Genomic DNA, 52848 nt, shown 5'->3' with positions numbered 1-52848 from the left:
TATACCTATTTTGGTAACTCCCGCCTTTTAGTTTCTACCCATTAAGCTTCCTTCATTATGCGGATAAATTCTTCATACATACTTGCCTTTAATATTTTATGAACACTTGTGTGGTCCTCAATAAATTTACCGAGGACATCATACATTTCCTGCAAATCCTCTTGACTGTTCTTTTTTACACATAATAAAAAGATAATCTGAACTGAGTTATTATTCCAATCAATCGGCTTTTCTAGGGTGCATACACAGACAAATGTTTTTTCTGTTTGCGGGGTAATCGGATGCGGGATAGCAACCAAATTCCCATAAGCGGTTGGTGCTACCTTTTCTCTTTCATATACCGCATCTAAAAATGGTTTTCCCACTAACCCTTTCTCCATTAGCTGTGTATGTAAAAAGGTTAAAACTTCCTCTTGGGAATGGAATATTTTCTTTAAAAAAATGAGATCTTGGCGAAAAAAGGACTCGATTGGCTGATGACTACTTTGAGTTAGAATAAATTTTTCAATGGCCTTTAAATCACTTTCCTTCAATATTGCATTTACCTCAATGACTGGAATGTCAAAGCTCTCCTTAAAGGGGATAGAGCTAACGATAAAGTCCACTTCATTTAAATTATATTGATCGAGCATATAATATTCTGTTGTCCCAACCACATCTAAATTACTGCCAAAATAAGATTTGAGACGATAATAAATTAACTGAGCGGTTCCAAGCCCAGAAGCACATACAACTAAGCAGCGTTTTGGACCTGAACGTAATTTGGTTCTTTCCATTGCTGCTCCAATATGAAGCGCCAAATAACCAACTTCATTTTCATCCATTTCGATTCCTGTGTATTCTTTAATGGCCATTCCTGCAATAATTCCCGCTTCATAGGCAAGTGGATAGTTATTTTTAATTTCTTGCAACATAGGGTTTCTTATATTCATGCCGTATTTAATGCGGTTAACTGCAGGCTTTAAATGCATACTCATTCCAAAGATAAGTTCTTCATCCTTTTCAATGCCTAAATCTAATTTTTCTTCTATTTTGGACAAAACAAAATGAACCAGCTGAAGAATATCATCCTCAATTACATGATCAATATGGCCCTTTTTCTGAGTAACTAGCTTTGTTCCAAGTAAATGCATAGCAATATAGGCAATCTCCGTCTGCGGAAACTTAATTTGGTATAGATCTTCTACTTCCTTCACAATTTCATTTGCTACATGATATTCCCTTTGTTGTTCAATTTCATCCATATCGGCGTGAAATATTGCCACATAATGACCACTAACAATCCGCTTTTGGGCGATTACAATATGAATCAATAAATTATTAATAGCGATATCCGATAAAGTAATTTGATACTTTTTTATTTGTCTTAAAATAATTTCTTGGATATTATCCATTTTCTCTTCATTAAAAATAGAAGGATGAGGACTATCTATTGTACTGATTGTTTGTTTTTTACGATCAAGTACATACTCTGATAAACAAAATCGCACTTTAATTTCATCCCCAACTGCTTTAAGTCCATAATTCGGTCGTGCTTCTAATATAATGTCATACTTTTGAAGGATTTCTTTCACATGCTTAATGTCTTGTTGAATAGTAGACTTACTGACAAACAGTTCATCTGCGAGATCATCTAATTTAAAGTATTGATCATTTAATAAAAACCGGATAATAATATAAGTTACTCTGTCCTCTGGCGTTTTAGGAATACCAGTATGAGAAAGTGAGTTTTCTACAAATATAGAATGTAAATACTGCTGAAATACTGCTTTATCCCAAATCTCTAACGTATAACCTTTTGAGATAACGGAAATTATTTTTGCTCCATGATTATTTAATATAGCATCTAGATTTTTAATATCTTCTCGCGTTGTTCGCGCAGTCACATGATTAACAGTAGCTAAATATTCACCTGTTACCGGTGTATCCGCTACCAATAATTCACTTAATACTTGTTTCATTCGGGAGCTTAACAAAATAAAGTCTCCTTCCATTCGTTTTTTACAATTTTACCCATATGCATTTTTACTCAAAAAGGTTCTGATCTTAACTCTTGATCAGAACCTATCTTGATATCTAGAAAGATTATATCAGAAACATTCACTGTTGTTCCTAAAATCCATTATTGGCTGCTACATTTTTAAACCAGTAAGCACTTTTCTTTGGTGTTCTGGTTTGTGTTTTTAAATCTACTGAAATAAAACCGTAGCGATTTTTATAGGCATTGGACCAAGACCAATTATCCATGAATGTCCATAGATGATATCCCTTAACATTACAGCCTTCTTCAATAGACCTATACAGCCATTGTAAATGTCCTTCAATAAACTTAATACGATAATCATCTTGAATTTGACCATCTTTCAAGAAACGCTCTTCATCTTGAACTCCCATGCCATTTTCAGAAATAAAGGATTCCACATTCCCATAGTTTTCCTTTAAATTCATCATGATATCGTAAATACCTTTTTCGTAAATTTCCCAGCCGCGATAAGGATTCATTTTTCTGCCTGGCATCTCATAGGAGTCAAAGAACCATTCTGGCATAAAAGGGCTATACGGATTTGGTAAATGCTCTTTCGCCTTCACTCGGCGGGGTTGATAGTAGTTGACTCCAAGAACATCGACTGTATTTTCTTTAATTAGTTCTAAATCTCCTTGCTCACTATTTGGTAGTTGTCCATGTTCACGTAATATTTCTACTAATTCCTCTGGATATTCACCAAGTACAGCAGGATCTAAGAAACTTCTATTAAAGAATAAATCACAAATATTCGCTGCTTTCAAATCATACGGATTCTGGCTTCTTGGGTAGGATGGCGTTAAATTTAACACAATCCCTATTTTTGTATCTTTGTCTTGATTCCATCCTCGAAAAGCTTGAACAGCTTTCGCATGTGCTAAAACTGTATGATAGGCTACTTGTGCAGCCTTCTTAAAATCTACGATATTCGGATAATGGAAATCATATAAATATCCACCTTCGACCGGAACAATCGGTTCATTGAACGTAAACCATTTTTTCACACGATCACCGAATAGCTGGAAGGATTGTAAAGCATAGGCTTGGTATGCATCCACAACTTCGCGATTTTCCCAACCACCGATTTTCTGCATTTCTAGCGGCATATCAAAATGATACAGGGTAACGAATGGTTCGATTCCATTAGCTAATAGCTCATCAATTACATTATTGTAAAAAGTTACAGCTTCTGGGTTCACTTCTCCCCGTCCGTTTGGAATTAATCTAGACCAAGAAATAGATAAGCGGAAAGAATTATGCCCAATTTCCTTCATCAATTGAATATCTTCTTTATATTGATAATAGAAATTAGAAGTAGTTTCTGGCCCTACATTGTCAAAAAAGCGATTTGGTTCTGCCTCATACCAATGGTCCCAAATGTTTTTTCCTTTTCCTGCTTCATTCGCTGCTCCTTCTATCTGTGTTGCAGATGTGGCGCTTCCCCACCAAAAACCTTTAGGAAATTTGTATTGAACAGTCATTTTAAGAAACCTCCAAAATTATTTATTACGATAAATCTCAATTATTTCAGTAGCCAAATCACGAACAGTAATAGCTGTCATCAAATGATCTTGAGAATGAACTAAAATCACATTCACGCCCGCACCATTTCCGCTCGCTTCCTCTTGGAGTAGTTTCGTTTGAAAACCATGCGCTTTACCAAGTTCAGTACTTGATTCTTCTAGTAATCGATCCGCTTCTTCAAAGTTTCCTTCTTTTGCTTCTTGTATTGCTTCCATTGCACATGAACGGCCATTTCCAGCAAAAAGAATTATTTGAAAAGCTATTTCTGTCATTTTGTTATCTGTTTCCATCCCTGTCACTCCATTTCTAAAACTAAAGGGGGTTTACACTTAAGGTTAACTAAGGTAAATCCCCTTCCTCTTAATGTAAAACTTATTTCTATCTTGCTGACTGCTTATCCTTTTTTCTCTGTTTCATAATAATTTTTGTCTAGAACTTTTAGGAATGGCCACCAAATCACCATCACAACAAGTAAGTTAAAGATTTGCAGTGCTGCCCCTCTCCAATCATTACCGGTTGCTAAGAACCCACTAATACCAATCGGTGTTGTCCACGGAACAATGATTCCTGCTGGTTTCGGAACGATCCCTGCTGACATTGTCAGATACGTAATGATTGTTACTACTACTGGCGCTAATAACCACGGAATAAGAACTAATGGGTTCATAATGATTGGTAAACCAAAGATAATTGGTTCATTTACGTTGAAAATTCCAGCTGGTCCACCTAGTTTTCCAAGTTCTTTTGTTTGTCTGCTCTTACCGATTAAGAAGATAAGAATAACAACCCCCAATGTCATCCCAGTACCACCCATACCTACTAGGAACGTATCCATAAATTGTTTTGTGATAACGTTTGGAAGCTCTGTTCCTGCTTGGAAAGCAGTAAAGTTTTGGTCATTCAATGCATACCAGATTGGGTCAAGGACAGAGTTCATAATAATTTGTCCGTGTAAACCGAAGAACCAGAATAATTGAATTAATAATACCACCACGATTGTTGCTGGAAGACTACTACCTAGAGCAGTTAATGGCTCTTGGATAATCGTATAAATAAAGTTTTGTACTGTTTCAAATGGTGTAAAGCTGAAAAGAATACGAATGATTAAAAAGAATGTTAATGTTAGTGTAATAGGAATCAATGCACTAAAGGATCTAGATACAGAGTCCGGTACACCTGGCGGCATTTTAATCGTCCAATTTTTCTTCACAAAGAAGCGATATAGCTCTGCGGAAATAAATGCTGTGAAAATCCCCAAGAACATACCTTGTGCGCCAAGAATAACTGTTGGGATTACCCCAGTCACTTCCCCTAATTCTTGTGGGTTTAAAATAAGGAATGATGCAACCCCTACAACAGCTCCATAAATGGCTTCAAGACCATAATGCTGTGTCAGCTTATATCCAATTCCCATTATGACAAAGAGTCCCATAATACTTAGCGTTGCTGCGGATGCTGGACCTAATGCATTTTGATAAGCTGCATAAGCATCTTCGCTTATCATCTTATCTAGGAAAGGAAAGTTTGCAATTACAACAAAAATTGATCCAAAAATGATTAGCGGCAAGGCAACCATAAATCCATCACGTAATGCTGCTAAATAACGATTGTTGTTCAATTTCTCAGCAATTGGCAACAGAATATTTTCCAAAACCTCCATAAACTTATTCATAAGGTTTATCCTCTCTTCCTTCTTTTAGTAAATGCTTTCATTTGGAAATAAACGATTACTTGTTATTCTCGATTAATTCTAACGCTTTGTTTAAAACAGCTAATCCATCAATTCGTCCATAAGCAACTGGATCAATAACATCTAACGGAATTCCAACCGCTTCTGCTTGAGTAGCTAGTTTCTTTTTTAAGAAGCGCATTTGCGGACCAATTAAAAGAACATCTGCACGTTCCATATCTGTCTGTGCTTTATCTTGCGCAACAGCCCAAATTTCTGCTTCAATGCCTTTTTCCTTTGCAGCATCTTTCATTTTAGAAACTAATAGACTAGTAGACATTCCTGAAGAACAAGCTAATAAAATTCTTTTCATTTTAATGACCTCCGAGTAATTTATTTTAAGTAAATTATTTATAATGATTACTACGCTTTTATCTTACAATGAAAACTCTTACAACTTAACATATTGTTTTTCCGTCTAAAGGGGGAAATGAAATGTTAGCACTTTCATTTTTACTTCCGCATATATAAGAGCATATTATGTGCTAGAAGTGAAAAAGAAAAACCCAGGAGCTAAAATTTTCCTGGGTTTTTACCATTATTCGTTTTCCTGATAGCGGAAATATTTAAAGTCTGCTGGTATATTTTGACCACTTGTATCTTGACATTGCATTCCAACAAATGCTCCGGTAAAGAAGCCGCCGCCGCGAATATAATCATCAGATAGTTTTTTTGATTCAAATACTATATCTAGTTTATTCCACTCTTCTTTATCAAATGAGTAAGAGTAGTAGTAATATTCATTTTCGACTGTGACTCTTAAGTAAATATATTCTGTTTCGGTTGGAACAATTATTTTCTCCTTCAATGGTTGAGAGAAAGAAAAGTTGTCATTAACCGTTAAATCAAGGATGCGTCCAAGATTTTCATCATAGGTCACTTGCAATGCTGTCCAATTTTCAGTGTTGTAGTAATTTACTAAACCTGCAGCCTGCTGAATATTCTCGGGCGTAAAGGCTACGGCTGTTTCCGCTTCAAATTGAAGGCTTTGCCAGCGTCTAGCAACAAAAGATTGTGTAAAGGTTGATGTTAATGATTCTTGGCCAAATAAGCGTAAATGATGAGGTCTTTCTGATAAAGAACCTAATTGTTCTGTAAAAGGAATACGCAATGTTTGGAAATTGATATTAAGATTATCTTGCTCAAATTCATCGACAACTGGATAAGTTGGAGGGAATTTTGTTTCCGGAATCTTTGGAGCTTCTACTTCCAAGCTCCCCTCTTTTCCGCCAACTACATATGGCCAGCCATCTCTCCACTCCAGCTTCTGAATCGCTGTTTCCCTTCCTAAAGGACAATATCCCCTTTGTTGAATAATAGAATCATCATCTGGATGAATAGGACGTCCAGTTAAATGAGCTAAATACCATTCATCTGTATGGGTGTGGACAATAGAAGCATGCCCACATTTTTGCAATGGATTTCTAGGATTATGCCAGGAAGTTAAAAGTGGGTTATGCGGATGTACCTCATAAGGCCCTTCTATATTTTTGGAGCGTGCAATTGTTGCAGCATGCTCATATTTCGTTCCGCCTTCTGCTGTTAATAAATAATAGTAATCGCCAATATGATAAAGATGAGGTGCTTCTGTTAATTTGATATCTGTGCCCTTGAAAATTATTTGCGGCTTGTTAATTAATTTTTTCTGTTTTGTAGAGTATTCCTGCATAACAATTCCGCCGAAGGAATGACGGTCAATGCGCTGGTCCCACAGCATATTTAATAAATATTTCTTGCCATCCACGTCATGAAACAAGGAAGCATCAAAACCAGAACTATTTAATTTAATCGGCTCTCCCCAATCCCCATCTACCGTTTCGGAAGTAACCAAATAGTTGTGACAATCTTTCCAAGCTCCATCCACTACTTTTACATCCGTGTAAATAAGCCAAAACTTCCCGTCGCTATAACTTAAGCAAGGAGCCCAAACACCGCCAGAGTTAGGATTTCCTTTCATATCTAGTTGGGAAACTCTTTGTAATGGATGTGCAACTAATTCCCAGTTGACCAAATCCTTTGAATGATGTATTTGTACTCCTGGAAACCACTCAAAGGTAGATACTGCGATATAGTAGTCTTCATCGACTCTGCAAATGCTTGGGTCTGGATTAAATCCTTTCAGTACAGGGTTGATAATTTTCATTTAAAAAATCCTCCTTATGAATAACGATTTAAATAGACTAATATTTTTCTAATAATAGATTGCTATCTATAAAATTTCCTGAAGCTAATAATTGAAAAAGCAACTTCAAATGTTAGTTAGTTTGTTATATAAACTAAGTTAACCACGTTTTGAAAGCGCTTGTCAATCATTTCGCAAAATTTATATCATTTTTCTATACATTTAGAAAAAACATAGGAATAGCGACGCTTCTATGCATTTCCTCCAAAAGAAAAACTTCCATCTCATGATGAAAGTTTCTTAAAAATAAATGTATCTGATTTTATATTAATCGCTCGAAAAAAATTTTTTCTCTTATAAGTTGAATGGCTTAACAATCTATTTTCGATTAATGATGAATAGGTCTTTTTTCAGACAATTGCAATGTTTCTGCTGTTAATGTATGAACGTCATGCAATAGCTGAGGATTTTCTTTTAGGGATAATCCATACGACGGGATCATTTCCTTTAATTTTGGCTGCCATTCTGGCATTTTTTCTGTAAAACATTTCTGGATTACTTTCAGCATAACGTGAACAGCAGTAGAAGCACCAGGTGAAGCACCAAGTAATGCTGCTATAGAACCATCTGCCGCACTTACAACCTCTGTTCCAAATTGAAGGGTCCCTTTCCCGCCAGCTTCTGTATCCTTTATCACTTGCACACGCTGCCCAGCTACCACAAGATCCCAATCTTCCGCTTTGGCATTCGGGATAAATTCACGTAATTCTTCTATTCGCTTTTCTTTTGAAAGCATAAGCTGCTGGATTAAATAACTTGTTAAGGACATATTTTTTGCACCAGCTGCCAGCATTGTTAACAAATTATCTGGCTTAACAGATGTAATTAAGTCAAACATGGAGCCTGTCTTCAAGAACTTAGGCGAAAAACCAGCAAACGGGCCAAAAAGCAATGATTTCTGATTATCAATGAATCGTGTATCTAAATGGGGAACAGACATGGGTGGCGCTCCAACCTTTGCTTTCCCATAAACCTTTGCATGATGTTTTTCAACTATTTCTTGATTTTTGCAGACTAAAAATATACCACTAACTGGGAATCCACCCATATGTTTTCCTTCGGGGATACCAGATTTCTGCAATAAATGTAAACTGCCGCCGCCACCGCCAATAAAGACGAATTTAGCAGCATGTCTTTCGACTGTACCACTATTTAGATTTTGTACCTTTGCTTCCCATAAGCCATCATTCGTTCGTTTTAAATCATTTACACTGTGCTTGTAGTTAATTTCTACACCTTTTTTCAATAAATCAGCAAACAGCAAACGGGTTAAGGCACCGAAATTCACATCTGTTCCAGAATCAATCTTTGTCGCGGCTATCGGTTCTTTTAATTCACGATTTTGCATAATGAGGGGTATCCATTCATTTAGTTTTTCGGGATCCTTTGAGAATTCCATTCCGTTAAATAGCGGATTACTTACCATTGCCTCAAAACGTTTCTGTAAAAAAGCTACATTTTTTTCCCCAAGAACTAAACTCATATGTGGCAATGGCCTAATAAAGTCTTGTGGATTATGTAATACTTGATTATTTACAAGATGAGACCAAAATTGCAAGGAAACTTGAAACTGTTCGTTAATTTCTATCGCTTTACTTATGTCTACAGAGCCATCTGGTTTTTCTACCGTGTAGTTCAATTCGCATAGTGCCGCATGACCTGTTCCTGCGTTATTCCATTCATTCGAGCTTTCCTCACCTGCACTAGCTAATTTTTCAAACACTGTAATTTTCAAATTTGGGTCTAATTCTTTTAAAAGCGTTCCTAGAGTTGCACTCATAATCCCGGCACCAATTAAAATAACGTCTGTTTTCGTCTCTCGTCTGCTCATTTTAACCTTCCTTATACTTTTATTTTCAGAAAGAATGTAAGCGTTCCCTTTTTGATGCATTAAAGTAAACAAGGAATTATTAAAGCTATCATCTTTTCTGGATCAAGCATCACCTTGTTACAGCCCAACTTATTTTCAAAAAATTTTAAATAGTTACCTATAATTATACGCTAATTATTCATTTTTTTAAAGCCAGAATTTTCCCAAAAAGAAAGCCTTATCCTTGTTAGAAATTAGGATAAGGCATTGATATGCTATTTATCAGTGAAATATGACTGTCTGAGAAAAACCTCTTATTTAAAATGCAGGAATTGCTGTTTCGTCATATTTTTCTTCTAAAAATTTACGGACCTCTGGGCTAGTCATTGCTTCTGCAAGCTTTTGAATAGGTTCCCAATCTGCATTATCTTTACGAGCAACTAATGTAATCGCAAAATCATTTTCTACCCCTTCTACTAACAAGGCATCACTTTTTGGTGTTAAGCCAAGTGGAGATGCATAAGCAGGTGTCATCACGACTAGATCAGCATCATCATACATTCTTGCCAGCATTAATAAGTCAACTTCCTCAAACTTATAGTTTTTCGGATTTTCGATAATATCCGCTTTGGTGTAATAAGGGCCTGTTTTCTCTTTTAACTTAATGACATCATGTTGAGCCAATAATGCCAAAGAACGGTCTATATTGGATACATCATTAGCAATGGCAATTACAGCACCTTCTGGCACATCATCCATAGAATCATATTGTTTTGAATAAACACCATAATTTGCAAAATAGATAGCTTTTACTGGCACTAATTCAGCGTTATTACTTCGGTTGAACTCTTCCATATAGGGGACATGCTGGAAGAAATTTGCATCCACATCCCCTGCCGCAAGTGCCGTATTCGGCTGTACATTATCACTTAATACTTTAACATCAAGGTTAATACCTTCCTCTGCTAGTGTTGGTTTTACTAGATCAAGAATTTCCGTCATTGGTGGTATTAAAGACGCAACCTTTAGTGTTACTTCTTCTTTTTCCTTAGTATTTGTTTGCTTTTTATCTGTTTCTGCCTTTTCTTTCCCGCAAGCTGCTAAAAGAAATAGGCCAATTATCATTAAAAATAATATTTTTTTCATTTTCTTATCTCCTATCATTTACCTTTTATCAATTACTTTTGCTATTGCTGTACCAGTAAATTGTATAGCCTGTACTAATATGACCATAATAATAATCATATAAATCATTAAATCAGTTTTAAATTGTTGATATCCATAACGAATCGCAAAATCTCCAATACCGCCGCCGCCAACAACTCCCATAATGGTTGAATAAGAAATAAAGCTGATAATCGAGGTTGTTAGTCCTAAAACAAGTCCAGAACGAGCTTCTACGTAAAGAAATTTGAAGATAACTTCTCTGACAGATGCCCCCATTGAAATGGCTGCTTCGATTACGCCTTTTGGCACTTCTAGTAATGATTGCTCCACTAAACGAGCATAATGAGCGATGGCAATAATCGATAATGGGACTGTTGCAGCTGCTGTACCCATAGCCGTTCCAATGATGATTCTCGTAAATGGAATAAGAAAGACTACTAATAATAAAAATGGAAAAGAACGAATAATATTTACTATTAAGTTCAGTGTAGAAAAAATAATTTGATTTTCGAGCATCTTTCCTTTTCTACTCAAGAAAAGCAATGTCCCGACTGGCAGTCCGATGATAATCGCTGCTAGAATAGACATTCCTACCATTACAAATGTCTCCCCAATAGATTGCCAAATTTCCAATCGATATTGAATTAATATCTCAGGCATAATCTATTTCACCATCCTTTTTCAGCTGTTCTACTAACCTTTTGGAGGTGTTATTTATTTGCTGAATTCCTTTTGGCTCAATTGCAACAGTATCATAAATTTCTCCATCTTCCAAAACCGTCACTCGACTACAGATACTTTTTATTACTTCCATCTCATGACTGACGATTACAATCGTTACACCTAGACGCTTATTAACATCCTCTAGAACATGCAAGATTTCCCCTGTCGTTTTTGGATCAAGGGATGAGGTTGGTTCATCACATAATAATACTTGCGGATTATTAGCAATTGCGCGTGCTATCGCTACACGCTGCTTCTGACCTCCGCTTAATTGTGCAGGATATTTACCCATAAAGCTTTCCAATCCAACAAATCGGAGACACTCTATTACTCGATTTCGTCTGTCTTTTCTTGAATAGTTAGCCAATTCTAAAGACACTAGCACATTATCATAAACGGTCTTATTTGCAACAAGATTAAAGTGTTGAAATATCATCCCAATTGATTGGCGGGCTTGTCGAAGTTCTTTATAGTTAAGACTGGTCAGCTCACGGCCGTCCACTAGCACTTTTCCTGTTTCGGGAACTTCTAATAAATTCATTAGCCGCAGCAACGTGGATTTACCAGCACCACTCGCCCCAATAATACCGAAAATTTCTCCTTTATGTATCGCTAAAGAAATAGACTTAATGACTTCATCATCCGCAAAACGTTTACTAACATTACGCAATTGAATCATTACATACCCCCCCCTTTTTCATTTGCAGGGCACTTACAGCCTTCTCATTATAGCGAAATATAAAGGAGATGTCATTCTGAATGCCCAAAGCGGGATGTCATTTTAAAATTATTAGATTTAAGCCTAAATAAAGAGCCATCGCCCAAATAATAACTGCTGATACTTGGTTAATGTGTTGAATCAGCTTTCCACGCCCGGTGATTTGTCCGATCTTTCTCCCTGCTATTGCCAACAAACAAAACCAAATCCATGAAACACCTATACAAGCTGCAGTAAACATGATTTTCTCCTCTCCTGTATAGGCTAAGGAACTTGTACCGATGACGCCAATGGTATCGAGAATAGCATGTGGATTTAATAGAGAAACAGACGCAGCAAATGCTATTTGGCGGCGTGGAGAAAAGAGTTTTTGTTCTTGCTTGTTCCCCACCACGGCTGCCGTTTTCCACATAGACCATCCCATATAAGCTAAGAAAAAGAAGCCAACAGTAAAAAGCATTGTTCTCACCCATTCAAAGGTAAAAACCACTACTGAAACACCTGCAACTGCTAAATAAATAAGCAAACTATCACAAATACTAGCCGTAATTATGGCCGGTAATATATAACTAAATTTTTTATGCGTTGCTCCTTGATTAAATATAAATATATTTTGAACGCCTAATGGTAGTATTAACCCAAACGCTAATACCATTCCATGTAATAATGGTTCCATCCTTATTCCCCCTTGCTTTATTGAGCATAGCGAAGAATAGGCTATCTGTCTCCATCCAATTGGATGGTTACAAACCCAACCATTTTGTTAAAATAAAAGAAAAAAGAAGGGGGAGCCAACAATTCATGGCAGAAATGGAATGGAAGCCACAAAAGGATTCAACCGTTTCCTTACACCAACAAATTACTACCTATCTGAAAAAGAAAATAATTCATGGAGAATGGACGATTGGGATGAAACTCCCTTCTCAAAGAAGCTTAGCAGAGCAATTTGCAGTCAACCGGAGCACCATTGTTACAGCACTCGAAGAATTGGCTGCGGATGGGTTAATTGAAACAAAAATGGGAAGTGGAACAAAGGTAATAAATAACACATGGAGTTTACTCGCCTCCACTCCGCCTCCTGATTGGATTAGTTATGTTAAATCGAGCATTCATCGACCGAACATCTCCATTATTCAAAAAATTAATAAAGCCGAAGCAAATCCGAATATTATCAGACTTGGTACTGGCGAGCTTTCTCCAAAGCTATTACCTAAGGCACGGATGGAAGAAATGTTTCACCAGAAGGGCAACCTAAGCTTGTCACTTGGATATACCGAGCCTAAAGGAAGTTTAGCTTTGCGACAAGCGGTTAGTTCTTATTTAAAAAAGAAGGGAATTATCGCTACCTCTGAGTCGATCTTGATTGTTTCAGGCGGGCTCCAGGCACTTCAATTACTATCCCTTGGTCTCTTAAAGCGAGGATCAGCCATTTTTCATGAAACACCATCCTATTTAAATTCCATCCATGTCTTCCAATCAGCAGGAATGCACTTATTAGGCCTGCCGCTTGATGAAGAAGGAATCACCTGTCATAGCATTGGACGACTAAAAAGACAGCATCAAGCCGGGCTGTTGTATACAATTCCTAATTATCATAACCCTACTGGCATTGTCATGTCTGAAAGGAGACGAAAGGAGTTAATAGCAATTAGTCAAAAAGAAGCAATACCTATTATTGAGGATGATGTATATGGAGATTTATGGTTAGAAACTCTCCCGCCCAAGCCCTTAAAAGCACTTGATACACAAGGAAACGTTCTCTATATCGGAAGTATGTCCAAAACATTAAGTCCAGGACTGCGAATTGGTTGGATTGTAGGACCTGAACCAGTTATCGAGCATTTAGCCGATATTAAGATGCAGACAGACTATGGTTCAAGCAGTTTATCTCAATTTGCTGTAGAAAGATGGTTGCAAAACGGATGGTATGAGGATTTCTTAACAGAAGTAAGAGCAGAGCTAAGACTGCGAAGAGATTTTACAAATGATCTATTAAAGAAATATTTCTCTGATATTGCTGAGTGGACAGTACCTAATGGTGGATTCTACATCTGGCTGAAATTAAAACCAATGATATCTTCACGTAAGCTATTTGAGATTTCTCTTAAAGAGGGAATTCTTATCAATCCAGGCATCGTATACGATAAAGCAGATGACCGGCATCTGCGAATATCCTACTCCTATGCTTCATTAGAAGAATTAGAAAAAGGATTAATAACCTTAGCACAGCTTATCAGCAGGGTAGCAAAGGGATGATTCTACCGAGGAGTCCTCAGTAGAGTCGACCCTCTGCGGTCAATAAAAATTCTTGCAAATAAGCGGTATTGGCTATGTTCTTATTGCATTCGCTACTATCTATACAAATCAGGTTTCCGATAGCCTTGTAATAATCCGCATTTTTAGGTTTCTTGTCTTTGGTAATCGTTGAAAAATAGGCAACCTCTCCAAAGCTATTGCAAAAGGAACAAATATTTTTTTTATTAGTCGGGGGCATTTTCCCTTCCATCCCTACTAATTTTCCATCTATTTCATAAATGATATATTTTCTATTAGATTTTCCATCTATCCAGCTTAAATAGGTTAATTTATGAAGGTCCATTGTTGCGAAATCAGGTAATCTTAATTTCTTTTGCTTTGGGAATAATTTTTTTAACTGTTGTTCTGTAATTTTTGGAAATGGCAATACATACGTTGCAAGTCGCTCTATATATTGTTCATATTCATCCTTTGTTTTCCATTTGGAAATATTCAATAACTCTTGCTGAGAGCTTGTTGCTTGTGGAAAAAGCTCAAATATTTTCGCCTGAGCTAAGTCGATTACTGCAGCTAACACTGGTTTAGGTAAACTTTTATTCATACTATCTTTAATGTTGGAAATTTGCTTTTTGATAAAATTCAATTGTTCATTTTTTATAAATGGTTCTGTCATTTCATTCTCTCCTATTAATGGGATGTTCTCTCTTCCTATTTTAGTAAAGACACTCTTTTTCTAAAATGGAAAAGATGACTAAGAAACGATTTTTACATAAAAAAAAACACTGATGAAAGCTCACCAGTGCTATTCTTTATTTTTATGTGAATAGACGATTTTCTTAATTGTTTCTGTGGAGAGATGGTATTCCTTCGCTAATGCTTGAATGCTGCTTCCATTTGCAAAGGCAGCTTTTATCGCATTATTTCTGCGATCCAGCATTAGCCTTCCCCCACTTGAAGTACCCCACTTCTTATGGGCATTTTCTTGCTTTGGAATATACAAGGTCTCGCCCTGGATATATTTTTGAATTTCCAAAATAAGCTTTTCAGGTAAAACATTCATTGCGTTCGTATACTTCAATTTTGCCCGCTCCCTTATTTTTTATTTTTGTCTAAAATAAGGTGCAAAGCCAAAATATTAGTCAGCGATAAAATTAGTTGTTTCGCCCCATGCAAAGTATCGCCTTTCTAATAATAGGCTTTGCATGAGTGGAAGTAGTATCAGACAATCGTATGTGATTCTCCAACTGTAAGCACCCCCTTTTTCATTATTATAGCTAATTTTATCAAGTGTTTACATGAAAATTTCAAAGAAGCGCTTCTGCCAGCAGTGTATAGGATTGCATTTTTTCTTCAAAATCATAAATGTTCGTAATAATCATCATTTCTTCGGTTTGGTAGACTTTACTTAATCGGAGCAGCTCTTCTTTAACTTTTCCTGGGGTTCCAATGATGGCCCGTTTGCGATTTTTTCTTATGATTGCTTTATCTTCTTCCGAAAGCACTATATTTTTTGCCTCTTCCTTGGAAAGAAGGAAAGTATCTTGTCCTTTTTCGATTGCTAACAGCCATAAATCTTGGCTTAATGCCATTTCTTCGGCTTCTTCTTGGGTAGGTGCACAAACAACAAATACACATACATTTGCCTGCGGATTTGCAAGAAAACTAGACGGCTGGAAGTTCTCTCTATAATGTTGCATGGCAATACTTCCGCTAATCGGGTTTATAAAGTGGCCATAAGTAAAAGCAGTTCCCTTTTCAGCGGCTAATCTAGCTCCCCGTTGTGAGACACCGAGCATCCACATTTCTGGCTGCGTTTCAACAGAAGGATAAGCTTGAACCTCATAATCAAGCGAAGAACCTATAAGAAATTCTTGAAGTGCCGTTACTTGGCGAGGAAATTCATTTAGGCTTTTTCTAATCCCATCTGTAAGAGCCAAACGAGTTGGGGTAGACCCACCTGGAGAACGGCCAATTCCTAAATCGATTCGATTCGGATAAAGTGCTTCTAACACTTTAAAATCTTCTGCAATTTTAAAAGGACTATATTGGGGCAGTAAAACGCCCCCTGAGCCCACACGAATTCTGTTTGTCTGAGCAGCAATACTCGATATAAGTATCTCCGGGGAGGTACCAGCGATGCCATTTGAGTTATGATGCTCCGCAACCCAAAAACGAGTGTAGCCAAGCTCCTCTGTTTGTTTTGCCAATTTAATGGTATTTGCGAGAGTCATGCTCGCATTCCCATTCTTACTTATTACAGATTGATCAAGTACACTTAATTTCACTTAAATACCTCCTTTCTTTTTCACCAAACTTCCTTGGCAATTAGCTCATATGACTTTATTCGTCTCTCATAGCTATTAGTAATGGTTACAATCATGATTTCATCAACACTGTAGGCAGACTGCAACTCAGCTAATTGTTGTTTCACTTCTTTTGGGTTTCCAATCATCATCTTTTTGCGCATTTCTTGTATTCTTTCTTTCTCATCGCTTGTAAAAGAATAATTTCTTGCTTCTTCAAGAGTGGGAATCCCGTTATTTTTTTCGCCTTTATCTGTTTGGATTTTCGATAGGAACCAGCTTAAAGCAAGCTCTTCTGCTAGTTCGGAGGTTTCTGCGCAGATAACCGATACAGTTATGATAGCTTGTGGTTTTTGGAGACCGCTGCTCTGTCGAAAAGCATTTCTGTAAGTGTTGACAATCTCGATTCCATCTTTGTCACTCATAAAATGGCCAAATGCATAGGCAGTCCCATAACTTGCTGCTTGAATAGCACTTTTTTCACTTGTTCCGAGAATCCACGGAACAGGAGGAGTATCCGGAAAAGGATGGGCTGTTATTTTTGAAAACATCTGATCTGTTGGATAATTATTATATAAAAAATGGAGAAGATCTTTAATTGAGTTAGGCATATTTCGGACATTTTCTAAGAAATTCCCAGAAAGAGCTATCGAAGCTTCGGCAGATCCACCAGGTGCCCGTCCTATTCCTAGATCAATCCGATCGGGAAATAACGTTGCAAGCATATTAAATGTTTCTGCTACTTTATATGGTTTATAGTGTGGCAATAGTATGGCTCCTGCCCCAATTTTGATCTTTTCTGTATTGGCTCCGATATACCCAAGCATCACTTCTGGGGCAGAACTAGCAAGACCAGGGAAATCATGGTGTTCTGCAATCCAATATCTTGTGTATCCCAATTTTTCGCCCAATTGAGCAAGCTTCATCGATTCCTTAAGTGCCTCCTGCGCACTCTTCCCAGATAGTACAGGTGCTTGGTCTAAAATACTTAATTTCATAGAGATAACCGCCCTTTCCGTTTATAGAAGCAAAAAAACAGATCGCTCTATCCACTTAACGGTAATCTGTTTTGCTAAACCCCTTCTAAATTTATTCCACTTCCATTAATTCTAAAAAGAAATCACTCGTACTGTCTTCATCAGAGAAATTGGTATAGGAGGTGGAATACTGATTAATTTCCCCTCTAAATTTCAATGATGTATCAGGAATGCTGACATCGAATACATTCTCATATAAAAACTTCGTAACTACGTGGTATTCTTCCCCACCTCTTACTTTAAACTCAAAGCTTACTACCGTTAACAGCTTCTCTGATTTTTTACTTTTCACTTTTGCCTCTTTAAAATTTGAAACTGTTAATGCAAAATCATTTAAGAAAACCTTCTTAGCCATTCTAATCGCTCCTTGTTTAGAAAGTGAGGAACGGGTTTCTACTTACTGAGGTCGGGCTAATTGATCTCAATAGAGCCGTCCTTCTGCTTTCCTATTTTTACTGTTATCTCTGTTCCTTTTCCTATTTGGCTTTTGACTTGGATTTCGCCTTTATGCAAGTCTATGATTTTTTTGACAATAGAAAGACCGAGGCCGTTTCCTCCTGTATTTCGACTTCTTGATTTATCTGCTTTATAAAAGCGTTCAAATATATGCATGAGCGAATCCTGCTCCATGCCAATTCCTGTATCTTTTATTTTAACAGTAATAATCTTATTCTCCGATTTAAATGCCTTGACTGTTATAGTACCTCCTTTTGGCGTGAATTTTATACTATTATGTAGTAAATTAATCCACACTTGATCTAGCATTTCTTCATCTGCCATAATTGTTACGTTCGCAAGGGAGATATCCATATCTATTTCTTTTTCTGTCCATTGTGGTTCATTGGCAAGAATAATTCGACGAAGCTGTCGATCTAATCGGTACTCTTTTTGCTCCAAAGGTAAATGTTCCGATTCTAAAGAGGTAAGTTTTAATAGATTTTCACTTAATTTGGACAAACGGATGCTTTCCATTTCAATGATGTCCAAATAGTGATTGCGCTCTTGTGGACTCAAATCATCATTTTTCAAAGCATGAGCAAACCCACTAATAGAGGTTAAGGGAGACTGAATTTCATGAGACACATTGGAGATAAATTCCTGACGCATTTCCTCCATTTCTCCTAATTTTTCTGCCATATGACTAATGTTTGTTACTATTTGATAATAAGGATGATCATTGTCACCTTCTCTAAACTGATTTTTATAATAGGAAAGGTCAATATTAAAATTTCCTTCTGCTATCATTTTGATTGCTTGAATGATTGGGTATAAGTGTTTATCCTGTTTGGATCTAATCCACGGGATTTTTGAGATAACTGCTATTATGCATCCAAAGAGAAAAAATCCGGCAATGCAATTAATTAATTGTCTGATGAATTCGCTTGGTGTTACTTGGATTGCTTCATAAAACCATGCTGTTAACCAATAGGAGAAGGAACAGCATACCATTAGAAAAATAATAATTGCAAGAAAGCCTGCTATTCTTTTCATCCATTGTGAGAACTTCACTATTTAACCTCCAATCGATAACCAAGACCGCGAACTGTCGTTATTTTAAAGGGACAGTCCTCTTGGGCAAATCGCTGCCTTAGACGTTTTATATGAACATCAACGGTGCGCTCATCCCCCTCATAATCATAGCCCCATATATCTTCAATTAATTGTTCTCGCGAAAAAGTTTTCTTTTGATGGGTTGCAAGCTTAAATAATAATTCAAATTCCTTTAAAGGTAATGTACTTTCATCATCTCCAATAGAAATTTTATAGGTGTCTCGATTAATCACGACATTTCCTATCTTAATCTGATTGGAAACATTAATTTGGTAGCGCTTGAGAAGTACCTTCACCCTAGCAACTAGCTCAGCAGGAGCAAAGGGCTTCACTAAGTAATCGTCTGCTCCAAGTTCAAATCCTTTCACTTTTTGTGATGTTTCTCCTTTTGCTGTCAACATCAAGATTGGCATTATCTCTGTATAATAGGTTCGCACTTCACGGCAAAGTGTCCAACCATCCATATTCGGCATCATAATATCAAGGATAATTAAATCCATTTTTTCTTGCTCGAGTATAGACATCGCTGCTTCTCCATCTTCTGCCTCCACAATAGAGAAGCCTTCCTTTGTTAGAATGACACGGATTAATTCTCTAATATGTGGATCATCATCTACGACTAGTATTTTTGCCATATTATCATTCCTTTTAAAAAAATAAGGAGAACCGCTAATTTCATAGCCGTTCTTCTTCATAGATTATTCTTTATTCTACCATTTAATCCTTCAAAAAATTATGCGCGTCTCATATAAGCACGTACGGTAATCGGTGCAAAAATAGCTACTATTACGGCTGCTCCAATAAGAGAGATTGTGAAATCTAAGCCAATTGTTCCTGCGTTTGTTAGATCCCTAACTGCTGTAACTAAGTGAGAGATAGGATTAATTTTTACAAACCACTGAAGGAAATTAGGCATTGTGTCTGCTGGAACAAAGGCATTGGACAGAAATGTTAATGGAAACAAGACAATCATAGAAATTCCTTGTACACTAGAAGCAGTTCGTGAAATAACACCCAAGAAAGCAAAGATCCAACTGATTGCCCAAGAACAAACAATAACAAGAATTCCTGCCAAGATCACAAAACCTATACCACCATCTGGTCGATAACCCATAATATATCCCATCGTAAACGTAAGAGTTGTGGCAATGGTATAGCGAATAGTATCAGCAAGCAATGCTCCTGCTAAAGGAGCAATTCTGGCAATCGGCAAAGACTTAAAGCGGTCAAACACTCCTTTATCCATGTCCTCCCTGAGCTGGACACCTGTTACCACTGATGTTGTAATAACAGTTTGAACGAGAATTCCCGGAATAATAACCGGTAAATAGTTTTGCACATTGCCAGAAATAGCTCCGCCAAAAATATACGTAAACATAAGAGTAAAAAGAATCGGCTGTAAGGTAACATCTGATAATTGTTCAGGTGTACGCTTTATCTTAAGCAAACCTCTATAGGCCATTGTTAATGAATTTCGCACTGCTTGACGAAAAGTGGAGTTTCTGTAAACTTTTTGTTCTCTGGTTGGTTTTAATGTAGTACTGCTCATACTAATCCCTCCCCTTTACTAGATTTATCTACATTTGCATTAGAACCAGTAATAGCTAGAAATACTTCATCTAATGTTGGCTTTTGCACACTTAATTCAGCCAATGGAATGCCAGCTGTCTTTAATGTCATAAGCAAATCGGTTACTTTATCCGCATCAGCCATTGGCGCTGTAATTTTTCCACCTTCTGCTGATACAGCTGATTGAACGTTAAGCACACGTTCCACAATCAGGCGAGCTTCTTGCATATTTTGTTCATTTTGAATACTTAAGTGTAAGGAGGAAGTCCCGATAGACCCCTTCAACTCATTCACTGTACCTTCTGCGACCACTTTTCCATGATCGATGACCGCAACTCGATCTGCAAGTTCATCTGCCTCTTGCAAGTACTGTGTTGTCAGCAGGACTGTTGATCCCCCTTTTACTAATTTCCTGATTGTCTCCCACATTTGATTACGCGTTCGTGGATCAAGTCCAGTAGTTGGTTCGTCTAAAAAAATCAGTGGCGGCTGTGCAATAAGGCTTGCAGCTAAATCCAGTCGTCTCCGCATTCCTCCTGAAAAATTTTTCAATGGACGTTTTGCTGCTTCTGTTAAGCCAAACTCTTCTAATAATTCCATTGCTTTACGTTTTGATTCGATACGCCCTAAACCTAATAACCGAGAAAAAATGATTAAGTTCTCTGTTGCGCTTAGGGATTCATCAACAGACGCATACTGACCTGTTACACCAATTAATTGGCGAACTTGCTGTGGCTCCTTTCCTATATCGTAGCCGAAAATCTTTGCAGAACCTGCATCTGCCTTCAACAAAGTTGCGAGCATTCTAATCGTAGTTGTTTTCCCTGCTCCATTAGGACCAAGTACCCCATAAATAGAACCTGTGCGAACCTGTAAATCCACACCATCTACAGCGCGATTATCGCCAAATACTTTTACCAGCCCTTCCGCTTCCACAGCCAGTTCTCTACTATCTATAATCTTTTTATTATTAGTCACTTGATTCAAAGTAAATCCTCCCTCTTTCATCTTATGTAGTGATAATAAATTACAAATATGAACTAAATATGAACTGGAATAAAGAGACGGATCGAAGCAATGCCAGAAGTCTTTTTGGAATGAAATAGACCTTTATTATCAATAATCCTATCTTTTTTGAAATAAGCGCACAAAGACGGTTCTACCGATGACAATTATATTAATTGCTCTCAGTAGAACCGTCTTTTGACTGCCTTGGCCTTAAAAGTCTATATTTTCTTCACAAATTCCGATTTTAATTTCATTGCTCCAAACCCTGCAATTTTACAATCAATATCATGATCGCCGTCTACTAAGCGAATACTTTTTACCTTTGTTCCTTGTTTTAAAACTGATGAACTCCCTTTTACTTTAAGATCCTTGATAACCGTAACGGTATCTCCATCATTCAAAACATTTCCATTTGCATCTTTGATAACTTTGCTATCATCATTTGCCTCTATATTACTATTGAATGTCCACTCATGTGCACATTCCGGACAAACTAAAAAAGTTCCATCTTCATATGTATATTCAGATTCGCATTTTGGGCAATTAGGCAAGGTGCTCATTATTTTATTCCTCCACTGGTTAATTTGTCTTTAAAAATATTATTATAACAAAAAGAAGGAAGCACCCCTATGCTTCCCTTTTCATTAATCTACAGAGGCAGAAGATGCAGCTGCTTGGTCCGCCTTTACACAATCAATTGCAACAACCAAAGCAATGAGTATTGCTTCCGTTTCTTCCTTCAGTATCTGCACTTTATAGCTATCGCCCCAGGTAAACCACTCTTTGCTCACCCTGCCGACTTCTTCCTCATTCTGAAAAACACGGAAATCCATATCCCACCAATTCCCACTTACTTCAATGCCAGCAGCATCAATGGTGTAACGTGCTTTAAAGAAAGAAAGCTCTTTGTTAATCGTTAAAACATTTTCCCCATTGATTTCGATATAAAATTTCGGTAAAAGGCTAAAGACCTTTTTGGTAATTAGGGCAATTTCATTATTATTTGTATCCTTTATGGAGAAGGTTTTAGGGATTTTAAAAAAACTTCCTTCCACATAATAAACATCTTTTTCCTCTTGATCCTTGACTGTAAATTTTTCATTAAGGCTAAAAATCTTTTGCTTCATATAGAGTTGTTTCATTCAGTGCCTCCATAATTAAAATAGTATCCTTTTCTCTACGAATAGCTGCCATCTGCTAAAGCTACTTTCGTATAAAAGAGATGTTATCCTTATATTCAACACTTTATGACATAATACCTTTCTCATTCACTCATTAAAGCAGTGACATACAGCCAGTTAAATTGTTGTTTATCTTTTTCTATTATTTATTTTGATTTCTCGATAAAATTCCCTAATTCAATTCATTTATTTGTTCAGTTAGCTACATTTCAGCTGAATGAGTTATTTCATTTGTTGCTTCAAAACTATAATTTCATCTATAAATGGACCTAAAAAAGAGAAGCCCTTTGTATAGACTTCTCTTTATCTAGTTATGCTATCTACTCCACCTTGTCACTGCTGCTGTCATGCTAGAAATCACCATTTTTCTCTTTAAATCATCGGAACCCATTTCTCATCATAGAAGACATTAGAAAATTATACTAATTGCATCCGATTCTTTTACAGATGACTTACAAAAGAGACCCCACTTTAACAAGTCTTTCCATGCAAGTATTATAAGCTAACTTGTGGTTGTACAATGGTGCGCTTTAGGAATTCCTTCGTACGTTCTTGTGAAGGATGGTGGAAGATTTGTTCCGGACTTCCCTCTTCCGCAATAACGCCCTTGTCCATAAAGATAACCCTGTCTGACACTTCCTTCGCAAACTCCATTTCATGTGTTACCACTATCATCGTTAGGCCAGAATGTGCGAGCTCTTTCATAACCTTTAATACTTCTCCTACCATTTCTGGATCAAGAGCTGATGTAGGTTCATCAAATAGCATCACATCAGGATTCATGGATAAGGCTCTTGCGATTGCCACACGCTGCTTTTGACCGCCTGATAATTGTTTTGGCTTTGCATTAATATACTTGTCCATTCCCACAACATTTAAGTAATGCATTGCTACCTTTTCGGCCTCTTCCTTGGAGCGTTTTAAAACTTTTATTTGTCCTACTACACAATTGTTCAGTACGTTATGATTGTTAAATAAGTTAAATTGCTGAAATACCATTCCTAAATTTTTTCGGTAGACCGCAACATCATGTTTCTCATCCAGTATATTTTCGCCATGGTAGAGTATCTCCCCGCCACTTGGCTTTTCTAATAGATTTATACACCGAAGAAGCGTTGATTTACCAGAACCAGAGGAACCGATGATCGAAACTACTTCTCCTTTATTAACAGAAAAATTAATATCTCTTAATACTTCATGTTTCCCATAGGATTTATTCAAATGCTTGATATCAATAATTTTGTTGTCCAACCTTATTCACCTTCTTCCTTATTTTAGTTTACCCCTTAATGGTTGTGCATCTGTTCCGATAACAGTGTAGCTATCGGACCCTTCTAACTTTCTCTCCATATATAACAATATTCTCGTAACAATAAAGGTCATTACAAAGTAAATTAGACAAGCTACAAAGAATGATTCAAAATACTTAAAGTTATTTCCAGAAATTGATTTTGTTACAAAATATAATTCGGTAACAGAGATAACATTTAATACAGATGTATCCTTAATATTAATAACAAATTGGTTACCAGTTGCAGGTAAAATATTACGGATGACCTGTGGCAATACAACGTTCCACATTGTCTGCACATGATTCATTCCAATCGCATGTGCTGCTTCAAACTGCCCTTTATCAACAGAAATAATTCCCCCTCGAACGATTTCTGCCATATAGGCACCTGTATTAATGGAGACTACAATGATTGCTGCAGCAAAAACATTCATGTCTATACCAAATGCTAGCGCAGAACCATAATAAATCACCATTGCTTGAACAATCATTGGTGTTCCACGGAAGAATTCAATATAGATAGACAGGATGATATTAATTACTTTTAAAATAAACTTTTTTATGCCGCGTTCCGGTGTTGGAATAGTGCGGATAACTCCCGCAATCAATCCTATAGCAGCTCCAATAATGGTCCCTATCAAGGCAATGATAAGCGTTAACCCAGCACCACGAAGAAACATCGGCCAGTTTTCTAATATTATTTTAACGATCCACTCAAGACTCATTTTTTCTCCTCACTTACTATATAAAACCGCCTGTATAAAGATATACAGCCGGTTTTTTTCTTTTTTATTCTGCTGCTGGTTGATTTTTGATTGCATTATCCATCATGCTTGTACGTTCTTCCTCTGGGATATCTGCTAAGATTTTATTAATCTTCTCTGTTAAATCACTATCCTTTTGCAGCCCTACAGCAATGGATGTGTCTTCTTCTGATGTTTTAAATCCTTCCTTAAATTCAACCATTGCAAATTTATCATTTGCAGTTGATGCACTAACTGCTTCAGGACGTTCTGATACATAGCCATCTATAACACCAGACTCTAAAGCAACCCTCATAGCTGGGAAGTTATCCATTGCTGTCTTTTTTTCTACCCCTTCAATTTGGTCAATGACAGAATAGTGAAAGGTATTTAGCTGTGCCGTAACTTTAGCGCCTTTAAAATCCTGGATAGAAGTAGCCTTTTCATACTTGCTGCCTTTTTTCACTACCATTACTAAATTTGATTTATAATAGCTATCTGAAAAGTCAACTGTTTCTTTACGTTCTGCAGTTGGTGACATCCCTGCTATAATAGCATCTATTTTCCCTGAAACTAAAGCTGGTACTAACCCGTCCCATTCTGTTTTCACAATGACTAATTCTTTTCCAAGACCTTCAGCCACTTTTTTAGCAATTTCCACATCATATCCACTAGCATATTCTGAAGACCCTTTGATTTTAACAGCTCCATTAGAATCATTGTTTTGTGTCCAGTTAAAAGGAGCATATCCCGCTTCCAGTCCTACTCTAAATGTATTGTCATCTGATGATCCAGAAGCTGACTTATCGCTTGTTCCACAGCCTGCCAATAAAAGAATGGCTGAGACCATTAAAACCATCATCATTAATAATTTGTTTCTCATGTTGTCTCTCCTCCTATTTTTCTTTCAATCTACTAAAACAAAAAAACGACCTGAGATCAACTCAGGTCGTAGTATATGCAATAGCCCTAAAGTCCTCTCTTTATCCCAAATGAGATAGCACAACTCAATAAACTAGGCGTTTATTGAGACAGTCCTGCAGCTCTTAACTACAGACCCAGCATGTAATACGGAGAAATATTACAAACTTCGGCGACATTTCCTTCTCCTTAGCATCATAGCTTCTCAAACTCCACTAAAGACTGTTAAATATCGCGCCTCTACCTCACTGTAAAAAAGTGAGGTCTTATTCAATTAATTTTAATAGTACCGTATTTTGGCAAGATTCGTCAACACGTTTTTCCTTTCTAGTTTTTTCCTTATTTAATTTCACCCTGTCTTGTTAAAAAAATTTTTCCTGTGAATTATTTATTCTTTAACGCCTCTGCAAGTTTCCTTAAAGACTGATATTCCTTTATTTGATAATTCCTTCCGTCCTTTTGTAAATATTGTTTTTCACAAAATTTTGTAAGCATGTATAACAAATGGCGATAGGATACCCCTAAATAATCACAAACAATTACATGTTTCTCCTTATAAATTCCATTGTCTGCCGTTTGCAAGATAAAATCTGCAAGTCTATTTTCAAGGGGAAAAGCGAGAGTTTGCGAATACTTAGCTGCCATTACTGTTGCCTTTTCACTTAAAAACCTTGTAAGCTCACGCAAAAACTTAGCATCCTCCAATAATTTTGTTCGGTAATAATAAAATGGAAGAGCAAAACAAATAACTTTAGTTGATGCTTGTATGCCCTTTGTATAATACACATCATGCAGTAATTCCATTTCGCCAATATAGTCATTTGCATTAATGAAATTTATTAAAGATACCTTTCCATTTTGATGTGTTACATATATTTTCGCTTTTCCTTCCATTACAAAAAATAAATAATCCGGTCTCATTCCTTCTTTTATAATCCATTCATACCGCTGATATTCATGAATTTCTATATATTCTTCTACTTGGAAAGAAAATAGATCAGCAATTGAAGTCCTTGTTAAAAATTGCTGCTTTTTATCTTCTTTGTAAATTTGCATCTTCTGCCTCCATAAATAAGAGATATCTCCTATTATTTATCTTTACTTCTATGATACCATGCTAATGAATGAGGAGGATAAGAATGAATACACAACGATGGATGAGTACACGTTTTTTTAGTTTTTTTATGACTTGGGGAATATTCCTGCCTTATTGGTCTGGCTGGTTAATTTATACAAAAGGAATCTCCGTCTCACAAGCCAGCTTCATTATGAGTCTTGGCTTAATCGCTAGAGGGCTGTCAACATTATTTGCCTTTCCTTATTTGTCGGAGAAATTTAGTAGTAAATTGTTATTAAATATCATGGGAGTCGGCACATTTGTCTCTATTTGTGGTTATATGCTAACAGACTCTTTTTCCGGTCTATTACTCGTAACGGTTATTTTACATCTGTTTTATCCAACTTTAATGCCAGCTTTAGATAGCGCAGCAAGTGTCCTTGTGCAGAATAAACAATTAAAACACTATGGGAGAAGCCGCCAATGGGGATCTATTGGGTTTGTTTCAGTAGGAGTCATATTAACTATTTTCACCGGAAAGTTTGGGGATGAGATCATTTTTTGGGCGCTCTTACTAGGGATTATTGGGTTCGTAGGTCTTAGTTTTATGAATGCACCTGCTATTTTAGCGAAAAAGCCACAAATTAAGCCAACAGAAAAAATAGGTTTGTCTCAACTATTTCGCATCAAGCATTTCATTTTAGTACTTGTTATTGTCATTTTGCTTCAAGCAGCTCATGCTACATATTACAATTATGGCTATATTTTTCTTCAGGATATACACGCACCTATTTATCTCATTGGAGTAATCATTAACATAGCCGTCATTGCCGAAATCGTCTTTTTTTCCATAGCAGATAAACACTTTAGTAAGTTCTCTGTCGGTACGTTATTGGCGGTAGCAGCAGCGGGTTCTTCTCTGCGATGGATATTCATTTTTGCGTTTCCTAATGTCATTGTTTTCTGCCTGGCGCAAACTTTACATGCCTTTTCGTTTGCAATGGGACATTATGCCTTTATGAAATACTTAATTAGCAACATTTCACAGGCACAAATTCCCAAAGCACAAGGGATATATTCAGCTCTGGCTCTAAGCTGGAGCACTGCCGTATTCACCATACTTGGAGGCTTTTTATACGAAATAGAACCAAGGTATGCCTTTCTTGGTATGCTCGCTTGCAGTCTGCCCGCAATGATCGTTGCACTGATTTATCAAAGGCTAGAGCAGCGAAAACAAGTTCGGATTTCTAATTGATATACCCTTCAAAACAGCTTCACTGTTCCTTCACTTAAAAAGGATTGGCCGCTATGATGGACCAATCCTTTAGTCATTATTTTGCCTTTTTAGATACTCTTACAACGTTAAAGATGCTGGCTGCTAAACCACCCCAGAGGATGATCATTCCCACTATCATCATAGTGATTGCACTAGCTGACATATTAAGCAACCTCCTTATTTTTGTCTAGAGCTATTTTCGCATTCCATTTTTTTCTGGATAGAAGAACTCCAATAATGATGCTTAGCGCAACCACAAGCACACCGGCAGACAGAATCAATTCTGTTGGATATCCTCCATAATTTTCTCTTAAGTTTTGGCGAATATTATCAAACATCATATAGCCTAGAACAATAGGTGTTATAACACTTAAACAAAATTTCCACCATGCACCAATACGCAAGTCAGAAATAGCATTCGTATGTGACTGTAATCCGTTTAATCCTCTAAAGAACCATGCAATTAAGATTACTTCTACAAATCCTGCCGTAACAATTCCAAAGTTATTAATAAAGTAGTCCACTACATCCAGTAAATATAAACCGCCATTTGTTGCGAAAAGCAGGGAGATAACTGTTGCAGCAATTCCGCTTGTTAATACTGCTTTTGTTCTTGATACATTAAATTTCTCTTGCACACCTGCTATAAAGGTTTCAACGATTGAAATCATGGATGTCAAACCGGCAAAAACAAGAGAAAGGAAAAATAATACCCCAAATAATCCGTTCATACTAGGAAATTCATTGATGATGCTTGGGAAAACCACAAATGCCAGTCCAATTCCACTGCTGACTACATCTTGGACCGCCACACCTTGTTGGTTAGCCATAAATCCAAGGGCTGCAAAAACACCGATCCCCGCTAATAATTCGAATCCAGAATTTGCAAATGCTGTAATAAACGCATTATTATTGATATCTGATTTTTTTGGTAGATAGCTAGAATAAGTAATCATGATGGCAAAACCAATCGATAAAGAAAAGAAAATTTGCCCATATGCGGCAATCCAAACTTTTCCGTCCAAAATCATATCCCAGTTTGGCTTAAAGAAAGCATTCAAGCCTTGGGCAGCTCCATCTAATGTTAAGGCACGAATAACGATTACCAAAAACATCACAATAAGAACAGGAAGGAATATCCTATTTAATTTTTCAATGCCTTTAGAAACTCCACGATACAATACAAATAACGCTACAACCCATACAAAAAGTACTGGAATGACAATACCAGGAACTAACCCGCCAATCGTTCCTGCTGTATCTGCTCTCTTTAAAACATCATTGAAGAAGAAACTTTCCGGATTTGAACCCCATTGGGTCCCAAATGAATAAATAGTGAACTTAATAGCCCATGCGACAATGACAGAATAATAAGTACAGATGACAAAGGCAATTAACAACTGCCACCAGCCAAGCCACTCTGCTTTTTTATTTAAACGGAATAGAGAAAGTGGTGCGGAACCACGAAATTTTTGTCCGATAGTGAATTCTAATATTAATATTGGGATACCTGCTGTTAAAATCGCAAATAAATACGGTAAGAAAAATGCTCCTCCCCCATTCTCATAAGCAACTGCTGGAAACCTCCAAATATTTCCTAAACCAACTGCAGAGCCTACAGCCGCCAAGATAAAGCCATAGCGTGACCCCCATTGTTGACGTTCTTCCATAAGATGACCTCCAATTAAACTATTTTTTGAAAAGATTCAGATAGTTTAGTTTTTTGCATTCTATTAATATAGGTGTTATTTGCATGAATGTCAAACTACTTTTTAAAGTTTTTGTCGAAATTTAGGTGGTTATTTTTCCCACCCTTTTATATAGTAATCATCCGCAGACTGAATAAACTTTGCCTTCCATGGGGCGAGTCCTCGTTTGAAGGGAATCTCGAACTATCTCGCAACTCCCATAAGAGTCTATGTGTATTCAATCTGCTCCGTTTTTTTTTAATCAATCTGGACTGCGAACTGTTCTAAAGTCTTTGTCAGTCCTTCTTTGCTTCATATACCTTCAAGGATTTCCCTTTTATCGGCGTATTCTTCATCTTTTCGAGTACGATTCGTCCTTTATCATTCAAAATCTCTACATAAGAAAAAGTATCCATGATCGTAATAATCCCAATATCCTCTGCTGATACCCCATCTATTTTTGCAATTGTTCCAACAAAGTCGACTGCTCGAAGCTTCTTTTTTTTGCCGCCATTAAAGTATAATTTCATAATATGCTTATTTAATTTTTCATTTTTTGCCTTTTTAATCGCCGGCTCGATATTCTTTTTTACCTCAAAGTCAGACCGCTTATCGGCAATTTCCTCCTCTGTAGGAACAGCCATTATAGGAATTTTAAAGCCAATATATTCTTCTATCTCCTGTAAAAACTTCTCTTCAAACGGAGTCATGAAGGTAATGGCTCTGCCTTTTTTACCTGCCCGTCCAGTCCTTCCAGTACGATGAACATAGCTTTCCTTTTCTAAAGGAATATCATAGTTGATCACATGGGTGATATTATCAATGTCAATGCCCCTTGCTGCTACGTCTGTCGCAATTAGATAGCGGAATTCTCCTCTTTTAAAATCATTCATAACATCTAGCCTATCTTCCTGTACCATCCCGCCATGAATTTGATCACAGTTATATCCTAAGTCCGTTAATTGGTCACTCAGCATGTCCACCCTATCTTTTGTCCGACAAAAGATAATACAACTATCAGGATTTTGTACAATCGTTACGGCTTGAAGAAGAGAGAATTTTTCTTTTTCGTCTACTTTTATAAGCGTATGGTCAATTTTATCGGTAGTCAGTCCATTTGCCTTGATTTCAATGTCAATAGGTGTTTTCATATACCGTTGCGATAGCTCTTTAACTGCCTCCGGCAACGTTGCTGAAAACAACATAGTTACTCGTTTTTTTGGTAAAGCCTTGATTATTGCCTCTACCTGTTCAATAAATCCCATGTTTAGCATCTCGTCCGCTTCATCGATCACAAGATAGTTCACTTTTTCTAAGGTCAATGTTCCTCTCTCGATATGATCTAATACGCGACCTGGTGTACCAACTACTACATGTGTTTTTTGTTTTAATTCTGTTTTTTGGATGGCAAACGGCTGCTTTCCATATACAGCTGTTGCTTTAATCCTCTTCAGTCTTCCTATATCAATAAAGTCATCTTTGACTTGAACAGCAAGTTCCCTTGTTGGCGTTAATATTAACGCTTGTGGTTTATTCTCTTCCCATTCCACTAATTCACAAATAGGAATTCCATAGGAAGCTGTCTTACCACTTCCGGTTTGAGATTTTACGACGAGATCAATCTTCTCTAACACAAGGGGGATAACTTTATTTTGAACCTCTGTTGGATTTTTATATTCTAAACTATCTAGAGCTTTTACTATTTGATTACTTAAATTAAATGCATGAAAACCTTTTTCACTCATAACAAAGCCTCTTTTATTTTGGATTATTCTTTTATTATTTCCGTAAGCTCCTATTATACGCTATTTTTCACTTGATTCTCCTTGAATATTTAGAATGACAATTTTAAATGAATATTTTTCTCATTCACTCATCTAAATTTGCTAAATACGCTTGCCGAAATAATAGAAGAAGACGATCCACTTCATACGTGAATCGTCCTAATACTATTCAAGAAATTTTTGCATATCCTCATTTAAATAAACCCAGCCCTTCCAGCCAATATGAATCGTATCCCTCATAAAATAGGGATCGTGCTCATGGCCGGAGTAATCAGCATAGTTAAAGCCATTATCGCTTATCTGTTTCTTTATACGATTGTAATAATCTTGTCGACCTTTTTTAGGAAAGCCTGTGTAATCATAATAAGCACCATTAACTGGGATAATAACAAAAAGCGGTTCAGCTTCTGCCTTTTTTAGAATATCAAGCATCAGCTGAAAATCATCGTACTCCAGCGATTCAGCATAGGAATGACCTTTGTTCTTTCCTTTCATACTCTTCATATAATCATTCTTATGCTTATATACTTTATCATCAATGTAAAATTGAGAATGCTGTGTCCGTTTTTTGCCATAGGCATCAGCTTGTGCACGTAATTCTTCCCACGTCTTATCCTTCACTTTAGCTGACTGATGTCGATTGGTTGGTTTATCTTTCAAAAGCGTAAAATATAAATCCTTTTTCTTAAGGATGGATATATACCCCTTTGCAGGAACGGATAACATATTAAACAATGTCTTTTTGTCTTTTAGATAAGCATCATAAAGTTGATAGAGTATCGTATCGTTCTTGACCGCACTATATGTCATCAGACGCTCCATCAATTTTCGTTTCACCTGCTCATCCACATCCTTATTAAATGGAAGCTGGTACGCTTGCAGGGCAGAATAATTTGGTGCAAAATGCTGTTCATCTGTACCATGCTTTACAAACCATTGCGGCGATACAATAATGACCATTTGCTTGTTCTTCAATTGAGCAGCATGTGTTGCAAAGTTTAAATCATGAATAATTGACGTCATTCCGCCTTTTCCTATTAAATAAGGTGTGAATGGGGCGGAATTCACTTCGAAATAATTGGATGGATGAAATGGATCCCAGCGTGACAACTCCGAAGAGCCATAGATCGGAACATAGGTCGAACGCTTGAGCATCTCATTTTGCAAATATGTTCCTTGGAACATATTTGGCTCTAAACTGATTGCAGATTCCTCTAACCGATCAGCAGGAACTAGCTTAGCCAGCCATGATGTGGGTATAAATACAACCCCGGCAAACAGGACCAATGCAAGAATGATTGGTCCAAATAAATATTTCTTCTTCATTATTTCAGCTCATTCAGACGTTCAACGATAGCATTTGGTGTATTCCATGTATCTCGGTCGAACTCTGTAATTGGTACATTGATTTCAAGTTGTTCCTCAAATTTAACAAGTAATTCTACAGTCCCAAACGAATCGATCAATCCTGAATCGAATAAATCCAAATCAAGCTCTTCTTTCACCACATCATCTTGACAAACTTCTGCAATAACTTGTAGTACTTTTTCTTTAAAATTCATATATAGATCCCCTTTTTATTGAAATGGTTTGCCGGAAAACAGATAAAAACCGAAACAAACAACATGGAAAGTAATAATGATAGAAACCACTGTCATCGCTTTTCCTGTTGGCCAGCGTTTATGTTTTTTATTCCAAGTCTCGAAGAAATTAAAACCGCTCATCATCAGGGCATGATATGCTCCATAAATGATGTATTGAATCTCTAATCCATGCCATACGCCCATCAAAAGGAACAGGAGAATATACCCTAAATTTGAAACGAGCATATTGTTCTTTATCCATTTTTTCTTCTTTATTAAGAAAACAAAGCGCATAAACACATAATCACGGAACCAAAATGACAAAGACATATGCCATCGATTCCAGAAATCCTTTATATTACGGCTCATAAATGGCTTATTAAAGTTCTCCGGTGACCGGATACCCATTATATAACTGACTCCGACTGCAAATGCCGTATAGCCGGCAAAGTCGAAAAATAGGTATAGGCTATAGCTGTACATGTATAGCAGGTGATAAGAAAGCTTACCATCTGAAATATAAGTTAAATTCATGATGAAATATGCATTAATGCAATAGCCGATTATAAATTTATACAAAAATCCAAGGAAGATTTTGTTAATCCCTTTATAAAGCAGCTCTCTATATTCCTCTGGTGTCCAACGCTTATTCTCATCCTTCTCAAATCGACGGAAACGGTCAATCGGCCCAGATGAAATGGTCGGGTAAAATAACATAAAATTAACAAGCTGAAAAATCGAAAGCTGATTTTTAATCAATCCATCTCTTGTTTCAATAATAATTTGGACAGCTCGGAATGTCAGATAAGAGATACCTAGAAAACTCGCCCAATTATCCACTGCCAAAATAGGCAAGACTTTAGATAAAATTAAAGGCAGAATGGATAGAAAGCTTATTACATAAAATATGAGACTACTATTCTTTTCCTGGCGATAATGAATATAGCCTTTTACCAATATTACTTGAAGGATAGTGAAAACTACTAATGAGAAAAAGCCTGCATTCCCACTAGAAAAGATAATGGCCAGTACAACAATAGAAACAAATACATTGTAAAAACGCAGGTTCTTGCCCTTTATACCGAGGATTATCGTCGGCAGTAGCAAGATACCTAAAATAATAAAGAAAAGGAAAGAACTATACGGGGTCATGCTAGTACCTCTTCCTTCATCTTCTTACGGTCTACTTTTCCATTTATCGTCATTGGAATAGAAGAATGATACGTAAATTTACGAGGAATCATATATGCTGGTAAGCGCAAGGCAAGATCCTTACGAATAGCAGCAGTCAGTTTGAATTCCTTATCAAAGTCATGATTCTCTGGAACAACTGCCGCAATCAAGTATTCAATTTCTTCATTTGGTGCATAAGGAATAATAATGGCAGTCTTAATATATTCAGACTGATTCAGGTGGAATTCAATTTCTTCCAGTTCCATCCGATAGCCATGCAGCTTAATCTGATAATCCATTCTTCCTTGGCAGTACACCACTCCGTCTTGAATGAACCCTGCGTCTCCGGTACGATATGCATTCATTCCGTTTATCATGCCAAATGCCTTTTCTGTCAGTTGCGGCTCACCAAGATATCCTTTTGATACACTTGGCCCTGCAAGAATAAGTTCACCTTTTTCTCCTTCTAGGAGCGGATTATCTAATTCATCCAAAACGAAAACACGCATATCCGATTTTGGATAGCCTACTGGCAGAGCCTTCTCTTCTGCAAGCAATTCTTCCGTAATTTCAATAGATGTCACCGCTACTGTTGCCTCTGTAGGTCCATAGGTATTAAAAATTCTCGCTTTCGGGAAGCGCTCCTTCAGCTCCGTGGCTACAGCAAGTGGCAGTACTTCCCCACAGAAAAGGAATAGTTCAAGCTCTGGAAGCATCTTTTGATTAAAATCTGGGTTAGGAAAACACATTTGCACAAAAGATGGTGTCGATGTCCATATTTGTATAGACGAATGACTTAAGTTCTCAAACAAAAGCTTCGGTTTATTGCTTACTTCTTTCTCCAGCGTATGAATGGTACCCCCACTCTGTAAGGCTGGATAAAAGTCCATTACAGACAAATCGAATGAAAAGGGAGCCTGGTTCAAGAATACCTTTCCTTCCCCTAGCGGAAAGTCCCCTGTCATCCAATCGGTAAAGGATTGTAGATTCGCTGCAGTTATTTGAACTCCTTTGGGATTTCCAGTACTGCCAGACGTATAAATGATATAAAAAACCTCATCACTTTGGACCCAGTACTCTTCTCCAATATGCTCTACTTGTTCCAAATTCATTTCTAGCATCTGTAAAACTATAACACCTTCAAAATCCAGCTTGCTAGTTGTCGTATTAATTACCACCCCAGCGCCAGATTTTTCGACAATAAGACGCACCCGTTCGATTGGAATCGATGTATCTACCGGTATATAAGGATGGCCGGCTTGAACACAAGCGAGAAACGATACCGGCATATCTATTCCCATATGTCCATACACTACAATTGGCGTCTGCCGCTTAAGCTTAATGGCATGTAATAAGCTTGCCAGCCTTCTTGATTTATCCCAGAGCAATCCATAAGTCAGCATCTGGTCTTCTGTACGATATGCTATCTGTTCTGATTTTTTTACCGCATGCTGCGCAATACGAGTTAAAAGTTTCATTTTATTATCTTCTCCATTTAGAAATCATTATAAATATAGTTGCCTGTATTGGCCGTATGGAAGCCATACAGCAAGAATAAGGTAATGAGGATAGTCAAATAAAAACAAGTCTGTAAAGCAAACCGGACGCCAGTATGCCTATACAACTGTTTAAGCTTATTCATCTTCTCTCTCCTTTCTTTTATTCAAACTTATAGCCTGTTCCAATAACAGTCCGGATATGATGGGATTCAAAGCTTAATTTAGCCCTAAGCTTTTTAATATGTGTATCCACAACTCGACTATCACCATCGAAGTCGAATCCCCATACATGATTCAAAATTGTTTCACGTGAAAGGACATTATTTTTATGCTGAAGTAAGAAAACTAATAATTCATATTCTTTTGGCGTTAATTCGACTTGTTGACCTGCAAGCTGAAGTTGATGAGACTTAGTATTAACAATTGCCTCACCGAAGCTTATCATATGACCAGTCGGCAAATAATGCTCTTTTGCCCGTTTCATTAAGGAATTAGCACGTGCTACTAACACTTTTGGACTGAACGGCTTGGTAACATAATCATCAGCTCCAAGTTCAAAGCCATGGATTTTATCATCATCACTGGATTTCGCTGTCAGCAAAATAATGGGTACGCCAGAGCTCATGCGAACCTGCTTGGTAACAGCAAATCCATCCATTTGTGGCATCATAATATCAAGAATAACTAAATCAGGATATATGGCATCAAACCAATCTATTGCACTGCTGCCATTATCCGTTTCATACACTTCCCAGCCGTCCTTTTTAAAATAATCAGCTACGACTTCTCGAATTCTCACTTCATCCTCGACAAGCAATACTTTCTTCCCCATCGTGAATCTTCCTTCCAATTTAAAGATATTAACAAGGTTATATGTCTTTCATGTGTCCTATAAGAAATTATTACCATTAACGAAAGTGAATATAGAAACGTACACCGCCTGGTATGTTTTCTGCTCCATAATGAAAGCCATGCAGGCTGAGTATTTGCTGAACAATGGCCAATCCTAATCCTGTACCACCAGTCATTCGGCTGCGAGAAGATTCAGCTCGATAGAAACGTTTCCAGATTTTATCCAGCTGCTCTTCTGGTATCTGTGGACCTGTATTCTCGATTTGAAACACACTGTTGCCACTTTCTTGATCCAATTCGATACAAATTCTAATGACAGAGTCAGGTTCGCTGTGGCGGATCGCATTAATAAGAAGATTCTTCATTACTCGTTCCATCCACTCATAATCTGCCAAAATATGCTGTTCATTCTTCGGCATGATTTCAATTACCACATTTTTCTCTCTAGCTATACAAAATAGTTTATTTGCCAAATCCTCAATCATTTCACTAAGCAAGAAAGATGTTTTTCGTAGTTTGATTACACCGTTCTCCAACTTAGCCAAATCCAGCATATTTTTAATCAGCACTTCCATCTTTTCTGATTCCTCAATAATTACTTCTATATAGTGATCCTGTTTATCTGGACTGACTCCATCTTGCAGCCCTTCTGCAAAGCTTTTGACAATACTCAGAGGGGTCTTCAGCTCATGGGAAGCATGTTCGAAAAATTCACGCTGCTCCTTCTCCATTTGCAGACGCTTTTCCATATCCTCTTTCAGCTTTCCATTGGCTTCTTTCAAACCATTTAATGCAACATCCAAGTTCTGCGCCATAACAAGCATATTGTTCGCCAGACTCCCCAGCTCATCCTTCTGCTTAATCGGTTTCAGCGATGAGAAGTCTAGATGCACCATTTTTTTTGCCATTTCATTCAGCTTAATCAGTGGTCTACTAACAAGACGGGAGAAGAATAACGACAATAAAAGGATGAGAATAAAGCCAGCAATTCCGATATATACATAAAATATTCGGAGCGATTCATTGGTATCTCTGATTTCTTGAAGAGATGTGACAGAGAACATAATTTGCATTTCTCCGTCTTTCTTGATTGGCTCCATTAATACTAAATAATGTTTTCCACTCCATGACTCTACCCAGTCTAACTTTAGGCTTTCTCCTCTGGAAAGCTGCTTTATCTGCTTCTCTTGAAGAGGGAACCATTCCAATAGTGCATCATAGAGAATTCCTAGCCCTCTACTTGCCACTTTCCCTTTAGGCAGCGAAATACTTTTTACCTTCCCTTTAATGGTCACTTCATTCTCGGCCTGACTTTCCCCAACACTAGAGCTATTCTTCGTAATAATAGATGGATAAATGACTGAAGAAACTAGAGCATCTGTTTCCCCTTGTACAATCACTGTATCCCCCTTTGCAATATTCAATGCTTGTACTTGTTTTCCATAATCTGTGATGAGTAATGAAAGTGATACTTCCACAATTTTGCCATCCTCTGTATCCAACATGATATTAAAAGGATCTTGTACCAACTGATAACCTTCTGTGTCCACAATCGTCAACGGGCTTTTTGTCTTCTTTATGTAGGACAATGTCTGTTTTGTCAGTTCTGCTTCGCTCCAAGAATTTTGCTCATATCCTTCTGCTAACTGATGGATATGCTTTGCTGCTTCTTTCGTTTTATGATGTTGATAAAAACGGTCAAAGAATACTAGCTGAAATATCATAATCATGACGTAAAACACCAAAAAGAATATAGACGTTACAGCGAATAACTTGACAGTAATACTGCGTTTTCTCATGTTATACTCCTTTGTTTCATGCGGCAGTTTATTCCTAACTTAAACTTAAGCTATGGATATGTTTTTTGTGTGTCCACATGTAATCATCCATATATTAACCATTTTTTTCAAGTTAGGGAAGCCATTTTTTATCTAGATTTTAATATTAGAATAAAAGAGATTCTCGCCTAAACTAATATGGATTATAGCAAATAACGATATGCAATATTTTAGTGACGTGGATTATTTATCCAGCGGAGAACACCTATTTTTTGTACGTAATTATTCGAAAGAGACAAGTGAGGAAAATTAAAAGATGATCTTAAAGTCCTATAGAACCTTAAGAAAGAGATAACCTAATTGAAAACATGGCAAAGACTATTTCTGCTTTATCTAAAAGTGGAGAGGTATCCTATTATGTGTTAAATCGAAGATGAAGAGATTTTATATTAGGTATATAATCTAAATTGGCTATTACCTAAAGAAAATTAATCTCTAAATATGTATTATTATATTTGATAATACATATTTAGGAGGGATATAGATGATTTTTGAAATGACTACTCAGGTTAGAGTTGCCAATATTGAAGAAGGGCAAAAGTGGTATGAAACACTGCTTAATAAGAAGCCTGATTTCACTCCACACGAGGGATTTGCTGAGTGGGAACTCATTCCTGGTTGTTGGTTGCAGGTCGCAGAAGGAACTCTTACCGAGGGTAACGGACCTTTACGTTTAGGAGTTACTAACATTGAAGCTGAAAGAGACAGACTGATAGATGAATTAAAGATTGATAGTTTTGAAATACATTCAAGACCTGAAGTACCAGTGAAATGGGGAACTTTCACAGACCCTTGGGGTAATCGACTGGGATTTTTCGAATACTTAGATAAGGGCGAAGAGCAAGAACGTATTAAAACTATCATTGGAACAATAGAAATTTAAAAAAGTCTAGTTAGAAAGGGAACTTCCCTCGGAGTTCTCTTTCATCTATGAGAAAAACAACAAAGTTTGCGAAAACAGCGTTTCTTTTTAAAAAGGAGGTTGTGAGTATCATCCACCTCCCGGGCATCAAATTATCAGATTAACTACTTCGTCGTAAAATAGAAAAAACGCAATTTTTCTTTTTACTGATTCTTTATATTTTCATTTATCTTAAATCAATATTTTTTATTCTATCTGAGGGTGATGTCTTTTTTGATATCGGAGTATTTTTCCCAACGATTACCGAAACGACTACAATTATTGCTGTTACGATCGTTACAAGCGTTATCGACTCATCTAAAAAGATTGTTGCAAAGATAATCATAATAAAAGGTTGTATATATTGAAGCTGGCTAACCCTTGCAACACCTCCTAATGCCATGCCGCCATACCAAACAATGTATGCTAAAAACTGGCTTACAATAGCTAAATAGATTAAGCTAACCCAAGCTTGAAATGGGGCAGTTAACATTTCAACAGAAAAATCCATTACAACTGGAATGACGAAAAATGGCGCTCCAATAACGATGGCCCATGCTATTACTTGCCAACTTCCTATTTCTTTGGAAAGCTTGCCCCCTTCGGCATAACTAAAACCTAAAATAATGACTGCTGTCAAAAGTGCCAAATCTGCAAACTGAAGTTTGCCAAAACCTAAATTAACTGCATAAAAAATTACGGCACCGGCACCGATTAGACTGGCAATCCAAAATCTCACTGAAGGTTTTTCTCCAGCTCTTAACATCGCAATCCCTGCTGTAGCTAATGGCAATAAAGCCACTTCAACCGCTCCATGCGAAACTGGTAGTGCTTGCATTGCCCATGAAGTTAGTAATGGAAATCCTAAGACAGCGCCCATGGCAACAATTAGGATACTTTTAAATTGCTGCCGATTAGGAACTCTCTCCTTTCCAACAACAAGCACGATACCAGCTATAATTGCTGCAAGAACCGTTCTTCCTAATCCAACCACGGTAGTACCAAAATATTCAACAGAAATACTGGTAGCTGGCAAGGTTAAACTAAAACAAATTACTCCCACCAAGCCTAATAATAACCCCAATTTTTCCTTTTCCATTCGTTTTCCTCCTACTATTTTTTTCTGTCTTAAGAAACCTAAATATACAGTGACAGTTTTGCTATAATTTAGATAATACCTGATACAGAAACCAAATATACATATCTATTTTCTAAATCTGTCATGGTACAGTTTGAGGAGGTTGGCCATTATTTTGAGCACAAAATACAAAAAAATTGTAGAGGAAATTAAGAATCAACTTACAAATGGGACACTTGTCGCTGGTAGTAAATTACCTTCTGTTCGCCAGTTGTCTGAAACGTTTTCCTGTAGTAAAAATACTGTGATTAAAGCTTACAGTGAGCTAGAAAAAGAACACTTAGTTTATGCAATACCTCAAAGCGGCTATTATATCGTAAATGAATTTGCCCTCTCTGCCGAGGATTCTACCATTGTTGATTTTTTATCAGCTGGACCAGACAACCATTTAATTCCTTATCTAGAATTTCAGCATTGCTTAAATCAAGCTATCGAAATATACAAAAAGGATATATTCACCTATTCAGATCATCAAGGCTTTTACTCCTTACGTACAGAAATAGTTAAAAATCTTCAAGATTCACAAGTATTCACCGATCCTGATCGTGTTGTAATTGTTTCAGGCTCGCAACAAGCTATCCATCTGCTTACAGCACTCCCTTTTCCAAACGGCAAAAAAAATATTCTTATTGAGCAGCCAACCTATTTTGGCATGATTGAATCACTGCAAATACATCAAGTTTCCACCTTTGGGATAGAACTCTCCATGAACGGTATCGATTTAGACCGCCTTGAATATATTTTTAAAAATAATAACATTAAGTTTTTCTATATCATTCCAAGATTTCATAACCCCCTTGGACATTCTTATACGAATAATGAGAAGAAAAAAATAGTGGAGCTGGCAAATAAGTATGACGTTTATATTGTGGAAGACGACTTTTTGGGTGAATTAGACCGCAACAAAAAATCTGATCCATTATTCTCTTATGACACTTCTGGAAGAGTCATTTATATTAAAAGTTTCTCAAAGGTATTTCTTCCAGGGCTGCGTATTGCTGGAGTGGTATTGCCAAAAATAATGATAAATAACTTCTTACGCTATAAATTTAGTTCGGACTTTAATAGTTCCGTCCTTTCACAAGGTGCGTTAGAAATCTATTTAAAAAGCGGGATGTATAAAAGTCATATTAAAAAAATAAAAGAAGTTTATTTTCATAGAATGCAATTACTAAAAAGTGCTTGTGAAGAATTACTTCCTGAGGGGACACATTACACGCAACCGGACAGCGGTTTTTATCTCTCTATTTATTTACCTGAAAATGTATCAGCCAAAAGACTAGCTTTTTTATTATCTGAAAAACTGATATTAATTGATGATGCGGATAGAATGTTCTTGACCAACTACAAGAAGGATAATCTCATCCGTTTATGTATATCACAAGTACAAGATCATCAAATAAAATGGGGAGTAAAAATGATAGCTGAAACCATCACCCTATTGAGTAATAAAAGGAACTATTATTACTCTCTTCTATAATAAAACTAAAAAATCCATACCAATCTTTAATGATTGGTGTGGATTATCATTAACATTTCAATTACTTGTGATACGTTTTCTCATGTTGAAGCAGCCATTCTTTCCTCCATAAACCTCCTGCATAGCCAGTTAATGTCCCATTTGATCCGATTACTCTGTGACAAGGAATGACAATGCTTAACTTGTTTTTTCCATTTGCGCTTCCTACAGCTCTAATCGCTCTTGCATTCCCAATGGACATGGCTATATCCTTATAGGACCCCGTTTCAGCATACGGTATTTTTATTAAAGCGTTCCATACCGCGCTTTGAAAATCTGTTCCTTCCAATTGGTATGGGATGGAAAATTCATGGCGCTTGCCTTTAAAATATTCGTCGAGCTGGTTATAGCATTCTATTAAAACGAGAGGAGTTTCTGGTTGTAATAAATTCACACTCTTATCATTCTCTTCAGAAAATAAAATAGAAATAATTGTTTCATGGGTACCAATTATTTCTATCATTCCAATCGGCGATTCATAATCTAATTTATATATTTTTGTCATATAATGACCTCCAAAGATAAAAAGTTGCATATGCCTGCCAGCCTTTCCAACCTTCTGCTAATTCTTTCGTTTTTTCTATAGTCGGTTTACTCTTAAGCTCTAATACATTCTTTAAGGCATTATGAAGGCCGACATCTGAAACTGGGAAGGAGGAGGTGTAGTGGAGGCATTTCATCATGACATACTCTGCCGTCCATGCTCCTATCCCTCTTATCAACAGAAGAGATTTTTTTACTTGATAATTATCTTGCTTCATAAGTAATAATTCTTTTGTTAATTTGCCGCTTTGCATATCTTTAGCAATGCCAATGATGTATTCAGCCTTCCTTGTAGTAAATTGAAGTTCCCTTAAATCATCGACATGGATAGACGCAATTTTTTCAAATGAGGGGAATAACCACAATGTTTCCTCTTGGAATGTTAGGCTTTCGCCATACTTTTCAACGAAGCGTTTCTTTAAGGTATAGGCAAATGTTAAATTAATTTGCTGACCCATAATTGCCCACACGGCCGCCTCAAATAAGTCAGGAATGCACATAATCCTTAAACCATGGTATTTATGGGTAAGCTGCCTTAACACTTTATCTTTATCTGCAACTTGGTAAAAGCTCTCCAAATCCTGATCCAAATCAAACCATTCCCAAATATACTCCGCCACTTTTTTGTGTATGTCATTGGATGCTGGATTCAATGGAAATTCGACCTTTATGGCATGATCGATTGATCCAACTTTACATAAAATCAACGATTCATTCACTTTTATCAATTTGTATAAAAATCCCTCTTCCATCCGATGAAGCACTTCCTGATTGGATCTGCCTAAAAAAACTAAACACTCTTCAAAATTAAATTCCTTTGGAGGATAAATCTCGATATAAGATTCATAATCAATCCAATTCATGTTGGTATCCCTTGCGATATTCACTAGGAGAACAGTTTTTTATGCTTCTAAATACTTTGTAAAAATTAGAGGAACTCTGGAAACCCACCTCATAACAAATTTCTAGGTTTGTCATAGCAGTGCTTTTGAGAAGGTAGGCCGCTTTATCAATGCGTATTTTTTCTAAATAAGCACGTGGGGTTTCAGCAGTTTCCTTTTTAAACAATCGCTCCAAATAAAAGGGACTCAAACCGACATGGGCTGCTATATCCTTTAATATCAAATTTTGTTTATAATGATTGACCAGGAAGGTAATGATATTTCTGACAAGTTCAATATGAGGAGAATGCTCAACTTCTGGCTGGCACCTTTTGCAAGGACGATACCCAGCTTTTTCAACTTCATTCCTATCATAGTAAAATTCAACATTTTTCTTTTTAGGCTTCCGTGATCTGCAGGAAGGACGGCAATATATTTTTGTTGTTTTTACTGCGGTAAAAAAAATCCCATCATATTTACGATCACAATTGATGATTTTCTCCCACATCTCTTCAAATGAAAGATTGAGATTAGTCGACATATAAACCACTATCCTTTCACCCTAGTGCTTCTTTTTCATACAAAGAGGACGTATCCTTGAACTCTAATAATTCGCCAACCTTTTTTTCTAAATGAACAATTACACTATCAGATAGGGCGTTTCCAAAACTAAATCGTCTTACTCCTAATTCTTTAAGCATATTACAATTCGTCAGCCCAGGTAAAGATAATAGATTTAGTGGAGCGCTAACATTCTTTGTAATTTCTTTAATCTCTTTATCCTCTCTTAACCCAGGAACAAAAATTCCACTGGCACCACTCTCCACATATGCATGAGCTCGTTCCATTGTTTCCAGCAAGGGGTTTTTCCTTTTTAGGTAAGTATCCGTTCTGGCGTTGATATAAAAGTCTTTATAACCATTTCTATCTAAGGCTGCCCTCATTTTTTCCATTAGTTTACAATGCTGCGTTATTTCTCTCAATTCATTTGATTTTTTCAGTGAATCCTCTATATTGATACCAGCAACTCCAATCTCAGCTGTCCTTAATACATTATTAATAATTTTATCTAGATCCTCACTGTATCCAGCTTCAATATCAGCGGAAACAGGGATTTTTACATTCTCTGTAATCGTTTTGATTATAGCTAAGTGTCGATCAAAATCAATTAATTCTCCATCTGAATATCCTAATGAGTTAGCAATTCCCCAACTAGTTGTACCAATTGCTTTAAATCCGGCCTTTTCTAGCGTTAAAGCTGAAAGAAGATCCCAGGCGTTTCCAAGAAATAATAAATCCTCTGAAAAATGTAGTTCCTTGAATTCCTTCATCTTATTCATTTTAATTTTCCTCCAAATCTTTTATTGGACCTATTTTAACAAGTAATCTGCCACCATTTCGTCCTCATTCTTGCTTTTATGGTCTGTCTTTAGAAAAAGAATATTATGCTCTTCTTAGCTCTATTAAAATGAATCATCAGTGGCTGTCTTCTTTAGATTTACAAGCGTATTTTACGAAATTTATCCAATTTACAAATACAATAACAAAGAAGTCCTGTCTATACTTTTAGACAGGACTTCTTTGTTATTTAAGCATCGTAGCTTTTAAAAATTCTTGCGTTCTTTCTTCTTTTGGATTGTTAAAAAATTGCTCAGCTGTTCCGTGTTCAATAATCTTTCCATCATGCATATACACAATACTATCTGCTACTTCTTTAGCAAATCCCATTTCGTGGGTTACAACTACCATGGTCATTCCTTCTTCTGCCAAGTCTTTCATCGTTGTTAATACCTCTCCCACTAGCTCTGGATCCAGCGCTGATGTCGGCTCATCAAAGAGCATAATGTCTGGTTCCATTGCAAGTGCTCTGGCAATGGCTACCCGCTGCTTTTGCCCACCTGATAGTTTACTAGGATAAACATCTGCCTTATCCTCTAAATCTACTTTTTGCAGTAACTGTTTTGCTTTGGAGATAGCTTTATCTTTGTCTACACCCTTTACCATGATAGGTGCTTCAATAATATTCTCCAATACGGTTTTGTGTGGGAATAAGTTGAAATTTTGAAAGACCATTCCTACCTTTTCCCTAATTTTGTTCAAGTTGTCTGTGCTTGGATTGACCTCATTCCCCTCAATGATAATGCTGCCATTATCCTTTTTTTCTAAAAAATTCAAACAGCGAAGGAGGGTACTTTTCCCTGAACCACTTGATCCTATTAAACAAACGACATCACTTTCATAAACAGTTAAATCGATATTTTTCAATACATGTAAGTCTCCAAATGATTTATTCAATTGGTTTATTCTGATCATTTCTTTCTTGTCCAATTTCTTCGCTCCTATCTGTCGCTTACTGCTAATTTTAATTCAATTCGGTTTACTACAAATGTCAACAGCGCTACCAGTACTAAATAGTAGACAGCTACAATGAGTAAATAGGTCATTTCGTCAAAATTATTGGATCCTAGTGTTGTTGCTACATTGAACAACTCATTCATGGAGATAAATGCAGCTAGCGAAGAATCTTTTAAACTAATGATAAATTGATTACCTAATGGTGGCAGCGCGCGTCTAAATGCCTGTGGAAGAATAATTCTCCTTAATGTCAGCGCCTTTGTCATTCCCAAAGAACGTCCTGCTTCTAACTGACCTTTATCAACTGCCTGAATTGCACCACGAAGAATCTCGGAAATATAAGCTCCATTATGGAATGCTAAAGCAAGGGAAGCAGCCCAAAAATCAGGAAGAAGGAAAATTCCACTTATTCCGAAATAGAGAATAAATATTTGAACAATCAGCGGTGTCCCGCGAACCAAATAGACATATGCATCGGAAATAAACTCCAGCACTTTGATTTTAGAAATTTTTAATAAGGCAAAGATCAGCCCAATGACGATTCCGAGTACGATCGAAACAGCTGTCAGCTCTAATGTCAAAAGCATAGCTTTTAGGAATACACCTTTTGTTTCCGCTAGTATGTTAAAAAAATGTGAAAAACTTGGCAAAGTATTACTTCCTTTCTATTCTGGTATAAATTTATTCTGGTTTAGTCGTAATGTCCTCTCCAAAATATTTCATGCTAATGCGAGTAAGTGTCCCATCCTCTCGGAGTTTTTCCAAGGCTTGGTTTACTCGCTTCAATAGTTTTGGATTATCTTGGGGAAGAACTATCGCTTGTTCACTGCGATCAATTAACTGCTGTGCTTTAATCTTAAACCCTTCCTGTGCAGCACTTTTCCCTGTTACAAAATCGGTGATTACTGCATCATGTCGACCGCTGCTTAACGCTTGTAAAGCCGTAATATCACTGTCATATGTTTTTATTTTGTCCGTATACTTGGAGGCAGTATCGGCATATGTAGAACCTTTTGCAACAGCTACTTCCTTTCCCTTTAAATCGTCGACCGTCTTAATTGAACTATCTGGTCTGGTGAAAATTTGCGGACCCGAGTAGTAGTAAGGAGTACTGAAGGCAACATGTTTGCTCCGCTGCGGATTAATCGTGTGACTGGCAACGGCTGCATCTGCACGTCCTGTTTTCACCCCTTCTACAATCCCTTTGAATTTAATTCGCTTCTGAACTGGTTCAAGTCCCATTTCTTTTGCAAGTGCTTCGCCAACTTCAACATCAAATCCTGACATGGTGAGATCGTTATTTATATAACTAAATGGCTTAAACTCACCAGAAGCAGCAAAAACAAATTGATTTTTATTAATCAGTTCAGATCCATCTGCAAGCTTCTCCTTTTCGGCACAAGCAGATAAAAGGCAGAGCCCGATTAAACTGAAGAACAGTAGTATCTTTTTATTCAACAACATGTTGGCTATCCATCCTTTTTCTTTCATTTACTTTTTACCATTACCTCTAACTTGATATATTGCTTATGGAAATATATACCCCTTATCCTTCTGATAAAACAAAAAAGTCAGGTAGATTAATAGTAGGTAATTCCGTTTTGTGAAAAAAACACTATAAATACATGTAAATTTGCTAGCTTGCAATATAGCAAATAACACCCCTAATCGCTTCTTAACAATAAATATTGTCATCGTGCAATCGGGGTGTTAGTTTGCTTGTTATTTGGTATGTAACTTTTATCTCATTCAGGAAATTTCAATAGTTATAATTCTGATGCCTGCTATAAGAAATATATTTTTACACTTAAATAAATGAGTTCAAATAAAAAGACAAAATCCAGAAGAAAATCCATTTTGTTCAATTCTTATTCAAAATAGATTTTTTGTGTTTGCTGTTAAATAAGGAATTAATGTGATATTTCTGAGAAAGATGTCCATGCCTACTACCAATATTCCAATGTTTTTCTATATTATAATTAGCAGAATAACTGGCTCAAAATCTCTGAGTATGGTTTTGTTATGTAGATTTAGGTTATTTACTGTACTAACCTAAAAATTTGGTGGGATTAAAATGACGATTAGTCTAAGTCTTGTTTTTGTAATTGGATTTATTTTTATTCATTTCTTTTCTAAAACAATGAAGTTTATCAAAGATTCACCTAGAAGTAGATTTCTCTCAATCGCTGGTGGTATAGCAGTTTCTTATGTATTTATCCATCTAATGCCCGAGTTAAGCAAACATCAAAGAGTATTAGAGCAATTAGGAGATAAAGGAATTTTTCACCTATTTGAGAATCACGCCTATCTGATAGCTCTGCTGGGATTAACTATTTTCTATGGACTAGAAAAGATGGTTAAAAAATCAAAAAAAGAAAGTGGGACGAAAAAATCGAAAACCGGTGTATTTTGGATTCATATAACATCTTTTTTTGTATATAACGCGCTAATTGGTTATCTTTTGATTAGAGAAACATATAGAAGCAATTGGGGAATGTTATTCTACTTCTTAGCAATGGCGGTTCATTTTGTTACCAATGATCACAGTCTAAGAAAAGATCACAAAGAAATATATGACCATTTTGGTAGATGGTTACTAACATTAGCAATATTATTTGGATGGATGGTTGGCTTATTTACTGAATTAAAGGAAATTTATATTTCCATGCTCACAGCATTCTTGGCAGGGGGGATAATTTTAAATGTACTGAAGGAAGAGTTACCAGAAGAAAGAGAGAGCAGTTTCATTGCTTTTTTCCTTGGTTTGGTGAGCTATTCTGTCTTGTTATTGCTTGTTTAGCTAGAAAGTTTTGAAGTGTTTAAATAGCCAAAGCATAAGTAAGAAAAAAGAAAGCTTGTAAATAATGCTACTTAAACCAAAAGATCCGTCCGTTAAATAAGGGATACATTTTTACTAATAGGAAAAAATAGGAATATCTATAAAACGACATTCCTAAATTATTACTGATAAACTTCTTTCTATCCAAATAGAACCAGTAAAGAATGGTTCACTAATTAATAGTAGTTCGGCCAAGACATTATGTTTTATATTTTACGGGAACCACCACCATTTTTTCTTTACTGAAAATTTTTCTTCTAGAACAAGATATGCACTCATTGTTAGAGCAGTAAGTACATATTTCTTAATTGTTTTTTTGCTATAAGCGGAATAGATAAACAAGGTAAAGTAACCATTAGAATGAGAAGCCAAATTTTTTCACAGCATAAATATTTACAATCTAACTACCTACAAGTTCTCTTATAATTTTGCTTAACTGGTAAATTCCCTTTTTCAAGTCAGCGATGGAGGCATAGCTATAAGAAAGGCGAAGATAACGGTTAGAATCTTGACCATATATACTTCCAGGGTTCAGTAATATGCCTCTGTCTAAGGCTTTTACATAAAGTTCTTTCATGGAAATTTTTGAAGTTATTTTTAACCAAATAAAGAATCCACCCTTTGGTGTATACCAAGAAGCTATATCGCTTAAATAATATACTAATGTTTCTAACATAACTGTCCGTCTTTTTTTTAACTCTTCTCGTACCAAGCCAAGGTGTTGTTCATATAACCCACTTTTAAACCATTCAGCTGCTACTCTTTGAGATATGGAGCTGGAACCATAATCTGTCTGCATTTTTATATCGGATAATCGTTCAATGACTGGTTCTGGTCCAACAATCCATCCAATCCTTAAACCAGGGCTTAACGATTTAGATAGACTGCCTAAATACAATACATGACCATGTTTATCATTTGCCTTAATAGGAGAAGGTGAAATTTCATCAAGCCATAATTCTCGATAAATATCGTCTTCAATCATAGGAAGCTGTTCCTTTTTACAAATGCTAAGGAGCTCTTGGCGTCGTTTGTCAGGCATTAAGATACCTGTAGGGTTATGAAAACAGGGAATGGAATACAAAATGGCTCTGTTGCGTTGTTTATTTGTGATGGAAATAGAGTTAGGTATAAGTCCATCTTCATCAATTGGTAGTCCTGTAAGCTTCATCCCAGCAGATTGAAAAACACGAAGGGAATAAAGATAGGAAGGTTGTTCCAGTAAAACACTTGAACCTCTATGGAGTAGCCCCACTGAAATTAATTGCAGAGCCTGTAATGCACCAGACACAATTAAAATGGAAGAAGGGGAAGCCTGAATACCGATAGTTTTAAGATAATCACTCAAAGCTTCTCTTAAAGGAAGAAACCCTTTTGGTTCTTCATACCCAAAAGCCTCTAATTGGTCAGATACTCTTCTTAACACTGATTTCATTGTTTCTAAGGGAAATAAATCTTTAGATAACTCCCCTTTGCTAAGTTGTATAAGATCAGCATTAGATTCGGCCAAATTTATTTCCTGTACAGTTGATTGACTTGGTCTAAGTAATCCAGATTTTACATGTTCATCCCAATCAGGTGGTGGATTTGTAGCCAATAAAGTCCATGTGTTATTCGCTACGTATGTGCCTAATCCAATTTTAGCCTCAATTAATCCATCAGCCATTAACTCTTCCAAAGCAGTAATAATTGTACTTCTATTAACCTCGAATCTTTTTGCTAATACTCTTTGGCTAGGTATTTTACTTCCGATTGGCCACTCTCCATTAGATATTTTCTCTTTAATAAAATCGATTATTTGTTGATATTTTGGAGTTTTAATTTTCAATACCAATTCCGTTTACCTCCATTAAAATTCCCTTATCACTTAAGTGGTTGGTTTTTTTCTTTTTTAACTGGTTGCAGACATTTTAACAAATCTTAAATACTATGGGAAAGAAAAATAGAATTGGTTGGAAATTTTATCGAGGATGTGAACATATGCCGTATAAATTGAATATTAGGATAGTAGTGGCAAATTGTCTTATAATTTTTCTTTGGGGATCAGCTTTTACAGGGATTCGGGTCGGATTACAATCTTATACACCTGAGCACCTTGCCCTATTTAGAATGTTAGTGGGTTCCATATTACTCATAGGAATTGCTATTATTTTTAAAATGAAATTGCCTGAATTTAAAGATATTCCCATTATATTTTTGTTTGGATTTTTAGGCTTTACTGTATACCATTTGGCATTAAATATAGGAGAAAAGACAGTTAGTTCAGGAATTGCCAGTTTACTGGTCTCAACTACACCGGTTATTTGCGCTTTTTTAGCTGGTTGGTTTCTCCAGGAAAAATTCGGAATATCAAAATGGATTGGATCTATTATTAGCTTTTTTGGAGTAGCTTTGATTTCCTTAGGAACATGGGGTTTTGGAACTGGCAGTGGAATTTTATTTATTCTTATAGCATCAATATCAGAAAGTTTTTATTTTGTTTTTCAAACGCATTATATTAAGAAGTATGGTTTTTTCGCCTTTACTGTTTATACCATTATTGCTGGGACTATTTGTATGCTTTTTCTTCTCCCGGGTTTAGTAGGGGAAATTACAAATTCTTCATTAGAGTCCACTTTAAGCGTCATATATTTAGGGATATTCCCTACCATTATTCCGTATATAATATTAGCTTACTTAACTTTACGTGTTGGGTCCTCTGTAGCAACTAGTTCGCTTTATTTAACTCCAGCACTTTCATTTGTGATTGGGTGGTTTTGGCTTGGTGAAAAACCAACACAGGTATCTCTATTAGGGGGACTACTAATATTAGCAGGGGTATCGTTTATTCATCTTAATTTAGAAAAATTACAAATTAGATTTAATTTGAGAAGAAGGGGATTTCAAAAATAAGTAAAGGAAGTTAAGTGAATTTGTATAATAAAAATAATCTGATGTTGAATATATCTCTATTTAGAAATAGGAAGATATCCATAATAATTGAATTGAAAGGGAATTAGCCTGTTAAGAAATATACTTAAAGTAATGGGAGCTCGTTGAAGAAAACAACTTTGCAAACAAAACGATTGGATAATAAATCCAATCGTTTTGTTTGTTATCATATATTAGTTCATCTAGTATTTAAACTACAAGTTAATCCTCATCTATTCCATCCCTATGCCTTAGCAGCAAACGATTGTTTGCCGTATAAATTTTCCCTTTGGGACTTCACACCGATCTACTATTTCAAAACCTGCTTCACCCAGTATTCCATCTATATCTTCAGTCGTTACGATGACCATTTTTTTAGCAAAGCGACGGGCGCTTTGCAGCATTGCAAATTTTTCCTCATCGGAAACAACGGAGCAAAGATTATATGGCATGTCGATAATTGCCACATCATACATTTCTGTTATGTCTCTGATATCCCTTAAAAATACAGGACCAGAAAGTCCAAAATGGGCGAGATTGTTCCGAATGCCCTTCATGACTAAGGGATTATAATCACTGCCTGTTATATTAACTCCCATCGATAAAGCCTCTACCAATACTGTCCCGATGCCACAGCATGGATCAATCACCTTCACTCCTCTTAATTCTGGAACTGCAATATTTACTAGCGCTCTAGCCATTCGGGTAGTTAGTGCAGTTGAGTAGTTATGAGGTTTCTGTTGATGAATAAGCCACATACCCTGATTTTCCGAATAGTATCCGAAATACCATTTTCCTTTTAACTTGGTAATAGCAAATACTATCTCTGGATTATGAAGACTTGCTGCACCTGGAACCAAGCATCCAATTTGTCTAGCGATTCCTTTCCTATCATTAAATTCCATTTTATCAAGGGGATCGATGTCCCGATAATTGATGCCGATTACCTTATACGTACTAGGCAAAGAAGGCATTGCCTCTACCCTTTGTTTTAGCTCTTCTAACGTATCACCTGTAAATAGAACCGCTATTTTTTCTTTTATAAAAGGACTCCTGCTTGGATCTCTATTTATACTGCTCTCTAATACAAAGGCATGTAAGTCAGCACGAAATAGAGAACGAACTTCTAATTTACATAGGTGTTCTTCTTCCTCCGCATAATTGAAGGTATACAAGAAGGTATTCGGGACCAATCTATTTTGACTCAAGTTCTTTCTCCTCCTTTTTTTTGGATAAGCCCTTGAGCTGTTCCACGTTTTCATGAAAATAGTAAAAC

The 52848-nt window shown here is 36.5% G+C and carries 52 protein-coding genes and 1 riboswitch; of the genes, 6 read left to right on the top strand and 46 right to left on the bottom strand.

Annotation, left to right across the window (positions count from 1 at the left end; all coding sequences use genetic code 11):
* Positions 1 to 41: 41 nt before the first annotated feature.
* The 11 genes from NiCM35_RS25370 to NiCM35_RS25320 all read right to left on the bottom strand — a co-directional run bounded on the left by NiCM35_RS25370 (position 42) and on the right by NiCM35_RS25320 (position 12552).
* Positions 42 to 1976, bottom strand: coding sequence for a BglG family transcription antiterminator (locus NiCM35_RS25370; RefSeq protein WP_433780868.1), 1935 nt, complete (start codon positions 1974 to 1976; stop codon positions 42 to 44).
* Positions 1977 to 2112: 136 nt separating this feature from the next.
* Entirely contained in the window at positions 2113 to 3504 is a 1392-nt protein-coding gene (locus NiCM35_RS25365; RefSeq protein ID WP_095329365.1) for a glycoside hydrolase family 1 protein, read from the bottom strand.
* Positions 3505 to 3522: 18 nt separating this feature from the next.
* The gene (locus tag NiCM35_RS25360; RefSeq protein ID WP_206426377.1) at positions 3523 to 3837 is read right to left on the bottom strand and encodes a PTS sugar transporter subunit IIA; all 315 of its coding nucleotides are present in this window, start codon (positions 3835 to 3837) and stop codon (positions 3523 to 3525) included.
* A gap of 104 nt (positions 3838 to 3941) precedes the next feature.
* Positions 3942 to 5219 (bottom strand): PTS cellobiose transporter subunit IIC, encoded by a 1278-nt coding sequence (gene celB, locus NiCM35_RS25355; protein WP_047940956.1) that lies wholly within the window; start codon positions 5217 to 5219, stop codon positions 3942 to 3944.
* Between the two features lie 55 nt (positions 5220 to 5274).
* Entirely contained in the window at positions 5275 to 5589 is a 315-nt protein-coding gene (locus NiCM35_RS25350; protein ID WP_095329364.1) for a PTS sugar transporter subunit IIB, read from the bottom strand.
* Between the two features lie 225 nt (positions 5590 to 5814).
* On the bottom strand, positions 5815 to 7419 hold the full coding sequence (xynB, locus tag NiCM35_RS25345) for a xylan 1,4-beta-xylosidase (protein ID WP_095329363.1): 1605 nt from the start codon (positions 7417 to 7419) through the stop codon (positions 5815 to 5817).
* Between the two features lie 367 nt (positions 7420 to 7786).
* Positions 7787 to 9349 (bottom strand): malate:quinone oxidoreductase, encoded by a 1563-nt coding sequence (locus NiCM35_RS25340; RefSeq protein WP_095329362.1) that lies wholly within the window; start codon positions 9347 to 9349, stop codon positions 7787 to 7789.
* Between the two features lie 237 nt (positions 9350 to 9586).
* Positions 9587 to 10414: a MetQ/NlpA family ABC transporter substrate-binding protein gene (locus NiCM35_RS25335; RefSeq protein ID WP_095329361.1), complete on the bottom strand. Its 828-nt coding sequence runs from the start codon at positions 10412 to 10414 to the stop codon at positions 9587 to 9589.
* Between the two features lie 18 nt (positions 10415 to 10432).
* Positions 10433 to 11095, bottom strand: a complete 663-nt coding sequence (locus NiCM35_RS25330; RefSeq protein WP_095329360.1) for a methionine ABC transporter permease — start codon at positions 11093 to 11095, stop codon at positions 10433 to 10435.
* Entirely contained in the window at positions 11088 to 11837 is a 750-nt protein-coding gene (locus tag NiCM35_RS25325; protein WP_123258579.1) for a methionine ABC transporter ATP-binding protein, read from the bottom strand. Before NiCM35_RS25325 ends, NiCM35_RS25330 begins: the two co-directional genes overlap by 8 nt.
* 97 nt (positions 11838 to 11934) lie before the next feature.
* A complete protein-coding gene (locus tag NiCM35_RS25320; RefSeq protein WP_433780867.1) occupies positions 11935 to 12552 on the bottom strand; it encodes a LysE/ArgO family amino acid transporter in 618 nt (205 codons plus the stop codon).
* Between the two features lie 125 nt (positions 12553 to 12677).
* Here NiCM35_RS25320 and NiCM35_RS25315 point away from each other — a divergent pair, with 125 nt between their 5' ends.
* A complete protein-coding gene (locus tag NiCM35_RS25315) occupies positions 12678 to 14132 on the top strand; it encodes an aminotransferase-like domain-containing protein (protein WP_123260230.1) in 1455 nt (484 codons plus the stop codon).
* 16 nt (positions 14133 to 14148) lie between these two features.
* Here NiCM35_RS25315 and NiCM35_RS25310 read toward each other — a convergent pair whose 3' ends face one another.
* From NiCM35_RS25310 to yeiL, 15 genes are all read right to left on the bottom strand, one after another.
* The gene (locus tag NiCM35_RS25310) at positions 14149 to 14805 is read right to left on the bottom strand and encodes a FusB/FusC family EF-G-binding protein (RefSeq protein WP_433780866.1); all 657 of its coding nucleotides are present in this window, start codon (positions 14803 to 14805) and stop codon (positions 14149 to 14151) included.
* Positions 14806 to 14934: 129 nt separating this feature from the next.
* Positions 14935 to 15210, bottom strand: coding sequence for a CD3324 family protein (locus NiCM35_RS25305; RefSeq protein ID WP_095329355.1), 276 nt, complete (start codon positions 15208 to 15210; stop codon positions 14935 to 14937).
* Between the two features lie 226 nt (positions 15211 to 15436).
* Positions 15437 to 16417: an LLM class flavin-dependent oxidoreductase gene (locus tag NiCM35_RS25300; RefSeq protein ID WP_433780865.1), complete on the bottom strand. Its 981-nt coding sequence runs from the start codon at positions 16415 to 16417 to the stop codon at positions 15437 to 15439.
* A gap of 20 nt (positions 16418 to 16437) precedes the next feature.
* On the bottom strand, positions 16438 to 17433 hold the full coding sequence (locus NiCM35_RS25295) for an LLM class flavin-dependent oxidoreductase (RefSeq protein WP_163187323.1): 996 nt from the start codon (positions 17431 to 17433) through the stop codon (positions 16438 to 16440).
* 91 nt (positions 17434 to 17524) lie between these two features.
* On the bottom strand, positions 17525 to 17827 hold the full coding sequence (locus NiCM35_RS25290) for a DUF3219 family protein (RefSeq protein WP_303985644.1): 303 nt from the start codon (positions 17825 to 17827) through the stop codon (positions 17525 to 17527).
* Between the two features lie 56 nt (positions 17828 to 17883).
* Positions 17884 to 18981 (bottom strand): sensor histidine kinase, encoded by a 1098-nt coding sequence (locus tag NiCM35_RS25285; RefSeq protein ID WP_095329351.1) that lies wholly within the window; start codon positions 18979 to 18981, stop codon positions 17884 to 17886.
* Positions 18981 to 19658, bottom strand: a complete 678-nt coding sequence (locus NiCM35_RS25280; RefSeq protein WP_095329350.1) for a response regulator transcription factor — start codon at positions 19656 to 19658, stop codon at positions 18981 to 18983. Before NiCM35_RS25280 ends, NiCM35_RS25285 begins: the two co-directional genes overlap by 1 nt.
* Positions 19659 to 19756: 98 nt before the next feature.
* Positions 19757 to 20572, bottom strand: a complete 816-nt coding sequence (locus NiCM35_RS25275) for an ABC transporter permease (protein ID WP_095329349.1) — start codon at positions 20570 to 20572, stop codon at positions 19757 to 19759.
* Positions 20569 to 21579: an ATP-binding cassette domain-containing protein gene (locus NiCM35_RS25270; RefSeq protein ID WP_095329348.1), complete on the bottom strand. Its 1011-nt coding sequence runs from the start codon at positions 21577 to 21579 to the stop codon at positions 20569 to 20571. Before NiCM35_RS25270 ends, NiCM35_RS25275 begins: the two co-directional genes overlap by 4 nt.
* A 239-nt stretch (positions 21580 to 21818) precedes the next feature.
* On the bottom strand, positions 21819 to 22160 hold the full coding sequence (locus tag NiCM35_RS25265; RefSeq protein WP_095329347.1) for a zinc ribbon domain-containing protein YjdM: 342 nt from the start codon (positions 22158 to 22160) through the stop codon (positions 21819 to 21821).
* 84 nt (positions 22161 to 22244) lie between these two features.
* Positions 22245 to 22742 carry an LURP-one-related/scramblase family protein gene (locus NiCM35_RS25260; RefSeq protein WP_095329346.1) on the bottom strand — a complete coding sequence of 166 codons (498 nt, stop codon included), beginning with the start codon at positions 22740 to 22742 and terminating at the stop codon, positions 22245 to 22247.
* 534 nt (positions 22743 to 23276) lie between these two features.
* Positions 23277 to 24032 carry an amino acid ABC transporter ATP-binding protein gene (locus tag NiCM35_RS25255; RefSeq protein WP_433780864.1) on the bottom strand — a complete coding sequence of 252 codons (756 nt, stop codon included), beginning with the start codon at positions 24030 to 24032 and terminating at the stop codon, positions 23277 to 23279.
* Positions 24033 to 24050: 18 nt separating this feature from the next.
* Positions 24051 to 24797, bottom strand: a complete 747-nt coding sequence (locus tag NiCM35_RS25250; RefSeq protein WP_095329344.1) for an amino acid ABC transporter permease — start codon at positions 24795 to 24797, stop codon at positions 24051 to 24053.
* Between the two features lie 64 nt (positions 24798 to 24861).
* On the bottom strand, positions 24862 to 25698 hold the full coding sequence (locus NiCM35_RS25245) for a transporter substrate-binding domain-containing protein (protein ID WP_371472672.1): 837 nt from the start codon (positions 25696 to 25698) through the stop codon (positions 24862 to 24864).
* A gap of 107 nt (positions 25699 to 25805) precedes the next feature.
* Positions 25806 to 25987: riboswitch (Lysine riboswitch) on the bottom strand.
* A gap of 133 nt (positions 25988 to 26120) precedes the next feature.
* On the bottom strand, positions 26121 to 26792 hold the full coding sequence (yeiL, locus tag NiCM35_RS25240; RefSeq protein WP_433780863.1) for a transcriptional regulator YeiL: 672 nt from the start codon (positions 26790 to 26792) through the stop codon (positions 26121 to 26123).
* A gap of 83 nt (positions 26793 to 26875) precedes the next feature.
* On the opposite strand from yeiL, the gene NiCM35_RS25235 reads away from it, so the two are divergent.
* Positions 26876 to 28048 carry an MFS transporter gene (locus NiCM35_RS25235; protein ID WP_123258586.1) on the top strand — a complete coding sequence of 391 codons (1173 nt, stop codon included), beginning with the start codon at positions 26876 to 26878 and terminating at the stop codon, positions 28046 to 28048.
* A gap of 76 nt (positions 28049 to 28124) precedes the next feature.
* Here NiCM35_RS25235 and NiCM35_RS25230 read toward each other — a convergent pair whose 3' ends face one another.
* From NiCM35_RS25230 to NiCM35_RS25185, 10 genes are all read right to left on the bottom strand, one after another.
* Positions 28125 to 28232 (bottom strand): methionine/alanine import family NSS transporter small subunit, encoded by a 108-nt coding sequence (locus NiCM35_RS25230; RefSeq protein WP_123258587.1) that lies wholly within the window; start codon positions 28230 to 28232, stop codon positions 28125 to 28127.
* 1 nt (position 28233) lies between these two features.
* Positions 28234 to 29739: a sodium-dependent transporter gene (locus NiCM35_RS25225; RefSeq protein ID WP_171510222.1), complete on the bottom strand. Its 1506-nt coding sequence runs from the start codon at positions 29737 to 29739 to the stop codon at positions 28234 to 28236.
* A 314-nt stretch (positions 29740 to 30053) separates the two neighbouring features.
* A complete protein-coding gene (locus tag NiCM35_RS25220) occupies positions 30054 to 31502 on the bottom strand; it encodes a DEAD/DEAH box helicase (protein ID WP_095329339.1) in 1449 nt (482 codons plus the stop codon).
* 204 nt (positions 31503 to 31706) lie between these two features.
* Complete coding sequence (gene dltD / locus NiCM35_RS25215; protein ID WP_095329338.1) at positions 31707 to 32867, bottom strand: D-alanyl-lipoteichoic acid biosynthesis protein DltD; 1161 nt, start codon at positions 32865 to 32867, stop codon at positions 31707 to 31709.
* Positions 32867 to 33103, bottom strand: coding sequence for a D-alanine--poly(phosphoribitol) ligase subunit DltC (dltC, locus tag NiCM35_RS25210; RefSeq protein WP_095329337.1), 237 nt, complete (start codon positions 33101 to 33103; stop codon positions 32867 to 32869). The genes dltD and dltC overlap by 1 nt, the downstream gene beginning before the upstream one ends.
* 15 nt (positions 33104 to 33118) lie before the next feature.
* Entirely contained in the window at positions 33119 to 34276 is a 1158-nt protein-coding gene (dltB, locus tag NiCM35_RS25205; protein ID WP_095329336.1) for a D-alanyl-lipoteichoic acid biosynthesis protein DltB, read from the bottom strand.
* Positions 34273 to 35775 carry a D-alanine--poly(phosphoribitol) ligase subunit DltA gene (dltA, locus tag NiCM35_RS25200; protein ID WP_095329335.1) on the bottom strand — a complete coding sequence of 501 codons (1503 nt, stop codon included), beginning with the start codon at positions 35773 to 35775 and terminating at the stop codon, positions 34273 to 34275. Before dltA ends, dltB begins: the two co-directional genes overlap by 4 nt.
* Positions 35776 to 35792: 17 nt before the next feature.
* Positions 35793 to 35939, bottom strand: coding sequence for a teichoic acid D-Ala incorporation-associated protein DltX (locus NiCM35_RS25195; protein ID WP_433780862.1), 147 nt, complete (start codon positions 35937 to 35939; stop codon positions 35793 to 35795).
* Positions 35940 to 35956: 17 nt separating this feature from the next.
* Positions 35957 to 36628 carry a response regulator transcription factor gene (locus NiCM35_RS25190; protein WP_095329333.1) on the bottom strand — a complete coding sequence of 224 codons (672 nt, stop codon included), beginning with the start codon at positions 36626 to 36628 and terminating at the stop codon, positions 35957 to 35959.
* A gap of 76 nt (positions 36629 to 36704) precedes the next feature.
* The gene (locus tag NiCM35_RS25185; protein ID WP_095329332.1) at positions 36705 to 38447 is read right to left on the bottom strand and encodes a sensor histidine kinase; all 1743 of its coding nucleotides are present in this window, start codon (positions 38445 to 38447) and stop codon (positions 36705 to 36707) included.
* Between the two features lie 523 nt (positions 38448 to 38970).
* On the opposite strand from NiCM35_RS25185, the gene NiCM35_RS25180 reads away from it, so the two are divergent.
* Positions 38971 to 39369: a VOC family protein gene (locus NiCM35_RS25180; protein ID WP_123258591.1), complete on the top strand. Its 399-nt coding sequence runs from the start codon at positions 38971 to 38973 to the stop codon at positions 39367 to 39369.
* Positions 39370 to 39574: 205 nt separating this feature from the next.
* Here NiCM35_RS25180 and NiCM35_RS25175 read toward each other — a convergent pair whose 3' ends face one another.
* Positions 39575 to 40486, bottom strand: a complete 912-nt coding sequence (locus NiCM35_RS25175; RefSeq protein WP_171510226.1) for a DMT family transporter — start codon at positions 40484 to 40486, stop codon at positions 39575 to 39577.
* Positions 40487 to 40640: 154 nt separating this feature from the next.
* Between NiCM35_RS25175 and NiCM35_RS25170 the strand changes: the two genes are divergently transcribed.
* On the top strand, positions 40641 to 42005 hold the full coding sequence (locus NiCM35_RS25170; RefSeq protein WP_123258593.1) for an aminotransferase-like domain-containing protein: 1365 nt from the start codon (positions 40641 to 40643) through the stop codon (positions 42003 to 42005).
* Between the two features lie 61 nt (positions 42006 to 42066).
* Here NiCM35_RS25170 and NiCM35_RS25165 read toward each other — a convergent pair whose 3' ends face one another.
* From NiCM35_RS25165 to NiCM35_RS25135, 7 genes are all read right to left on the bottom strand, one after another.
* Positions 42067 to 42549 (bottom strand): methylated-DNA--[protein]-cysteine S-methyltransferase, encoded by a 483-nt coding sequence (locus tag NiCM35_RS25165; RefSeq protein WP_123258594.1) that lies wholly within the window; start codon positions 42547 to 42549, stop codon positions 42067 to 42069.
* A complete protein-coding gene (locus NiCM35_RS25160) occupies positions 42533 to 43450 on the bottom strand; it encodes a DNA-3-methyladenine glycosylase family protein (protein WP_433780861.1) in 918 nt (305 codons plus the stop codon). The genes NiCM35_RS25165 and NiCM35_RS25160 overlap by 17 nt, the downstream gene beginning before the upstream one ends.
* Positions 43437 to 44009: a bifunctional transcriptional activator/DNA repair enzyme AdaA gene (locus NiCM35_RS25155; protein WP_123258596.1), complete on the bottom strand. Its 573-nt coding sequence runs from the start codon at positions 44007 to 44009 to the stop codon at positions 43437 to 43439. Before NiCM35_RS25155 ends, NiCM35_RS25160 begins: the two co-directional genes overlap by 14 nt.
* A 16-nt stretch (positions 44010 to 44025) precedes the next feature.
* A complete protein-coding gene (locus tag NiCM35_RS25150; RefSeq protein WP_123260218.1) occupies positions 44026 to 44808 on the bottom strand; it encodes an isocitrate lyase/PEP mutase family protein in 783 nt (260 codons plus the stop codon).
* A 244-nt stretch (positions 44809 to 45052) separates the two neighbouring features.
* A complete protein-coding gene (locus NiCM35_RS25145; protein ID WP_061797312.1) occupies positions 45053 to 45781 on the bottom strand; it encodes an amino acid ABC transporter ATP-binding protein in 729 nt (242 codons plus the stop codon).
* Positions 45782 to 45807: 26 nt separating this feature from the next.
* Entirely contained in the window at positions 45808 to 46473 is a 666-nt protein-coding gene (locus NiCM35_RS25140; RefSeq protein ID WP_095329327.1) for an amino acid ABC transporter permease, read from the bottom strand.
* 31 nt (positions 46474 to 46504) lie between these two features.
* Positions 46505 to 47287, bottom strand: coding sequence for a transporter substrate-binding domain-containing protein (locus tag NiCM35_RS25135; RefSeq protein ID WP_123258598.1), 783 nt, complete (start codon positions 47285 to 47287; stop codon positions 46505 to 46507).
* A gap of 610 nt (positions 47288 to 47897) precedes the next feature.
* Here NiCM35_RS25135 and NiCM35_RS25130 point away from each other — a divergent pair.
* Positions 47898 to 48623 (top strand): ZIP family transporter, encoded by a 726-nt coding sequence (locus tag NiCM35_RS25130; protein WP_123258599.1) that lies wholly within the window; start codon positions 47898 to 47900, stop codon positions 48621 to 48623.
* 439 nt (positions 48624 to 49062) lie between these two features.
* On the opposite strand, the gene NiCM35_RS25125 is transcribed toward NiCM35_RS25130, so the two are convergent.
* Positions 49063 to 50496 (bottom strand): aminotransferase-like domain-containing protein, encoded by a 1434-nt coding sequence (locus NiCM35_RS25125; protein ID WP_123258600.1) that lies wholly within the window; start codon positions 50494 to 50496, stop codon positions 49063 to 49065.
* A gap of 146 nt (positions 50497 to 50642) precedes the next feature.
* Between NiCM35_RS25125 and NiCM35_RS25120 the strand changes: the two genes are divergently transcribed.
* Positions 50643 to 51554, top strand: coding sequence for a DMT family transporter (locus tag NiCM35_RS25120; RefSeq protein ID WP_123258601.1), 912 nt, complete (start codon positions 50643 to 50645; stop codon positions 51552 to 51554).
* A 269-nt stretch (positions 51555 to 51823) separates the two neighbouring features.
* Here the strand turns inward: NiCM35_RS25120 and NiCM35_RS25115 are convergent, their stop codons facing one another.
* Complete coding sequence (locus NiCM35_RS25115) at positions 51824 to 52780, bottom strand: TRM11 family SAM-dependent methyltransferase (protein WP_249928534.1); 957 nt, start codon at positions 52778 to 52780, stop codon at positions 51824 to 51826.
* Positions 52781 to 52848: the final 68 nt, after the last annotated feature.

The organism is Niallia sp. M35 (assembly GCF_050971705.1).
Taxonomy (GTDB): domain Bacteria; phylum Bacillota; class Bacilli; order Bacillales; family Cytobacillaceae; genus Niallia; species Niallia circulans_A.
The sequence above is the reverse complement of the archived record's forward strand: the minus strand, read 5'-3'. Positions and strand labels throughout refer to the sequence as shown.

Excerpts from the sequence above, each read along its gene's own strand:
- NiCM35_RS25235 (WP_123258586.1), top strand. The coding sequence starts at position 26,876 with ATGAATACACAACGATGGATGAGTACACGTTTTTTTAGTTTTTTTATG.
- NiCM35_RS25325 (WP_123258579.1), bottom strand. The coding sequence starts at position 11,837 with ATGATTCAATTGCGTAATGTTAGTAAACGTTTTGCGGATGATGAAGTC.
- xynB (WP_095329363.1), bottom strand. The coding sequence starts at position 7,419 with ATGAAAATTATCAACCCTGTACTGAAAGGATTTAATCCAGACCCAAGC.
- NiCM35_RS25260 (WP_095329346.1), bottom strand. The coding sequence starts at position 22,742 with ATGAAACAACTCTATATGAAGCAAAAGATTTTTAGCCTTAATGAAAAA.
- NiCM35_RS25180 (WP_123258591.1), top strand. The coding sequence starts at position 38,971 with ATGATTTTTGAAATGACTACTCAGGTTAGAGTTGCCAATATTGAAGAA.
- NiCM35_RS25340 (WP_095329362.1), bottom strand. The coding sequence starts at position 9,349 with ATGCATCAAAAAGGGAACGCTTACATTCTTTCTGAAAATAAAAGTATA.
- NiCM35_RS25250 (WP_095329344.1), bottom strand. The coding sequence starts at position 24,797 with ATGAGTCTTGAGTGGATCGTTAAAATAATATTAGAAAACTGGCCGATG.
- NiCM35_RS25220 (WP_095329339.1), bottom strand. The coding sequence starts at position 31,502 with ATGAGTGAAAAAGGTTTTCATGCATTTAATTTAAGTAATCAAATAGTA.
- NiCM35_RS25315 (WP_123260230.1), top strand. The coding sequence starts at position 12,678 with ATGGCAGAAATGGAATGGAAGCCACAAAAGGATTCAACCGTTTCCTTA.
- NiCM35_RS25295 (WP_163187323.1), bottom strand. The coding sequence starts at position 17,433 with ATGAAATTAAGTATTTTAGACCAAGCACCTGTACTATCTGGGAAGAGT.
- NiCM35_RS25155 (WP_123258596.1), bottom strand. The coding sequence starts at position 44,009 with ATGTCGACTAATCTCAATCTTTCATTTGAAGAGATGTGGGAGAAAATC.
- NiCM35_RS25365 (WP_095329365.1), bottom strand. The coding sequence starts at position 3,504 with ATGACTGTTCAATACAAATTTCCTAAAGGTTTTTGGTGGGGAAGCGCC.
- NiCM35_RS25225 (WP_171510222.1), bottom strand. The coding sequence starts at position 29,739 with ATGGAAGAACGTCAACAATGGGGGTCACGCTATGGCTTTATCTTGGCG.
- NiCM35_RS25165 (WP_123258594.1), bottom strand. The coding sequence starts at position 42,549 with ATGACAAAAATATATAAATTAGATTATGAATCGCCGATTGGAATGATA.
- NiCM35_RS25280 (WP_095329350.1), bottom strand. The coding sequence starts at position 19,658 with ATGGCAAAAATACTAGTCGTAGATGATGATCCACATATTAGAGAATTA.
- NiCM35_RS25190 (WP_095329333.1), bottom strand. The coding sequence starts at position 36,628 with ATGGGGAAGAAAGTATTGCTTGTCGAGGATGAAGTGAGAATTCGAGAA.
- dltB (WP_095329336.1), bottom strand. The coding sequence starts at position 34,276 with ATGACCCCGTATAGTTCTTTCCTTTTCTTTATTATTTTAGGTATCTTG.
- NiCM35_RS25120 (WP_123258601.1), top strand. The coding sequence starts at position 50,643 with ATGCCGTATAAATTGAATATTAGGATAGTAGTGGCAAATTGTCTTATA.
- NiCM35_RS25130 (WP_123258599.1), top strand. The coding sequence starts at position 47,898 with ATGACGATTAGTCTAAGTCTTGTTTTTGTAATTGGATTTATTTTTATT.
- NiCM35_RS25175 (WP_171510226.1), bottom strand. The coding sequence starts at position 40,486 with ATGGAAAAGGAAAAATTGGGGTTATTATTAGGCTTGGTGGGAGTAATT.
- dltC (WP_095329337.1), bottom strand. The coding sequence starts at position 33,103 with ATGAATTTTAAAGAAAAAGTACTACAAGTTATTGCAGAAGTTTGTCAA.
- NiCM35_RS25150 (WP_123260218.1), bottom strand. The coding sequence starts at position 44,808 with ATGAATAAGATGAAGGAATTCAAGGAACTACATTTTTCAGAGGATTTA.
- dltD (WP_095329338.1), bottom strand. The coding sequence starts at position 32,867 with ATGAAGAAGAAATATTTATTTGGACCAATCATTCTTGCATTGGTCCTG.
- NiCM35_RS25245 (WP_371472672.1), bottom strand. The coding sequence starts at position 25,698 with ATGAGAAACAAATTATTAATGATGATGGTTTTAATGGTCTCAGCCATT.
- yeiL (WP_433780863.1), bottom strand. The coding sequence starts at position 26,792 with ATGCAAATTTACAAAGAAGATAAAAAGCAGCAATTTTTAACAAGGACT.
- NiCM35_RS25230 (WP_123258587.1), bottom strand. The coding sequence starts at position 28,232 with ATGTCAGCTAGTGCAATCACTATGATGATAGTGGGAATGATCATCCTC.
- NiCM35_RS25350 (WP_095329364.1), bottom strand. The coding sequence starts at position 5,589 with ATGAAAAGAATTTTATTAGCTTGTTCTTCAGGAATGTCTACTAGTCTA.
- NiCM35_RS25265 (WP_095329347.1), bottom strand. The coding sequence starts at position 22,160 with ATGAGCACCTTGCCTAATTGCCCAAAATGCGAATCTGAATATACATAT.
- NiCM35_RS25195 (WP_433780862.1), bottom strand. The coding sequence starts at position 35,939 with ATGAATAAGCTTAAACAGTTGTATAGGCATACTGGCGTCCGGTTTGCT.
- NiCM35_RS25160 (WP_433780861.1), bottom strand. The coding sequence starts at position 43,450 with ATGAATTGGATTGATTATGAATCTTATATCGAGATTTATCCTCCAAAG.
- NiCM35_RS25360 (WP_206426377.1), bottom strand. The coding sequence starts at position 3,837 with ATGGAAACAGATAACAAAATGACAGAAATAGCTTTTCAAATAATTCTT.
- NiCM35_RS25135 (WP_123258598.1), bottom strand. The coding sequence starts at position 47,287 with ATGTTGTTGAATAAAAAGATACTACTGTTCTTCAGTTTAATCGGGCTC.
- NiCM35_RS25335 (WP_095329361.1), bottom strand. The coding sequence starts at position 10,414 with ATGAAAAAAATATTATTTTTAATGATAATTGGCCTATTTCTTTTAGCA.
- celB (WP_047940956.1), bottom strand. The coding sequence starts at position 5,219 with ATGAATAAGTTTATGGAGGTTTTGGAAAATATTCTGTTGCCAATTGCT.
- NiCM35_RS25275 (WP_095329349.1), bottom strand. The coding sequence starts at position 20,572 with ATGAGCAGTACTACATTAAAACCAACCAGAGAACAAAAAGTTTACAGA.
- dltA (WP_095329335.1), bottom strand. The coding sequence starts at position 35,775 with ATGAAACTTTTAACTCGTATTGCGCAGCATGCGGTAAAAAAATCAGAA.
- NiCM35_RS25185 (WP_095329332.1), bottom strand. The coding sequence starts at position 38,447 with ATGAGAAAACGCAGTATTACTGTCAAGTTATTCGCTGTAACGTCTATA.
- NiCM35_RS25330 (WP_095329360.1), bottom strand. The coding sequence starts at position 11,095 with ATGCCTGAGATATTAATTCAATATCGATTGGAAATTTGGCAATCTATT.
- NiCM35_RS25290 (WP_303985644.1), bottom strand. The coding sequence starts at position 17,827 with ATGGCTAAGAAGGTTTTCTTAAATGATTTTGCATTAACAGTTTCAAAT.
- NiCM35_RS25310 (WP_433780866.1), bottom strand. The coding sequence starts at position 14,805 with ATGACAGAACCATTTATAAAAAATGAACAATTGAATTTTATCAAAAAG.
- NiCM35_RS25320 (WP_433780867.1), bottom strand. The coding sequence starts at position 12,552 with ATGGAACCATTATTACATGGAATGGTATTAGCGTTTGGGTTAATACTA.
- NiCM35_RS25145 (WP_061797312.1), bottom strand. The coding sequence starts at position 45,781 with ATGATCAGAATAAACCAATTGAATAAATCATTTGGAGACTTACATGTA.